The sequence below is a fragment of the Xanthomonas sp. WCS2018Noco2-27 genome (assembly GCF_031843525.1).
GTDB lineage: Bacteria > Pseudomonadota > Gammaproteobacteria > Xanthomonadales > Xanthomonadaceae > Xanthomonas.
This window is the reverse complement of record NZ_JAVTIK010000009.1, coordinates 115,344-173,014: the sequence shown is the minus strand read 5'-3', so window position 1 is coordinate 173,014 and position 57,671 is coordinate 115,344. Positions and strand designations below refer to the sequence as shown.

At 65.0% G+C, this 57,671-nt stretch carries 44 protein-coding genes, 2 other RNA genes and 2 pseudogenes (2 of these 48 cut by a window edge); 15 read left to right on the top strand and 33 right to left on the bottom strand.

The window, feature by feature from the left end:
- A protein-coding gene (gene egtB, locus RQH86_RS15505; protein WP_311240041.1) for an ergothioneine biosynthesis protein EgtB crosses the window boundary here: on the bottom strand, positions 1 to 873 show its 5' portion. 417 nt of this gene lie to the left of the window's left edge; only the first 873 of its 1,290 coding nucleotides appear in the window; its start codon is at positions 871 to 873; the stop codon falls past the left edge of the window.
- Between the two features lie 65 nt (positions 874 to 938).
- Between egtB and RQH86_RS15500 the strand changes: the two genes are divergently transcribed.
- Positions 939 to 2,120 (top strand): aminotransferase class V-fold PLP-dependent enzyme, encoded by a 1,182-nt coding sequence (locus RQH86_RS15500; RefSeq protein WP_311240040.1) that lies wholly within the window; start codon positions 939 to 941, stop codon positions 2,118 to 2,120.
- Between the two features lie 323 nt (positions 2,121 to 2,443).
- On the opposite strand, the gene RQH86_RS15495 is transcribed toward RQH86_RS15500, so the two are convergent.
- The 4 genes from RQH86_RS15495 to RQH86_RS15480 form a co-directional block, all read right to left on the bottom strand.
- Positions 2,444 to 3,916, bottom strand: coding sequence for a glycine betaine ABC transporter substrate-binding protein (locus RQH86_RS15495; RefSeq protein WP_311240039.1), 1,473 nt, complete (start codon positions 3,914 to 3,916; stop codon positions 2,444 to 2,446).
- Entirely contained in the window at positions 3,913 to 4,650 is a 738-nt protein-coding gene (locus RQH86_RS15490; protein ID WP_311240038.1) for an ATP-binding cassette domain-containing protein, read from the bottom strand. Before RQH86_RS15490 ends, RQH86_RS15495 begins: the two co-directional genes overlap by 4 nt.
- 48 nt (positions 4,651 to 4,698) lie before the next feature.
- Entirely contained in the window at positions 4,699 to 5,016 is a 318-nt protein-coding gene (locus RQH86_RS15485; RefSeq protein ID WP_115552892.1) for a calcium-dependent protein kinase 21, read from the bottom strand.
- 67 nt (positions 5,017 to 5,083) lie between these two features.
- A complete protein-coding gene (locus tag RQH86_RS15480) occupies positions 5,084 to 6,289 on the bottom strand; it encodes a fatty acid desaturase (RefSeq protein WP_311240037.1) in 1,206 nt (401 codons plus the stop codon).
- A gap of 151 nt (positions 6,290 to 6,440) precedes the next feature.
- On the opposite strand from RQH86_RS15480, the gene RQH86_RS15475 reads away from it, so the two are divergent.
- Entirely contained in the window at positions 6,441 to 7,277 is an 837-nt protein-coding gene (locus tag RQH86_RS15475) for an ATP-binding cassette domain-containing protein (RefSeq protein WP_311240036.1), read from the top strand.
- Positions 7,278 to 7,281: 4 nt separating this feature from the next.
- Here RQH86_RS15475 and RQH86_RS15470 read toward each other — a convergent pair.
- A non-coding RNA gene (locus RQH86_RS15470) (sX9 sRNA) lies at positions 7,282 to 7,358 on the bottom strand.
- 307 nt (positions 7,359 to 7,665) lie between these two features.
- Between RQH86_RS15470 and RQH86_RS15465 the strand changes: the two genes are divergently transcribed.
- Positions 7,666 to 8,685 carry a TIGR00266 family protein gene (locus RQH86_RS15465; RefSeq protein WP_115552556.1) on the top strand — a complete coding sequence of 340 codons (1,020 nt, stop codon included), beginning with the start codon at positions 7,666 to 7,668 and terminating at the stop codon, positions 8,683 to 8,685.
- Positions 8,686 to 8,995: 310 nt separating this feature from the next.
- Positions 8,996 to 10,033, top strand: coding sequence for a patatin-like phospholipase family protein (locus RQH86_RS15460; protein WP_055853820.1), 1,038 nt, complete (start codon positions 8,996 to 8,998; stop codon positions 10,031 to 10,033).
- A 799-nt stretch (positions 10,034 to 10,832) separates the two neighbouring features.
- Here the strand turns inward: RQH86_RS15460 and RQH86_RS15455 are convergent.
- The gene (locus tag RQH86_RS15455) at positions 10,833 to 13,034 is read right to left on the bottom strand and encodes a TonB-dependent siderophore receptor (RefSeq protein WP_311240035.1); all 2,202 of its coding nucleotides are present in this window, start codon (positions 13,032 to 13,034) and stop codon (positions 10,833 to 10,835) included.
- Positions 13,035 to 13,387: 353 nt separating this feature from the next.
- On the bottom strand, positions 13,388 to 13,870 hold the full coding sequence (locus RQH86_RS15450) for an Lrp/AsnC family transcriptional regulator (RefSeq protein ID WP_055853825.1): 483 nt from the start codon (positions 13,868 to 13,870) through the stop codon (positions 13,388 to 13,390).
- A 129-nt stretch (positions 13,871 to 13,999) separates the two neighbouring features.
- On the opposite strand from RQH86_RS15450, the gene phhA reads away from it, so the two are divergent.
- On the top strand, positions 14,000 to 14,890 hold the full coding sequence (gene phhA / locus RQH86_RS15445) for a phenylalanine 4-monooxygenase (RefSeq protein WP_055853828.1): 891 nt from the start codon (positions 14,000 to 14,002) through the stop codon (positions 14,888 to 14,890).
- A gap of 308 nt (positions 14,891 to 15,198) precedes the next feature.
- The gene (locus tag RQH86_RS15440; RefSeq protein WP_311240034.1) at positions 15,199 to 15,843 is read left to right on the top strand and encodes a DUF4375 domain-containing protein; all 645 of its coding nucleotides are present in this window, start codon (positions 15,199 to 15,201) and stop codon (positions 15,841 to 15,843) included.
- A gap of 210 nt (positions 15,844 to 16,053) precedes the next feature.
- Here RQH86_RS15440 and RQH86_RS15435 read toward each other — a convergent pair whose 3' ends face one another.
- Together RQH86_RS15435 and RQH86_RS15430 are read right to left on the bottom strand one after the other, a co-directional pair.
- A complete protein-coding gene (locus tag RQH86_RS15435) occupies positions 16,054 to 17,790 on the bottom strand; it encodes a peptidase M61 (protein ID WP_311240033.1) in 1,737 nt (578 codons plus the stop codon).
- Positions 17,791 to 17,991: 201 nt separating this feature from the next.
- Entirely contained in the window at positions 17,992 to 19,116 is a 1,125-nt protein-coding gene (locus tag RQH86_RS15430; RefSeq protein WP_311240032.1) for a GDSL-type esterase/lipase family protein, read from the bottom strand.
- A gap of 12 nt (positions 19,117 to 19,128) precedes the next feature.
- Between RQH86_RS15430 and RQH86_RS15425 the strand changes: the two genes are divergently transcribed.
- Entirely contained in the window at positions 19,129 to 19,413 is a 285-nt protein-coding gene (locus tag RQH86_RS15425; RefSeq protein WP_311260730.1) for a hypothetical protein, read from the top strand.
- A gap of 521 nt (positions 19,414 to 19,934) precedes the next feature.
- On the opposite strand, the gene RQH86_RS15420 is transcribed toward RQH86_RS15425, so the two are convergent.
- The 9 genes from RQH86_RS15420 to RQH86_RS15380 form a co-directional block, all read right to left on the bottom strand.
- Positions 19,935 to 20,591, bottom strand: a complete 657-nt coding sequence (locus RQH86_RS15420) for an RpiB/LacA/LacB family sugar-phosphate isomerase (RefSeq protein WP_311239901.1) — start codon at positions 20,589 to 20,591, stop codon at positions 19,935 to 19,937.
- A gap of 284 nt (positions 20,592 to 20,875) precedes the next feature.
- Positions 20,876 to 21,631: a 2-dehydro-3-deoxy-D-gluconate 5-dehydrogenase KduD gene (kduD, locus tag RQH86_RS15415; RefSeq protein ID WP_055853846.1), complete on the bottom strand. Its 756-nt coding sequence runs from the start codon at positions 21,629 to 21,631 to the stop codon at positions 20,876 to 20,878.
- Positions 21,632 to 21,811: 180 nt separating this feature from the next.
- Positions 21,812 to 22,666, bottom strand: a complete 855-nt coding sequence (gene kduI, locus RQH86_RS15410) for a 5-dehydro-4-deoxy-D-glucuronate isomerase (protein WP_055853850.1) — start codon at positions 22,664 to 22,666, stop codon at positions 21,812 to 21,814.
- 721 nt (positions 22,667 to 23,387) lie between these two features.
- On the bottom strand, positions 23,388 to 24,446 hold the full coding sequence (locus RQH86_RS15405) for a LacI family DNA-binding transcriptional regulator (protein WP_055853853.1): 1,059 nt from the start codon (positions 24,444 to 24,446) through the stop codon (positions 23,388 to 23,390).
- A 141-nt stretch (positions 24,447 to 24,587) separates the two neighbouring features.
- The gene (locus tag RQH86_RS15400) at positions 24,588 to 26,171 is read right to left on the bottom strand and encodes a family 43 glycosylhydrolase (RefSeq protein WP_311239900.1); all 1,584 of its coding nucleotides are present in this window, start codon (positions 26,169 to 26,171) and stop codon (positions 24,588 to 24,590) included.
- A gap of 99 nt (positions 26,172 to 26,270) precedes the next feature.
- On the bottom strand, positions 26,271 to 27,554 hold the full coding sequence (locus RQH86_RS15395; RefSeq protein ID WP_055853858.1) for a TRAP transporter large permease: 1,284 nt from the start codon (positions 27,552 to 27,554) through the stop codon (positions 26,271 to 26,273).
- Positions 27,554 to 28,075 carry a TRAP transporter small permease subunit gene (locus tag RQH86_RS15390; protein ID WP_161963779.1) on the bottom strand — a complete coding sequence of 174 codons (522 nt, stop codon included), beginning with the start codon at positions 28,073 to 28,075 and terminating at the stop codon, positions 27,554 to 27,556. Before RQH86_RS15390 ends, RQH86_RS15395 begins: the two co-directional genes overlap by 1 nt.
- A 10-nt stretch (positions 28,076 to 28,085) precedes the next feature.
- Entirely contained in the window at positions 28,086 to 29,084 is a 999-nt protein-coding gene (locus tag RQH86_RS15385) for a TRAP transporter substrate-binding protein (protein WP_115526688.1), read from the bottom strand.
- A 37-nt stretch (positions 29,085 to 29,121) separates the two neighbouring features.
- On the bottom strand, positions 29,122 to 29,943 hold the full coding sequence (locus RQH86_RS15380) for a 2-keto-4-pentenoate hydratase (protein ID WP_055853865.1): 822 nt from the start codon (positions 29,941 to 29,943) through the stop codon (positions 29,122 to 29,124).
- Between the two features lie 138 nt (positions 29,944 to 30,081).
- Here RQH86_RS15380 and RQH86_RS15375 point away from each other — a divergent pair, with 138 nt between their 5' ends.
- On the top strand, positions 30,082 to 31,134 hold the full coding sequence (locus RQH86_RS15375; RefSeq protein WP_311239899.1) for an alpha/beta hydrolase: 1,053 nt from the start codon (positions 30,082 to 30,084) through the stop codon (positions 31,132 to 31,134).
- Positions 31,131 to 32,750, top strand: coding sequence for a carboxylesterase family protein (locus tag RQH86_RS15370; RefSeq protein ID WP_311239898.1), 1,620 nt, complete (start codon positions 31,131 to 31,133; stop codon positions 32,748 to 32,750). The genes RQH86_RS15375 and RQH86_RS15370 overlap by 4 nt, the downstream gene beginning before the upstream one ends.
- Before the next feature lie 150 nt (positions 32,751 to 32,900).
- On the opposite strand, the gene RQH86_RS15365 is transcribed toward RQH86_RS15370, so the two are convergent.
- A non-coding RNA gene (locus tag RQH86_RS15365) (sX9 sRNA) lies at positions 32,901 to 32,975 on the bottom strand.
- A gap of 82 nt (positions 32,976 to 33,057) precedes the next feature.
- Here RQH86_RS15365 and RQH86_RS15360 point away from each other — a divergent pair.
- The 4 genes from RQH86_RS15360 (at position 33,058) to RQH86_RS15345 (ending at position 39,075) form a co-directional block, all read left to right on the top strand.
- Entirely contained in the window at positions 33,058 to 34,050 is a 993-nt protein-coding gene (locus tag RQH86_RS15360; RefSeq protein ID WP_311239897.1) for a rhamnogalacturonan acetylesterase, read from the top strand.
- A gap of 250 nt (positions 34,051 to 34,300) precedes the next feature.
- Positions 34,301 to 37,384, top strand: a complete 3,084-nt coding sequence (locus RQH86_RS15355) for a TonB-dependent receptor (RefSeq protein ID WP_311239896.1) — start codon at positions 34,301 to 34,303, stop codon at positions 37,382 to 37,384.
- 108 nt (positions 37,385 to 37,492) lie between these two features.
- Positions 37,493 to 38,068 (top strand): RNA polymerase sigma factor, encoded by a 576-nt coding sequence (locus tag RQH86_RS15350; RefSeq protein WP_055853873.1) that lies wholly within the window; start codon positions 37,493 to 37,495, stop codon positions 38,066 to 38,068.
- Entirely contained in the window at positions 38,065 to 39,075 is a 1,011-nt protein-coding gene (locus tag RQH86_RS15345; protein WP_311239895.1) for a FecR domain-containing protein, read from the top strand. The genes RQH86_RS15350 and RQH86_RS15345 overlap by 4 nt, the downstream gene beginning before the upstream one ends.
- A gap of 392 nt (positions 39,076 to 39,467) precedes the next feature.
- Here the strand turns inward: RQH86_RS15345 and RQH86_RS15340 are convergent, their stop codons facing one another.
- The 4 genes and pseudogenes from RQH86_RS15340 to RQH86_RS15325 form a co-directional block, all read right to left on the bottom strand.
- Positions 39,468 to 42,293: a pitrilysin family protein gene (locus RQH86_RS15340; protein WP_311239894.1), complete on the bottom strand. Its 2,826-nt coding sequence runs from the start codon at positions 42,291 to 42,293 to the stop codon at positions 39,468 to 39,470.
- Between the two features lie 211 nt (positions 42,294 to 42,504).
- Entirely contained in the window at positions 42,505 to 45,213 is a 2,709-nt protein-coding gene (locus RQH86_RS15335) for a pitrilysin family protein (protein WP_311239893.1), read from the bottom strand.
- Positions 45,214 to 45,371: 158 nt separating this feature from the next.
- On the bottom strand, positions 45,372 to 45,746 hold the full coding sequence (locus RQH86_RS15330; protein ID WP_311239892.1) for an STN domain-containing protein: 375 nt from the start codon (positions 45,744 to 45,746) through the stop codon (positions 45,372 to 45,374).
- 182 nt (positions 45,747 to 45,928) lie between these two features.
- Positions 45,929 to 46,054: pseudogene (locus RQH86_RS15325) on the bottom strand (aldo/keto reductase); the annotation flags it as partial.
- On the opposite strand from RQH86_RS15325, the pseudogene RQH86_RS15320 reads away from it, so the two are divergent.
- Positions 46,053 to 46,214 (top strand): annotated as a pseudogene (locus tag RQH86_RS15320) (lysophospholipase); the annotation flags it as partial. The pseudogenes RQH86_RS15325 and RQH86_RS15320 sit on opposite strands and share 2 nt — an antisense overlap.
- Before the next feature lie 61 nt (positions 46,215 to 46,275).
- Here the strand turns inward: RQH86_RS15320 and RQH86_RS15315 are convergent.
- Complete coding sequence (locus tag RQH86_RS15315; protein WP_115514931.1) at positions 46,276 to 46,548, bottom strand: hypothetical protein; 273 nt, start codon at positions 46,546 to 46,548, stop codon at positions 46,276 to 46,278.
- Between the two features lie 25 nt (positions 46,549 to 46,573).
- On the opposite strand from RQH86_RS15315, the gene RQH86_RS15310 reads away from it, so the two are divergent.
- On the top strand, positions 46,574 to 46,768 hold the full coding sequence (locus RQH86_RS15310; protein ID WP_311239891.1) for a hypothetical protein: 195 nt from the start codon (positions 46,574 to 46,576) through the stop codon (positions 46,766 to 46,768).
- Positions 46,769 to 46,991: 223 nt separating this feature from the next.
- Here RQH86_RS15310 and RQH86_RS15305 read toward each other — a convergent pair whose 3' ends face one another.
- The 8 genes from RQH86_RS15305 to RQH86_RS15270 form a co-directional block, all read right to left on the bottom strand.
- Positions 46,992 to 47,534 carry a hypothetical protein gene (locus RQH86_RS15305; protein WP_311239890.1) on the bottom strand — a complete coding sequence of 181 codons (543 nt, stop codon included), beginning with the start codon at positions 47,532 to 47,534 and terminating at the stop codon, positions 46,992 to 46,994.
- A 229-nt stretch (positions 47,535 to 47,763) separates the two neighbouring features.
- Positions 47,764 to 48,231 (bottom strand): metallophosphoesterase family protein, encoded by a 468-nt coding sequence (locus RQH86_RS15300; RefSeq protein ID WP_311239889.1) that lies wholly within the window; start codon positions 48,229 to 48,231, stop codon positions 47,764 to 47,766.
- A 146-nt stretch (positions 48,232 to 48,377) separates the two neighbouring features.
- Positions 48,378 to 49,940, bottom strand: a complete 1,563-nt coding sequence (locus tag RQH86_RS15295) for a PepSY-associated TM helix domain-containing protein (RefSeq protein ID WP_311239888.1) — start codon at positions 49,938 to 49,940, stop codon at positions 48,378 to 48,380.
- Positions 49,937 to 50,209 carry a hypothetical protein gene (locus RQH86_RS15290; RefSeq protein ID WP_115514927.1) on the bottom strand — a complete coding sequence of 91 codons (273 nt, stop codon included), beginning with the start codon at positions 50,207 to 50,209 and terminating at the stop codon, positions 49,937 to 49,939. The genes RQH86_RS15295 and RQH86_RS15290 overlap by 4 nt, the downstream gene beginning before the upstream one ends.
- A complete protein-coding gene (locus RQH86_RS15285) occupies positions 50,199 to 50,498 on the bottom strand; it encodes a hypothetical protein (protein WP_115552535.1) in 300 nt (99 codons plus the stop codon). Before RQH86_RS15285 ends, RQH86_RS15290 begins: the two co-directional genes overlap by 11 nt.
- 304 nt (positions 50,499 to 50,802) lie before the next feature.
- Positions 50,803 to 52,986: a 1,4-alpha-glucan branching protein GlgB gene (gene glgB, locus RQH86_RS15280; RefSeq protein ID WP_115552888.1), complete on the bottom strand. Its 2,184-nt coding sequence runs from the start codon at positions 52,984 to 52,986 to the stop codon at positions 50,803 to 50,805.
- An 11-nt stretch (positions 52,987 to 52,997) separates the two neighbouring features.
- Positions 52,998 to 56,348 carry a maltose alpha-D-glucosyltransferase gene (treS, locus tag RQH86_RS15275; RefSeq protein WP_311239887.1) on the bottom strand — a complete coding sequence of 1,117 codons (3,351 nt, stop codon included), beginning with the start codon at positions 56,346 to 56,348 and terminating at the stop codon, positions 52,998 to 53,000.
- Positions 56,345 to 57,671 carry the 3' portion of a maltotransferase domain-containing protein gene (locus RQH86_RS15270; RefSeq protein WP_311239886.1) on the bottom strand. Its footprint extends 1,787 nt past the window's final position, so the window shows 1,327 of its 3,114 coding nt (coding positions 1,788-3,114); its start codon lies off the right edge, out of view — the gene reads right to left on this strand; its stop codon occupies positions 56,345 to 56,347. Before RQH86_RS15270 ends, treS begins: the two co-directional genes overlap by 4 nt.

The following is a 57,671-nucleotide window of genomic DNA, read 5'->3' as shown; positions in this document are numbered from 1 at the left end:
CGCGTGCGCATCGCGCGTGCGCCAGCCATCCAGGGTGAATTCGCGTCCATCTGCATCCCAGTACAGCGGATGCTGCCAACCCTGCGCCTGCACCATCGCCCAGCCATCGCTGAGCCAGGCACCGGCGCTGCGGTAACCGCCGGCGTCGATGAACTCCTGGAACTCGGCATTGGTGACGACACGGTTGGCCAAGGCATGCGCAGCGATCAGCACGCGGTGGCGCGGCGACTCGTTGTCGTAGGCAAACGTGTCGCACTGCGGCCACGTGGCTGCACCGATCTCTGCAATCTGCTCATCGCGCGCATGCCAACGCAGTGCACTCGGCAATGCAGCTTCGGGGGCGGGCGCATCGCGGTAGGCCGGCTGCAGCGGATTGCTCCACAACGCGTGCTTGATGTCGGTCAGCAACAATTCCTGATGCTGCTGCTCGTGCTGGATGCCCAGTTGCACGATGGTGCAGGCCTGCGCGTCGAGCGCGCCATCTTGCAAGCGCTGCTGCATGTGGGTGTCGACGGCCGCGCGATAGTCGCGCACCTGCTGCAACGATGGCCGCGACAACACGCCGCGACGTGTACGCGCATGCATCGGGCCCACACTTTGATAGTAACTATTGAACAAGAAATCCCACGCCGGGTCGAAAACGCGGTACGCAGGGTCGGCCTGCAGCACGAAGCGTTCAAAAAACCAGGTGGTGTGCGCCAGATGCCATTTGCTGGGGCTGGCATCGGGCATGCTCTGCACCATCGCGTCTTCCGCGCTCAGAGGTGCGGCAAGACGGTCGCTCAGCGCGCGGGTCTGCGCGTAGCGTTGCAGCAGCGTCAACTGCTGTTGCTGGCGGTCGACCACCAGGGGGGAGAGTGCAGACATCACCATATGCTTGAGGAGCGTCCGTGAACGCGCCGTGTCGGCGGTATGGCGGCCAGCGGTAAGCTATTGGCATGCCATCGTCTTCGCTGCCCAGTTCGCTCCCCACCCCTGTCGCCTGGGAACACCGGCACCGCGCATTTGCGCTACCCGATGAGGTCATCTATCTGGACGCTGCCTCGCGCGGGCCGTTGCTGACTGCGGTGCAGGCCGTAGCGCATCAGGCGGTCGATGCGATGGCCATGCCGTGGCGGTTGCCGTTCGATGCATGGCTGCACGACATCGAACAGCTGCGCCGCTTGGCCGCCGGTCTGTTCGACAACGATGTCGATGCGGTGGCGATGTTGCCGTCGGCCGCGCATGGGCTGGCCACGGCTGCACGCAATCTGCCACTGCATCGCGGCGACGCGGTGCTGCTGTTGGACGGGCAATTCCCGTCCAACCTGCTGATCTGGCAACGGCGCTGCGCCGAGGTCGGTGCACACATTGTGGCGGTACCGACCACTGCCGGCACGGTGCTGACCGACGCGGTGCTGGAGGCGGTTGAACAGACGCCTGCGCTGCGCATCGTCAGCCTGCCACATGCGTACTGGCTGGACGGGCGGCAGCTGGACCTTGACCGGATCAGCGCGGCGGTACATGCGCGCGGTGCGGCGCTGGTGCTGGATCTGAGCCAAAGCCTGGGCGTCATGCCGACCGACCTGCCGCGCTGGAAGCCGGAGTTCGTGGTCAGTGTCGGCCATAAATGGTTGCTGGGGCCGATGGGCCTGGCGTGGCTGTGGGTGGCGCCGCAGTGGCGCACGCAGGGCGTGCCGATCGAAGAACACTGGATCGGCCGGGATGCCGGCAGCAGCTGGGAATTTCCGGTGGCGCAGGCGCCGGAGTATCGCGAAGGGGCACGGCGGTTCGATGCCGGCGGCGTTGCCGACCCGTTGCGGATTGCGATGGCAACGGCCGCCCTGCAGCAGGTGACGGCCTGGCAACCTGTGCGTATCGCTGCGGCGCTCGGCGCACTGACCGCGCAGTGGGATGCGGCGTTATCCGCGCGCGGGCTCGGCAGCTGGTGCACCCCCGGCCATGCGCCGCATCTGACCGCGTTGCAGCCGCCGGCCACCCAATTGGATGCGGTGGCAAAGACGCTCGGCGAGCAGGGGGCGATCTGCACGCGACGGCATGGACGTTTACGTATCGCACCGCACCTGAGTGTTGCCGACGATGCCCTTCTACGCTTGATTGCTGCGCTGCCAGGGCAGTGACGCGGTACGCCAGCGCATGTAGGAGCGGACCTGGCCGCGACGGAGCGTTGTCCGAGTAAGGCGGTGTCGCGGCCGTGTCCGCTCCTACGGGTTCATTGGGGGATTATTTGTCCGCTGCACCACCGCGCTGGCTGAGTCGCAAGTAGTGCGTGCGTGTCGCCAAAGATTCGCTATGACGCTTGATTGCTGCGCCGCCAGGGCAGTGAAGCGTTACGTCAGCGCAGTAGGAGCGGACCTGGCCGCGACGGGGCGTTGTCCGAGGAAGGCGGTGTCGCGGCCGGGTCCGCTCCTACGGGTTCATTGGGGGATTGTTTGTTCGCTGCTCAACCGCGCTGGCTGAGCCGCAGGCCGCGTGGGGTTGCCCAACGCTCCAGCCCTTCGAATGCCGCCTGTACCAGCAGGGCGAGGATGGCAGCGGGGATCGCGCCTTCCAGAATCAAGCCGATGTCGTCGAGACGGATGCCGGTGAGAATTGGCTGGCCATACCCACCAGCACCGATCAGCGCACCCAAGGTGGCGGTGCCCACGTTGATGACCGCAGCGGTCTGGATACCGGCCACGATGGTGCGGCGGGCCAGCGGCAATTCCACGCGCCACAATCGCGTCCAGGCCGGCAACCCGATCGCTTCGGCGGTCTGGCGTAGCTCGCGCGGAATCGAGGTGAGCCCGGCATGGGTATTGCGCACGATCGGCAGCAGGCTATACAGGAACAACGCGGCAATCGCCGGCTTTGCGCCGATGCCGAACAACGGAATCATGAAGACGAACACGGCCAACGAGGGCAGCGTCTGCAACACAGCGGTCAACGACAACACCACCTGGCCTAGCCGCGGCCGCCGCGCTGCGAGCACACCCAAGGGCAGCGCGATCAGCAACGCGAAGCCCAGCGAGATGCCGACCAGCGCCAGATGCTCGCGGGTGTGGCGCAGCAACCGGCCGATGCGCGAATCCGCTTGTGCCGTGGCCGCAACGCCCAGCCATTGCGCGGCCACCGCCGCCTCGGACTGCCGCTCCAATTTCACCTGCGCATTGAGCCGCTGCATGGTGGCTTCGTCGATCCGTCCCTGCAGACCTTGCAAAGCCTTGAGCATCGCCGGTGCGCGCTGCGCCAGGTCCTTGCGATACAAAAACACCGCTTGATACTCGGGGAAATACTGGCGGTCGTCGCGCAGCACTTGCAGCTGGTAATACGGAATCTCCGCATCGGTGCTGTATAGATCGGTGACCTCGATCGCCCCGCTTTGCAGCGCGCGATAAGCCAGATCGTGATCCAGCCCGGTAGCGGTTTGCGTCAAGCCGTAGGCCGCACGCACGCCGGGCCAGCCGTCGGCGCGTTGCATGAATTCATTGCTCAAACCGATCTTCAGTGCCGGGTGGCGGGCCAGATCCGAGAGCGACGCGATGCCCAGCGCCTGCGCACGCGCGCGGCGCATGCCAAACGCATAGGTGTCCTGAAACCCCAGCGACTCGGTCATCGCCAGACCGCGCGCGTCCAGCGCGGCGCGCAGCTCGGCGTGGCTGGCCTTGGGCAACTGCAGCAGTTCCTGCGCCAGGGTGCCGGTGTATTCGGCGTAGGCATCGATCTGGCCGGTTTCCAGCGCGCGCCACAGGATGCGCGTGCCGCCGAGCTGGGCACGGTGTTGCACGTCCACGCCATCGCGCCGACCGGCCGCAGTGGCGATTTCGCCCAGGATCACTGCCTCGGTGAAGTTCTTCGAGCCGATGGTCACCGGCGCAGCCTGCGCGCCGAGGCTGCAGATCAGCAGCAGCATTGCCGCAAAGAGGCGCGCCATCATGCGGCGTCGCCGATGCTGCGTTGTGCGGTGAGAAAACGCTGCACGAACGCGTCGGCCGGCTGCGCGAGCAGCTCGCGCGCATTGCCCTGCTGCACTAGGCGGCCGGCGCGCATCAGCACCAGGGTGTCGGCCAGATATGCCGCTTCGGCGACATCATGGGTGACCAGCACCACGGTCTTGCCAAGCTGCGCAAACAGCGCGCGCATCTGTGCCTGCAGGTCGTAGCGCACGATCGGGTCGAGCGCCCCCAGCGGTTCGTCCAGCAGCAGCGCAGGCGGGTCCAGCATCAAGGCGCGGATCAGCCCCACGCGTTGGCGCTGCCCACCGGAGAGTTCGGCCGGATAGCGCGCCAACAACTCCGGCGGCAGCTGGCACAGCGTGCACAAACTCTCCAAGCGCGCATCGATGCGTTGCTTCGTCCAGCCCAGGGTCTGCGCCAGCAGCACCACATTGCTGCGCGCGTCCAGGTGGGGAAACAGCCCACCTTCCTGGATGACATAGCCGATGCGCTGGCGTTGCGCCTGCAGACTGGCGCGCGCCAATGGCACACCATCGACAGCGACCGTGCCGCTGTCAGGCCATTCCAGCCCCACCAGCATGCGCAACACGGTGGACTTGCCTGCGCCGCTGGGGCCGATCAACGCCGTCGTGACGCCGCTGGCAAAGCCCAGCGTGACCGTGTCGAGTGCGATGGCCTGGCCGTAGCGGCGGCTGACCTGGTCGAGAGTGAACATGCGCGCGAGCTTGCCGAACGCGACGTCAGGCACGCGCGAAGGTGCGCATCAGCGCGGCGGCGCCAGCAGTTCGCGCGCGCTCAGATAATCATCGCCGTTGGCATCCTGGCGTGCGAAGCGCTCGATCAAGGTGGCGCGATGCGCAGCGCGGGTGATCGGCTTGCCGCGCCGGCCCGGCAGTTCGTCGCCTTGCAGCACACCGTCGTGATCGACATCGCGCTGATCAAAGGCGTAGCTCATCCAGACCAGATATTCATCGCGACTGACACGGCCATCGCCATCGGTGTCCATGCGCTTGAGATAGTCCTGGCTGTCCTGCACCTGGGCATGCGCTGCAGACGCGCAAGCACAGACGATGCAGGCCATCAGCAGCGCGCGCGTCACCGAACGTTTCCAGCCGCGTGCGCCCACCGCAGCACGCGTCCCCCTGCGCTTACGTGCCACTCAGCGCATAGCCCTTGAGCCGCGCCGCGTATGCCTGCAGCGCGGCGTTGCCACTGGCTTCGGCCTCATGGCACCACTGCTGCAACTGCTTGAGACGCTCGGACGCATCATGGCTACGCGCTTCCAGCACCGCGGTCAGGCGCGCGCGGTACTCGACCAACGTGCGCATGCGCGGACGTTGCGCCACCCAGGCCTGCAACTGCGCGCGCGCATCCGGCTTGAGCCAGCGCCCGTCATCGACCAGGCCCTTGCGCAAGCGCCGCGGCAACAACTCGCGCAGCTTGGCGCCGGTGGCGGCGGCTTCCTCGCGCAAGGCCGGCTTGAGCACGTTGCGCTGGTAATCGGTCATGGCCTGAAAGCGGTGCGATAACAGCGCTTTCAGCGTATCTGCATCGGGCACGGCGATATTGGGGCGGATATCCAGCGACGGCGCAACACGCAGCACCTTGGCCAGACCCATGGCCTGCAACCCGCGAATCGCGATCCAGCCGATATCCAGTTCCCAACGCCGCATCGAAAACCGTGCCGAACTCGGGAACGCGTGGTGGTTGTTGTGCAGTTCTTCGCCACCGATCCACAGCGCCCACGGGGTGAGGTTGGTGGAGGTGTCGGCGGATTCGAAATTGCGATACCCCCACCAATGGCCCAGGCCATTGACCACACCGGCAGCCCAGAACGGAATCCACGCCATCTGGATCGCCCATAGCGCAATGCCGGGCAAGCCAAACAACACGCCGTTGAGCACCAGCAGCGCGATCGGCCCGGCATTGGCGTGCGGGGTGTACAGATGCCGCTCGATCCAGTCGCTGGGCGCGCCCTTGCCGTACTGCTCGATGTCGGCACGTTGCGCGCGCGCTTCGCGATACAGCTCCACGCCGCGCCAGAACACCTGCTTGATGCCCTTGGTCTGCGGGCTGTGCGGGTCTTCGTCGGTTTCGACCTTGGCGTGATGCTTGCGATGGATAGCCACCCATTCGCGGGTGATCATCGAGGTGGTGAGCCAGGTCCAGAAGCGGAAGAAGTGCGCTACCACCGGATGAAAATCCACACCGCGGTGCGCCTGGCTACGATGCAGGTACAAGGTCACCGCAAAGATGGTGAGCTGGGTGAACACCAGCAGCACCGCGAGCATGCCCCACACACCCAGCCCGGCCACGCCGGCGGTCAGGAAGTCGATGATCGGATCGGACAGCATCGGCAGTTCCACGGCGGCGGTTTCTCGTTGGTCGATGCAGACATGATGGGGGCGATCGCGGCAAACTTCACCCTTCGGATGCGTAGGGTGACGCCTGCCTTGCTAAAGCGGTTCACACGTGTCTTCTCCCTTACTGCCTGATGTCTTGCGTATGACTGTTTCCACCGATGTTGCCGATACGTTTGCCGATGCGCCTGCGCTGATCGAACTCGACCAGGCAAGTGTGATGCGCGGCCAGATCCGTGTGCTGCATGCGTTGCGTTTGCGGATCGCGCTTGGCCAGCACACTGCCATCCTCGGCCCCAACGGCTGCGGCAAATCCTCGTTCATCAAGCTCATCACGCGCGAGCTGTATCCACTGGCGCGTGGCGATGGCCAGCCTGCTGTGAAAGTGCTGGGGCAGGCGCGCTGGCAGGTGGAGCGGTTGCGCTCGCAGCTGGGGATCGTCAGCGGCGATCTGAGCGTCAACCTGGCGGACATGCCGGGGCTGGATGTCGAAAGCGCGGTGCTGTCCGGCTTCTTCGCCAGCTACGTGGTGCCGCCGCATCACGAGGTCAGCGACGACATGCGCGCGCGGGCACGTGAGGCCTTGGCGCTGGCACGTGCCTTGCCGTTGCTGGATCGACCGTTTGCCGAGTTGTCGGCCGGCGAGACCCGCCGCGTGCTGATCGCGCGCGCCCTGGTCAACCGCCCGCAGGCGCTGTTGCTGGACGAGCCGTCCACCGGCCTGGACCTGGTGGCGCGCCAATACATGCTCGACACCTTGCGCGGCCTTGCCCGGCAAGGCATCACGCTGGTGCTGGTGACTCATCACATCGAAGAGATCGTGCCGGAAATCGCGCGGGTGATTCTGCTGCGCGCCGGCACGGTGATCGCCGATGGTCCGCGCGATGCGCTGCTGACCGATGCCAGCCTGTCGGCAGCGTTCGACGGCCCGGTGCGCGTGCACCGCGACGGCGAGCGCTATTGGGCGACGGTGGGGGAATAAGCGCAGCTCACAAGACATGGCGAGCCGTCGTCAGGTAGGTGCGGACGGCACGCTCAGAGCCGGAGTGGACGCGTGGACCCTGCCGCACTCAGCACCGGCCGCGCCCGCTTGGCGGTGAGTGAGCACAGTCGTTTTGGGAGCTGCTCTAAGCCGGCGGCGCCAATGCTGCAGTCAGTTGCCCGACGCAGGCGCTCGCCACGCTGCGGCCTACTTCAGCGCATCCGCCTGACTGCGACCGCCTTGGCGGCGTGCAGGTCTGGCTGGCCCGCGTGCGGCGTCTAGCGTCGCAACCACGCCTAACCGCCTTGTACGGCATGACCTTGGACACGGGACGCGGTGCCGGCTGCTGCGGCTAGACTCGCCGCACACACCGACAGGAGTCTTCCCGATGGCCCAGTGGTATTTCCATATTCCCGGACAGGCCGACCGTATCGGCCCGCTCGACGATGCCAGCGCCCGCGCGCATGCCCAGCGCCAACCCGATGCGCTGGCCTGGCGCGATGGACTCGATGGCTGGACGCCGGCCCGTCAGCTGGCCGAGCTGCAGGGCGCCGGCAGCGCACCGCCACCGCTTGGCAGCATTGCCAGCGCCGGGCGCGCCGATGAAATCGACTACCGCATCGTCGGCAACGACATGCAGTTTGTCGAAGTGGAACTGGACCCGGGCGAGAGCGCCATCGCCGAGGCCGGCGCGCTGATGTACAAGGATTCGGCGGTACAGATGGACACCGTGTTCGGCGACGGCTCGCATGATGGTCAGGGCGGCAGCAGCGGCGGGCTGATGGGCAAATTGCTCTCGGCCGGCAAACGCGTTGTCACCGGCGAAAGCATGTTCACCACCGTGTTCACCCACGCCGGCAGCGGCAAGGCCAAGGTGGCGTTCGCCGCGCCCTACCCCGGTACGGTGCTGGCGCTGCGGCTGTCCGAGCACGGCGGGCGCCTGATCTGCCAGAAAGACAGCTTCCTGGCCGGTGCGCGCGGGGTGTCGTTGGGCATCGCCTTCCAGAAGAAAATCCTCACCGGCCTGTTCGGCGGCGAGGGCTTCATCATGCAGAAACTCGAAGGCGACGGCTGGGTGTTCGTGCACGCCGGCGGCACCGTGGTGGAACGCGACCTCGGCCCTGGCGAGCGCATCGACGTGGACACCGGCTGCGTGGTCGCCTATCACGCCGGCGTGGACATGGACGTGCGTCGCGTGGCCGGATTGAAGAGCATGTTCTTCGGCGGCGAAGGCGTATTCCTGGCCACCCTCACCGGCCCCGGCAAGGTCTGGCTGCAATCGCTGCCGTTCTCGCGCATGGCCGGTCGCATGCTGCAGGCCGCCCCGCAAGCCGGCGGTCAGCAACGCGGCGAAGGCTCGGTGCTCGGCGGGCTGGGACGGCTGCTGGATGGCGATAACCGGTTTTGATTGGGTGACGCGGCAGCTGAGTGCGATGGTCAGGTGCAAGCACACCTCGGTTCGACTGCGCTTGGTGCGGGCTGAGTGATTCGGCGGTCGCTTTCGAGCGCACCCTCATCCTCCGTGTGCGTGTCTCTTCTCCCGGTGGGAGAAGGGACACGCACCGGCCGATTGGTGTCATGACAACGGTCCGAGCGCAGCCGGCGACTGTCCTTGCGGAGCCAACGCGCCTGTTAGCGTGAGCGATGGGGCCTACGCCCGCAGCGGTCGTCTCGGCGCGCGTGTATTCTCCCTCGCCTTTCCCATCGACGTTTTCGCCATGACCGCGCTCCGCCGCTCCCGCTCGCTTGCCCTGTTGTCCATGCTCGGTCTGCTCTCGGCCTGCGGTGGCGAGCCACGCCCGGCAACGCCTGCGCCGGTGGTCCAGGCGCCTTCGGCCGCTGCGGCCAAACCGGTGAAGATCGGCATCGCGCTTGGCGGCGGCGCAGTCAAAGGCTTTGCGCATATTGGCGTGATCAAGATGCTCGAAGCCAACGGGTTTGCGCCTGTGGTGGTGTCCGGCACCAGCGCCGGCAGCGTGGTCGGCGCGCTGTATGCCAGCGGCATGGACGCGTTCGAAATGCAGGAAAAAGCGGTGGCGCTCGACCAGACCAGCATCCGCGATGTGCGACTGTTCTCCGGTGGCCTGGTGCAGGGCCAGAAGCTGCAGGACTACGTCAACGAGCAACTCGGCGGCAAGCCTATCGAGAAGTTGCGCAAGCCGTTTGCGGTGGTGGCCACGCGCCTGGAAGACGGCGAGCGCACCGTGTTCGTGCGCGGTAACGCCGGCCAGGCGGTGCGTGCGTCCAGCAGCATTCCCGGCGTGTTCGAGCCGGTGACCATCGGCAAATACCATTTCGTCGACGGCGGCGTGGTCAGCCCGGTGCCCGTGGATGCCGCGCGTCAGCTCGGCGCCGAATTCGTGGTGGCGGTGGATATTTCCAGCAAGGCCAGCGGCAAGAATCCGGGCGATCTGCTGGGCACGGTGAACCAGTCGATCTCGATCATGGGGCAGCGTCTGGGCGAAGCCGAGCTAAAGCGCGCAGACGTGGTGGTGCGCCCCAAGGTCAACGATATCGGCTCGGCCGATTTCAATCAGCGCAGTGTCGCCATCCTGGAAGGCGAACGCGCCGCGATGGCCGTGATGCCGCAGATCCGCGCCAAGATCGCGCAGCTACAGGCCGCGCGTAGCAGTGCCACGCGTAACGCCGCCGACCAGGCTGCAGCGGCAAAACAACAGGCTTACCAGCGCTGCCTGGAACAACGGTCGCGCTGGCAGAAACTGCGCGGCAAGGACGAGGAATGCGTGGCGCCGTAAAGCGGTTGTGGTGCGACGGGATGTCCGCTGCGCTCGATGCGTTGCTGGATCGGCGGTACAGGGTGATCGCGGGGCTTGCTGGTGGCAGGCAGGTGCTGCGGTTTTACCGCTCACTGTAAGCCGCGGTCCGCGAGGTCAAGGAAGAAACCGCGCGTCTGCATGTCGCGGGGTGCGTGCGACGGTGAGTTGCATGTGCTCGCTTGGGCGCGGATGAGCGGGTTCTTCGCTGTTGTGTAAAACGTTTTTGCGCGTCGGTGGTATCGGGACGGCGTCGCGGCCAGGTCCGCTCCTACGAAGTGCCGCATCTCGCTTGCTTGATGTAACGCGTTCTGCGCGTTTTCTGCTCGCATGGTTTACGGCGTTATCTGCCTGCCATTTGCACGCTGTTGCGCGAGGTGTTGATCCAGGCGGGCGAGCTTTTTCGCCTTGGTCGATGCCTGCTGCGTAAGCACTGGCGCTGTGTCGGGACGGCATCGCGGCCGGGGCCGCTCCTACGAAGTGCCGCAGCTTGCTTGATGTAACGCGTTCGGTGCGTTTTTCGCTCGTATGGTTTACGGCGTTATCTGCCTGCCATTGCATGCTGTTGCGCGAGAGGTGTTGATTCAGGCGAACTAGATTTTTCGCCTTGGTCGATACCTGTTGCGTAAGCGCTGATGCTGTCTCGGGACGGCGTCGCGGCCGGGGCCGCTCCTACGCAACGGCAGATGCGTTGGACTCCGCTTTAGGACGTTGGTTGCGATGCCGAGCCGATCATCGTGGTGCATGCACCGCGCGGTGATCGGCCGGTATCGCCGTTTCCTCAGTACCGCCAGCGCAGGGACACGCTGACAAAGCGCGGTTCGCCGTAGTTCTGGTAATCCAGGTTGGCCCAGTAGGTCTTGTCGAACGCGTTGCGTACCGCCAGCGTGGCGGTCCACTGGTCGCTGATGCGGTAGTTGGCGTTGAAGTGCACCAACGCATACGGATTCTGCACCACGGTGACCGGGGTGGTGGCGCCGCTGCCATCGCCGGTGGGGCGCGCGATGTTGAAGCCGCGCACCGCGCTTTGCCAACTCACGCCACCACCGATGCTCAGACGATCCCACGCGCCGGGCAGGCGTACCTGGGTGGACAGCTGCAGATAGTCTTCCGGCAGGTTGGCGTAGATCGCATCGGTGGGTGCGCGCGTGACCTTGACGTGGGTGTAGCCGGCATTGACCGTCCAACCCGGCAGCATCTCGCCGTTGATATCCATCTCCCAACCGCGACTCTTGGTACCGTCCACGCCGATAAACGCGGAGGTTCCATCGGGCAACGACGATTCGGGCTGGGTCATGTCGCGCACCGCGTAGTTGTCCTGCTTTGCTTCGAACACGGCGGCGGTGGCCATGGCGCGGCCGTCGAGTAATTGCGCCTTGATGCCGGCCTCCAGGTTGGAGCCTTCCACCGGCGCGAGCAGGTTGTTGTCCTTGTCGCGGTAGTTTTGCGGATTGAAGATTTCGGTGTAGCTGGCGTACACCGACACGTCCGGCACGATGTCGTACACCAGGCCCACGTACGGGGTGACTTCATCGCTCACTTTGTAGCGGCCGGTGGTACCGGTGTAGCCGCCGCTGACGTTGAAGGCCTGGGTGCGCGTTTGCCAGGTGCTCAGGCGCGCGCCGGCAATCAGCGACAACGGGTCGGCCAGGCGCAGGCGTGTGGAGGCGTACACGCCGCGCTGCGTGGTGCGTGCCTCACGGCGCGCGCCGGTGCGGCTGTAGCTCACCTCGGGTGCATCGCCATCCCAGTTGCGGATGTTGGGAATCCGATAGCAGCGCTCAGACCCACCGCTTTCGTTGATGCACGATCCCCAGCCGCTGGGGTACTGCTGCGCGATGCCGTAGGTGGTCGATTGCAGATCCTGCCAGCTGCCACCCAGCACCACGTCGTGCCGGCGGCCGAACAACGAGAACCCGCCCGACAGATACACATCCACGCCATCGCGGGCGTCGCTGGTTTCGCCAACGCCGGTGCGCAAGAACACGCCGCTGCCATCGGCGGCCGGATAGCCGGTGCCGTACACGCGAATGCTCTGCACATCGCCCTTGGTGTGCGCGTAGTTGACGCGCAGCAGCCAATCTTCGCCGAAGCGTTGTTCCAGATTGGCGAAGGCGGTGCTGGTTTCGCGCTGCCAGCGCGTCCATTCCGGTGCCATGTTGGTCGAGCGCGACAGGTTGGCCAGCGTGCCATCGGCCGCAAAGAACGGCACTGTGCCCCAGGTCGAACCGACCGGGCTGTTGTCCTGACGTTGATACCCAACGGTGAGCGTGGTGCTGTCGGTCAGATCGCCTTCCAGCACCGCCATGCCGGACATTTTGTTGTCGTGGTAGCGGTCGTAGTAGTAGTCACGGTCCTGCCAGGCCGCGACCACGCGGCTGCGGAAGCGGCCGTCGTCGGTGAGCGGTGCATTGACGTCGGCCTGGGTGCGGCGGAAATCCCAGGTGCCGGCGCTTGCGGCAACCGAGGCGTCGAACGTCTTGCCTGGGCGCTTGCGCAACAGGTTTACCGTAGCCGAGGGAATGCCCGCACCGGTCAGCAGGCCGTTGGCGCCGCGGATCACTTCGATGCGGTCGTAAAACACCGTGTCGTATTCCTGATTGGTCGCACCGCTATAGGTGGGCAAGCCATCGACCTGGAAGTCGGTGATCTGGAAACCGCGCGCAAAATACAGCGGGCGCTGGGTGTCGTAGAACGACACGTTGACGCCGGTGACGTTGCGCATCACGTCATCGATGCTGAAAAGCGACTCGTCCTCCAGGCGCTGCAATCCGATCACGCTTACCGACTGCGGCGTCTCCTGCAGGGTCAGTGGCAGGCGCGTGGTGGTGGCCGGCTGCGCGCGGCTCACCGTGCCGTTGACGGTGACCTGGTCGAGCGTCTTGGCATCGGCCAGGTCGGCTGCGTGCGCAGCGGCGGGCCAGGTCAACGCGCACAGCAGGGCAACAGACAGGGAGGTCAGTGGGTGGGTCAGTGCAGGCATCGGTCTCTCATCGATCGTGGGCGCACGCTAGGGCGTGGCGACAGGAAGCAGGCAGGCGTCGGCGTACTGCTCGGGCGACGAGCTGGCTGGCCTGGCGAGGCTGGCGGATCGACGAACAGGACATGGCCGGAGCCGGCCAGACGTTATGTAAATGTAAATCGTTATCGTTTGCAGAGCAAGTGCGGTCTGCCCTGGATTGCCTGTTCCTGCCGGCGCCATCTGCGCGACGGTGCCCGCTGTCGGACATCGCAGGTCAGCCAGATTCGTTGATCGCAACAGATTGTCCGCGCGATCGGGGCGCCCTATTCCGCCGGCACAACGCGTTTCGCACCCGGGCCCAGGCGACTAATGCATCACGCCAGATGCGACAGCGGCAGGCCTTCGGGCGCCTTGACCGTGCGCAGGACGAAGCTGGAATTGACGTCAGACACGCCGGTGGCATTGAGTAGCCGATCCAGCAGAAATCGCGAAAAATGCTCTAGGTCGCGCACCTGTACCTGCAACAGATAATCCATGTCGCCGGTCAGCGCCCAGCACGCCACCACTTCGTCCCAACCGCGCACGCCGTCGGCGAACAGCTCGATATCGGCCTGACCGTGCTGCTCCAACTGCACCCGCACAAAAGCCTGCAGACCCAGCCCCAGCGCGCGCGCATCCAGGCGCGCACCGTAGCCGGCGATGATGCCGGCGGCCTCCAGCCGTTGCGTGCGCCGCAGGCAGGCCGACGCGGACAGATTCACCTGCACGGCGAGCTCGGCGTTGCTGGTACGTCCCTGCGTCTGCAGCAAGGCGAGCAACCGCAGATCGGTGCGGTCCAAGGCGATTGGTTGGTCCATATGTTGCGCAGCAGCAGATCGAGACGCATGAATCTTGCGCGTAAGTCCCGGCGCTGCGCAAGATTCGCAATCCTGTTGCGCAGCGATCCGGCTAAGGTGAATCCTTAGTCGCTACGGAAGTCCTGCCGCATGAACACTGCCCCGCGCCGCGTCGAAAACCAGCTTACCGACAAGGGTTATGTGCCGGTCTACACCACGGCCGTGGTCGATCAGCCGTGGGACGGCTATAGCAGCGACGACCATGCCACCTGGGGCACGCTGTATCGCCGCCAGCGTGCGTTGCTGGTGGGCCGCGCCTGCGATGAGTTCCTGCAGGCGCAGGACGCCATGGGCATGGACGATAGCCAGATCCCGCGCTTCGATGCGCTCAACGCGGTGCTGCAGGCGGCCACCGGCTGGACGTTGGTCGGCGTGGAAGGCCTGCTGCCGGAACTGGATTTTTTCGATCACCTGGCCAACAAGCGTTTTCCGGTGACCTGGTGGATCCGCCGCCCCGATCAGATCGATTACATCGCCGAGCCGGACCTGTTTCATGACCTGTTCGGGCATGTGCCGCTGCTGATGAATCCGTTGTTTGCCGACTTCATGCAGGCCTATGGCCGTGGCGGGGTCAAGGCGCACGGCATTGGCCCGGACGCGCTGCAGAACCTCACCCGGCTGTATTGGTATACGGTGGAATTCGGCCTGATCAACACGCCGCAAGGCTTGCGCATCTATGGCGCCGGCATCGTGTCGTCGAAAGGCGAATCGCTGTATTCGCTGGACTCGCCCGCGCCCAATCGCATCGGCTTCGATCTGCAGCGCATCATGCGCACGCGCTACCGCATCGACAGTTTTCAGAAGACCTATTTCGTCATCGACAGCTTTGCGCAGTTGATGGACGCGACCAGCCCGGACTTCACGCCGATCTACGCGGCACTGGCGCAACAGGCGCAGGTGCCGGCCGGCGATGTGCTGAGCAGCGATCAGGTGATTCAGCGCGGCAGTGGCGAAGGCTGGAGCCGCGACGGCGACGTCTAAAGCAGCCACCTTGCGCTGCCCGCCGCGGCGCAACGCAGCGGTGCAACGCGGTTAACGCCGCGAAGGACTGCGCGTCCGTGTACCGGCGCTGCGTGTTTGACACGGTGAGATGCGAGGCTGAAAGCCGCGCGCCGTGGTGCGTCGCTGCATTGTGCTGCCCTGTCGCGCCTTCGCCAGACGGCGGCGTCACCCTGGCAAGGTGATGCGACGCACGTGCAGTTCGCGCTGCGGGACAACGCAGTGCGCAGCGACTCGACACCGTCGCCAGCGCGGACTATGGTCGAGACTCCCCACATCGCATTCGCTCAATGGACCTGACGCATCTGCGCATCCGGCGCTTGGAGCTGGACGACACCCGCCTGCTGTTCACCCTGGCCAACGGCATCCGCATCGACGAGCCCATCCAGGCGCATCGGTTGTTGCTCAAGGCCACGCCACCACAGCGCGCGCACTGGCAGATCACCGAGGACGGCCATGGCGTGAATTGGCCTGCGGTGGCGCCGCCCACAGCGGAAGGGCTGATCAACATGCCCGAACTGCTGTGGCGCCGTCGCGCCGCACGCGCGCAGGCAAAACTGGCAACGTTACGCGGACGCCTGGACGCGCTATCGCCGGGCGAACGCGAGCTGGTCGCGCTTGCCCGGCTGGATGCGGACATGACAGAAAGCGGCTACGCCCGCTACTTCGACCGCTGGGATGCGGCCACCCGCAGCGACGCAGTGCGCGGTCTGGCAGCAATGGGCGCAGCGCAAACCCGGCAGGCCATCGAGGGCCTGGGCGCGGTGTTTGAACGGCTGGAAGAAGACCCCGAACTGCTCAGCATCGAAGACATCCTGGACGCCATGAACGAGGCCGACCGCCAACGCGTGCAGGGCTGGGAAGAGGTCTATTACCGCCGCTCCGGCGACCTGGCGCGGCTGGGCCTGGTGCATTACGGGGTGGATAAGGCCTGAGCCTTGATCCATGCGCCGCGCGCCGTGTGCGACGAGCATGCAGGGTGACGCAGACGGACACGCCGCGATCGCTGCGTGCGAGGGCAATCCCCGTCGCGCATGCGGGCACCTCAGCGACGCAGTGATCCGGCAGCGGCACGTGCGCAACGGCGCACCGGATGGCTGGGTGCCTATCCGCAGACAGGCACGCCTGCGCGCATCAGCGCCCGCTCACAGCCGGCATTGCGCATCGTCCACCCCAGGCACGCGCTCCCATTGCCAGGCGTCTACCTGCTCGCCGCGTGGCAGATAGTCCACATCGAACTCCTTGCCGTCGCGACGCAAGCGCAACTGCAGATGCTCGGTCTGATTGCCCTGGATGCCGTCCTGCGGCACCGGACGCACGATCTCATCGCCATTGCGCACTCCTGCCTGCGCGGCCGCCGACGCTGCCATCAGCCCGCGCACGATACGCTTGGGTTCGGCCAGCACCGCCGGCTCGAATCCCAACACATATCGCCGCAGTGGCTTGCTGGTCCTGCGAAAGCACGGCCCGAACGCGTCCGACGCCGGCAACGGCGGCGTGCCGGCCAGGAAGGCATGAAAGTCCTGCACCGCCGCCTCGCCCAACTCCGCCTTCAGCAAGGCCTCCCAATCGGCCTGCGTTGCCTCGCGCTGCTGCCCGATCGCCAGCAGCTCACGCAGCAGGTCATCCAGCGAACGCTGGCCCTGCGATCGCTTGCGTAGCGCATCGTTCACCGTGGCCAGATACAACATGCCGCGGTCGTAGGCGAGCATGCGGATGCGGGTGTCCTTCCAGAATCCCTCATCGATGCGTGCGTTGGGCAGATTTCCCAGCGCATTGGTGTAGTAACGCGCTGCGGTCGTGTTGAGCGAATCCAGAAACTGCTGCGGGGTGAGCAAACCGAATCGCAGCGGCAGCAGCGCCTGGTAGAACACCGCCGAGCCTTCGGTGAACCAGGTCGTGGACTCGGGCCCGTGCTCGGAAAGGCGCGGCTGATAGGTATGGAACATTTCGTGCGACAAGGTGATCTTGATCAGGTCCACATCGGCACCGTCCCCTGCGCCATAGGTGGTGACGAAGGACTGGTTCAATGCGGTCCCGCCGCCCGCGTTGACCGGGTTGTAGCGCAGGAAGATCGTGTAGGGCCTGGACTCGGGGTGCGGAAACGCCAGCTCGAACTGCTCGTGCAGCTTGCCCACCCACGCGGATAACGCATTCGCATCGAAGGGCGGTTGCCCCTGCCAGGCGACCGAAAACCCGTCCGCACGCGGCACGCTCGGCCAGCGTCCGACCTGCCCGGCCATGAAGAACACGAAAGGCAAACTGTCGTTGTCGATCTGCGCGACCTGCACCGTCCCTTCGCCGAACGAGCTCACCCCCTTGGCGCCATCGGGCAGCTGCGACAGATCCCAGCGAATGGTCAACGCGTACGTTTGTGTCTGCGGCGGCAGCACCAGAAACATGCTCGACACTGCAGAAAACGCATGCGCATCGTTACGGAACGAAATGGGCGGCGCCGGGCCGCGTGGCGGCCGGGTCGCATTGGCCGGGACACGGTAGTGCAGGCTGAGCGGGCCGCCGAGCGCGCGTGGCGCAGTCCAGACGCGCAACGGGCCTTGATCGCCGCGCTCCTGCGCGGTGGCCGCGCGCCCGGCGAGCTGCACCGTCCCTTGCGCATCGGTGGCTTCGATCGAGACGATGTGCTCGGCAGCGCTATCCACGTTTCCCTCTTGCATCGGCAGCTGCGCCACGATGCCGCCGCGAGCCACGGTCAGCGTGGCCAGGCGCAGACGCACCTCTAGCGTGTCCACCTCGCCCTTGGTTGCATGCGGTGCAAGCTCCAGGTCCAGCGCAATCGGAGCAGGGACGGCCAATGCCGGGCTGGCCAGTGCGCCAGGTGCCAGCGCGATGAGCACACACAGAAGCAACCAGGGAGTTTTCATGCGCGCCGAGCAGTGTGGGATCGCCAATCATGCCGCCGGTCGAGGCCGCCTGCCAGCATGCCGAAGGTCATGCGGCGCAACGCACGGCGATGGCTGCAGGACTGGATCGAATGCCAGCGGGGTTGTAGCGCTGGGTCGGCGGGGCATTGCTTGGGTGGCGCGTCTGCGGCGCCCATACCTGCGCTGCATCGCGCCGACGGTTCACCCTGCCGGCGCTGGCAGGTAGGCCAACAACAGCACCAATGGTGCATCACCGGTCTGCTGCAATGCATGGGTGCTGCCCGGGCGCGTCAGCAGTGCATCGCCTGCTGCGACGTCGTATTGCTTGCCATCCAGCGCGTATAGGCCACGCCCGCTGACGATGTAGTAGACCTCGTCCTTGTCGTGCAGGTGCAGGCCGATGCCGGCACCTTTGTGCAGCACGCGTTTGCGCAGCACGAACTTCAACTCTGGCGCGTCTGCGAAGAACGGATACGCCGTGGTGGGGCCGGCGCCGCCGTGCGGGCCGGGTTGTTCGCGGGCGAGATCGCGCTCGTGCACGACCAGCGACGGATGCGCCTGTGCGGCGCGTTGCGCGGCGGTATCGGGGGCTGCGCCGCAATCGGCGTCGCGACGCAGCTGGGGTTTTAACTCCGGCTGTAGCTGCACCCAGCCGTGCACGACCAGGCAAGCCACTGCGGTAGCGCCGGCGCGGCTGAAATGAGTGCCATCTGCTTTGCCCTGTTCGGGGACGAACAGAAAGTACGGCTTGGCGGCTTGCTCGCCGAGTGCGCGAATCCAGTCGCTGGAACTGGCGTTGAGATCGATCAGGCCGACGCGTTCGTCGGCCGCCAGTTGCTGCATGGCCAGGGTGTAGCGGCCATGCGTATCGAGCAATGCGCCGAAGTCGTAGAGCAGGCGTGCGGCCGGGGTGATCAGGATCGGCGTGGCGCCCTTCTCGCGCGCGGTGGCGATGTATTGGCGCAGGAACCGCACGTAGTCGCCTTGCGGGTCGGTATAGCGTGTGGGGTCTTCGCGTTTGGCATCGTTGTGCCCGAACTGGATCAGCAGGATGTCGCCCCGTTGCAACTCCTTGGCGATGGCGTCCAGGCGCCCTTCGGCGATGAAACTGCGGGTGCTGCGGCCACCTTTGGCGTGGTTGTGCACCTGCCACTGCGCGGGGTCGAACCACGCTTGCAGCATCTGGCCCCAGCCGGCTTGCGGTGCGCGATCGGCGCCGTACTCGGCCGCGGTGGAATCGCCGGCGATAAAGATGCGATGGGGCGCAGCATGGGCATGGGCGATGCCAGTGCAGAGCAGCAGCATGGCGATGAGCAGTCGACGCATGAGGGGCTCCAGGTGAGTGCGGTGTTTGTTGCTGTTGCTGTTGCTGTTGCTGTTGTTGCTGTTGCTGTTGTTGCTGTTGTTGCTGTTGCTGTTGCTGTTGCTGTTGTTGCTGTTGCTGTTGCTGTTGCTGTTGTTGTTGCTGTTGTTGCTGTTGTTGTTGCTGTTGTTGCTGTTGTTGCTGTTGTTGCTGTTGTTGCTGTTGTTGCTGTTGTTGTTGTTGCTTTTGTTGCTTTTGGATCTGGCTTTGCTGCTATCCGCAGTGCGGTACCGACGTATGGCTGCACGCTTGATGCGTGATTTCGACGCGACTTGCATCCGTACTTCGCGCGTTGGCTGGATCCAGCTCGGGCGACGTGATGCTTCGGTGGGTCATCGTCAACATCGGCATTGCTGGTTATTGAGCGAGTCCGATGCCTGCGCTTGAGTGCCGGTTGACTGTCTTCCGCCGTACCCGCGCCCCGAGCCGCGCTTGCGGCACGCGCGCCCATGGCGCGTAAGCCGTGCCTTCTCGCTTCGATGGGAGAAGGGCTCGATGCACGCGCGCTTTCGGTCAAATACACGAGTGCTTCTGGACGAATGCACATGTGTTTCTGCTCGCATCCACGCACGCTCTCTGTTCACAACGGATGCACTCACGCTTTTGGGCACCGGCATCGGAGTCAGTCACAGCAGGGCGTGCAGTGACTGTCACCCACTGCTTGTCTCAACAGTGGGTGACGCCATGCGATGAATGACGCGTCAGCGACGTCTCAAGCACTCACCTTGCGGCGCAGGCCTGCTCCCGGTGCAGGAACACAGGCACGCGCATGCCGCTACACTCAGGCAGCGGCGGCTTCGCTCTTGCCCAGCAGGCCGGCGACGAAGTTGCGGATCTCCGCATCCTGCGCATTGTCGAAGAAGCACTGCTGGAAGCGCTCGCCGCCGATGGCCTGCTTGATCAGTTCCGGGTCGATGGCGCGCAGGCCGTCGAGGTAGGACTTGGCGGTGGCCTGCTTGACCTGGGTCAGGATGCCGGCATTGGCAGCCTGCGATTCGCGACGCTCGGCCGGGTAGCCCAGACCGCGCTCGCCGCTGAAGGCCTTTTCGAAGATGTAGCGCACGTTGATTTCCGCGCCCCAGCCGTAGCCCTTGGCGAATGCCAGCGACAGTGCGTTGCCGTTGTTGACCTGCGCAAACAGGTAGGCGTCGGTCGGCTCGATGCAGTAGCCGCAGAACACGCCCGGGTGGGCGTTGAGCGACATCATCGCGCCCTGGCCGGTGCCGCAGCCGGCGACGACAAAGTCGACCGCCTTCGAGTTCAGCAGCAGGCTGGCGACGATACCCAGATGGATGTAGGTCAGGCGGTGGTCGTTGTCGCCGTCCATGCCGACGTTGAACACGTTGTGGCCTTGTTCGCCGGCGATGTCGTTGAGCTGCTGCAGGATCACCGGGTTCTTGGCGGCCTGACTAAACTCATTCATGAGTGCAATTTTCATGGGAATGCTCCGATTGGTTGGGGAAGAGTGGTTCGGAAAAGGATGGAGGCTAGGGACTGCCGCGAGGTGCTTTCGATTGCGGTCCCATCTGGGGCTTTCGGCGCGAAACGAACAAGCAGTGACCAAGACTCCGCGCACCCTTTGATGACGGTCCCGGACGAGTTGCTGCCCTCATCCGCCCTGCGGGCACCTTCTCCCGCTCGCGGGAGAAGGACGTGGCATCGCGGGACACCAGGGGCGGCTGCGCGCGTCTGACAGTGCGCGCCATGGCCATGCGATCTGGATCAGCGCGCCAGCCAGCCGCCATCGACCGGGATGATGGCGCCGTTGACGTAGTCCGAGGCGCTACTGGCCAGGAACACCGCGGTGCCGCCGAGATCGGCCGGCACGCCCCAGCGCGCGGCCGGGATGCGATCCAGGATCGACTTGTTGCGGTCTTCATCGGCACGCAGCTGCGCGGTGTTGTCGGTGGCCATGTAGCCCGGCGCGATGGCGTTGGTGGTCACGCCCTTGCTGGCCCATTCGTTGGCGAGCAGGCGGGTGATGCCGGCGATGCCCGACTTGCTGGCGGTGTACGAGGGCACGCGGATGCCGCCCTGGAACGACAGCATAGAGGCGATGTTGATGATCTTGCCGCGGCCCTGGGCGATGAAATGACGGCCGGCCGCCTGCGCCATGAAGAACGCCGACTTCAGGTTGACGTTGAGCACGTCGTCCCAATCCTGCTCGCTGAAATCGACCGCGTCGGTGCGACGGATCAGGCCGGCGTTGTTGACCAGGATGTCCAACCCGCCCAGGCCGGCGATGGTGGCGTCGACGATGCGCTGCACCGGCTCGATGCTGATCAGGTTGGCTTCGATGGCGATAAAACGGCGGCCCAGCGCCTTGACCTTTTCTTCGGTCTCGGTGGGCGCCTGGATGCCGGCGGCGGCGATGTCCGCGCCCGCTTCGGCCAATGCCAGCGCGATGCCCTGGCCCAAGCCGGTGTTGGCACCGGTGACCAATGCAACCTTGCCTTCGAGACTGAACGGATTGCTCATTACCTTATCGCTCCTGCTGGGTGTGCCACGTTGTGATGAGTGAGCCGCGCAGTGCGCGGCAGAGTGCGTGTGTCGTTTGAAATGCTGCGTCACCAACGCCTGAGGTGGAGCGCGCTGATGTTGCTAGTGCGCACCTGGATCGCAGGCGTCACCGAAGCGAACAATGGATCGAGACCGGGCTTACTTGAGCTGGCAGATGTCCAGCACATGCATGTCGGTGTAGTCCAGGTTTTCGCCGCCCATCGCCCAGATGAAGGCGTAGTTGCTGGTGCCGGCGCCCATGTGGATGGACCACGGCGGCGACACCACCGCTTCGTTGTTCTGGATCACGATGTGACGCTGCGCTTCGGGCTCGCCCATGAAGTGATACACGCGGTCGTTGGCGCCGAGGTCGAAATAGAAATACACCTCGCTGCGACGGTCGTGCAGATGCGGCGGCATGGTGTTCCAGACGCTGCCCGGCTTGAGTACGGTCAGGCCCAGCAGCAGCTGCGAGGACTGGCAGGTGGCCGGCACGATGTACTGGTAGATGGTGCGCTCGTTGCTGGTTTCCAGCGCGCCACGGTCCAGCGCCACCGCATCCTTGATCGACAGCTGCTTGGTCTCGAAGCGCGCATGCGCCGGTGTCGAGGCCAGATAGAACTTGGCCGGGTTGGCGGCATCGTCCGAGGCGAAGCTGACATCGGTGCTGCCCATCGCCACGTACAGGCCGTCCTTGGGACCGAGCGTGTAGGCGGTGCCATCCACGGTCACGGTGCCGCTACCGGCGCCGACGTTTATGACGCCCAGTTCGCGGCGCTCCAGGAACGGGTGACCGGCGGCCGAGGCCGGCTCGGTCTGCTTGGGCAGTTCCAGCGCGGTACCCAGCGGTGCGGCGCCACCGAGCACGAAGCGCTCGTAATGGGTGTATTTGAGCGTCACCGCACCATCGACGAACAGGCCGTCGAGCAGATACAGCTCGCGCAGGTCGTCGTTGCTGGCGCCCTTGATGGCATCCGGGTGGGTGGCGTAGTGGGTCTTGCAGTACAGGGACATGCGCGATCTCCGTGGCAAGCGGGGGGAAGAGGGCTTGCTCCGTAGGTAGTCTACCGGCTCTGGTTAACCGGTGTCATTGCGCAGTGCACGATAGTGGGATGGGTGGGTCTGAGGGACTGCCTGCTTCCTTCTCCCACCGGGAGAAGGTGGCGCGCAGCGCCGGATGAGGGTGCGAGGCGACGCGCAGTCTTGGGGGCCGCGGCTTGAGCGGTGAGTGTGCTTACCGTGTTTTCGGCGCGGGCGCTCCAAGACACTCAGGCGGGAGAGGGGCTTTGATCCCTTCTCCCACCGGGAGAAGGTGGCGCGCAGCGCCGGATGAGGGTGCGAGGCGGCGCGCAGTATTGGGGCGAGGCTTGAGGCCTACCGCGTTTTCAGCGCATGCCTAAGTTGTTCTCAGATGCCTGCCTGCCGCCGTGCCCTCACCCCAACCCCCGCTCCGCTCCCTGGCCCGCGCGTGCGGCGCGAGCGCTCCAAGGCACGCGCGCCCGTGGCGCGCAAGCCATGCCTTCTCGCCCCCGCAAGCAGGAGAGGGGCGTCGGGAGAGGGGCGTCACCGCAGCGATCGGCGCACTGCCTTCCCCCGCCTGCGAGGGAAGGTGCCCGAAGGGCGGATGGGGGCCAGCCGTTGGCCGATCGAGACAGCTGTTCTCACCTTGACCGGCACAACGTCCTGCAAGGTGCAGCGGTAGGCCCGCGCCGCGTGGGATCGCGGCGCGCAGTGCTCAATCTTCCGGCGGTTGGCAGGAGTCGCGCACGATCAGATGCGGGCGCACGCTGGCGGTGGGCAGTTGCGGGGCGTTGTCGGGCTGGATCAGCATGGCCGCGGCGGTGCGGCCGGTGTCGCGGGTGTGGCGGCGCACCGAGGTCAGCGGTGGCCACAGGCGCGAAGCCAGCGAGCTGTCGTCGTAGCCGATCACCGAGAGCTGGCGCGGGATGTTGATGCCGGCGCGCAGCGCGACCTTGTAGATACCGGCAGCCATTTCGTCGTTACCGGTGAAGATGGCGGTGGGGCGCTTTTTCCCCAGCAGCAGCTTTTCGGCGGCGGCCACGCCCGATTCGAAGGTGTAGCCGGCTTCGACGATACGCTCGGACGGCAGTTCGATGCCGCGCCGGGTGAGCGCGTCGGCAAAGCCGGAGGTGCGTTCGATCGAGGAACGGTAGGCGCTGGGGCCGGTGACCAGGGCGATGTCGCGGTGGCCGAGCGAGAGCAGGTAGTCGGCCGCCTCGGCGGCGCCGTCGCGGTCGTGGGTGATCACCGTTTGCGAGGTGGTATCCAGCGCGACCGAGGCGATGCGGGTGTAGCGGCAGCCGATCTCGGCCAGCATATCGGCCAGCGCCTGATCTTCGGACGCGCGCGGCACCAGGATCACCCCGTGCAGCTTCTGCGCCTGGGCGAAACGGCGCACGCCTTCGATGTAGCCGGGGCTACGGCTGTCGCAAGGGTGCACCACCAGCTCGAAACTGGAGCCGCGCAGCGCGTCCAGCGCGCCGTACTGCATGTCCACGATGTATTGCGCGGTGGGATTGTCGTAGACCATGCCGATCAGGAACGAGCGCCGGAACGCCAGCCCGCGCGCGAGCGGGTCGGGCGAGTAGCCAACCTCGCGCATCAACGCCTCGACCTTCTCGCGGGTGTCTTGCCGCACCAGCGGCGAGTTGTTGATGATCCGCGACACGGTCTTCTTGGACACGCCCGACATCCGTGCGATGTCGTTGATCGTGGCTACCTTGCCCTTCGGCAGGCCGGGCATTCCCTCTTCAGGCATCTTGCGGGCGGGCATAGCGGTCAACCAGTGAAGTTGATTGGATTCTACCGGCCAGACGGCCGGCAGACCTGAGCGAAGCCTGCCGCCACCCCGGACCCGCCGCGCCAGGCACACCGCAGCGACCATCGCGGCGGCATGCCCGGCGATGCAGAACGGTCAGTCCAGGGCGCGGTAGCGGAAGTTGCGGAACTCCACCTGGCCCGGGCCGGCGGCATACAGCGCCGGCTTCAATGCCAGGAACTTGCCGGCCACGTTGTGGTGGTAGCCGGACACTTCCATCTGCACCGGGTACTTGGTCCACGTCTTGCCGTCGGTGCTGCTGTGGATGGTGACGATGTGGCGGTTGTTGGTGACCCGCAGCCACAAGGTGCCACCGGTAGCACTGGGGGCCAGCGTGCCGGGGCGTTCTTCGCCGTAGCGGTGCATGACGAAGTTTTCGCCATTGCTGCCCACGCCGGCGTAGAGCTTGTCGCTGTAGAACAGCAGCGCCCCGCCCTGCCCGCCCGGTGCCACGGTCATCTGCACTTCGAACTGGTAGGCCTGGTCGGTGGCGATCACCGTCAGCGGCGAGGCGTTGCGCGGAGCGGTGCCCTTGCCCTGCAGACGCAACACGCCATCGCCCACCTGCAGGCGCTTGGCTTCGTCGGCCGCCGGGTTGAAGAACGCCCACTGCGGGCCGAGCGTCTTGGCGCGGAAATCGTCCGACAGCGCCAGGCCGTGGGTCAGCGCCTGGCCGCTGGGTTTCTTCATCGGGGTGCCCAGATCGCCGCCCTTGGCGACGAACCAGCCGTCCGGGGTCCATTCGATCGGGTCCAGCAAGGCCTGCCGGCCCAACGTCCAGAAGCCGTGTTCGTAGCCGTGGTAGAGCATCCACCAACGCTTGTCGGTGCCTTCCACCAGGGTGGCGTGGCCACGCGACCACCACGGCTCGTCGGCGCTCTTGGTGCGGGTGATCGGGTTGTTGGGCGCGTTCTGCCAGGGACCGTGGATCGAACGCGAGCGCGCGGTGATCACCATGTGCCCGGTCGGCGGGCCAGCGGTGCCGCCTACGGCGGTGGTCATGTAGTACCAGCCGTTGTGGCGGGTGATCTTGGGGCCTTCCTGCGCGTAGCCTTCCACGTCCCAGCTTTCCGGGTACTTCCAGCCGTCGTAGACGTGCTTGGGCGTGCCGACCACGGTCAGGCCGTCGTCGGACAGCTGCACGTAATCGCCGCCGCTGAGGAACAGATACCGCTTGCCGTCTTCGCCCACCGCATGACCCGGGTCGATGTACTTGCCCAGGCCGATGTCGATCGGCTTGCTCCACGGGCCCTTGATGTCATCGGCCCACACCACGAAGTTGCTGCGCTCGGCCTGGTCGCCACGACGGGCCGGGAAATAGATGTAATAGCGCTTGCCGTGCTTGATCAGGTCCGGCGCCCAGATCGCACCGACGTTCTGGGTGATGGCGTGGCCCAGCGGCTGCCAGTTGACCAGATCGCGCGAATGCCAGATCGGCAGACCGGGATACGCGTCGAACGAGGACAGCGTGAGGTAGTAATCGTCGCCGTCCTTGAGCACCGACGGATCGGGGTGATCGCCGGCCAGCACCGGGTTGAGGAAGGTGCCATTGCCTTGGTCGGCAATGCGCTGATGTTCGATACCACGCTTCCAGTCGGCGGCCATGCTCAGGCCGGTGCACAGCACCAGCCCGGCGGCCAGCAGCCAACGCAAGCGCGCGGATGTCATACGGTGACGCATGCTTTCTCCTTGTCCCCGTCGCGCGGGGCGATGCAGGGCCGGCGCCTAGATCGCCGGCTGCTGGATGAAGGCGGGAGACTCCCGCCAGCACCGACGCGCTTACGCGCGCAGTGCCCTCGGCAACCAGAGCGACAGCTCCGGGAAAAACGCCACGATCAACAGCACGCACAGCGCCGCAAGCCAGAATGGCCAGATGGTGCGCATGCTTTGGGCGATGGTGATCTGCCCGATGGAGGTGCCGATAAACAGCACCGATCCGATCGGCGGGGTGATCAGGCCGATACCGCCGGCCAGCACCATCACCAGACCGAAATGGATCGGGTCGATGCCGTAGGCCTTGACCACCGGCAGGAAGATCGGCGTGCAGATCAGGATCTTCGGCGCCAGGTCCATGAACATACCCAGCAGCAGCAGCATCACCACGATCATCAGCAGCACGGTGTTCTTGCCGTCGGCCACCGACTGCAGCAGTTTCACCGCCGCTGCCGGCACCTGCAGATACGCCAGCAACCAGCCGAACACCGCCGCTGTGGCGATCACGAACAGGATCACGCCAGTGGTGCGGGCGGCATGCGTGACGGCGGCGAAGAACTCGGCCCAGCGCAGCTGGCGATACAGCAATGCCGTGACGATCAACGCGTAGACCACGGCGATCGCGGCGCTTTCCACCGCGGTAAAGATGCCGGCGCGGATTCCGATGAAGATCAACGCCACCAGGCCCAGACCCGGCAATGCACCGAACAGGCGCAAGGCCACCGCACGCCAGCCGGGGAACGGCTCGGTGCCGTAGCCGCGATGGCGCGCCACCACATAGCCGGTGACCATCATTGCCGCGGTCATCAGCAGCGCGGGGAAGATGCCGGCTGCAAACAGATCGGCAATCGACAGGCCGCCACCGGCCGCCGCCGAGAACAGGATCAGGTTGTGCGAGGGCGGCACCAACAGCGCCACCAACGCGGCGGTCATGCTCACGTTCACCGCGTAATCGCGGTCGTAACCGCGTTTGATCATCTGCGGAATCATGGTGCCGCCCACCGCCGACACGTCGGCGATGGCAGAGCCGGACACACCACCGAAGAACAGCGACGACAGCACGCTGACCTGACCCAGGCCGCCGCGCACGCGCCCGACCAACGAGGACGCCAGCGCGATCAAACGTTCGGAAATCCCGCCGCGCAGCATCAGCTCGCCGGCAAAGATAAACAGCGGAATCGCGATCAGCGATGCCGAGCCGCTGCCTGCAGAAATCTGCTGCACCAGCACCACCGTGGGCAGGTCCAGATACAGCAACGTGGCCAGTGCGGCCGCACCCAGTGCATAGGCGACCGGCACGCCGATCAGCAGCAGCACCACGAAGGTTCCCAACAACATGGCGATGCCCATCAGCGCACTCCTCCGGTGTGGATCGGGCGCAGCACACGCCACAACTTGTACAAGGCAAACACCACCATCAGCGCACCGCCAATGGACAACGGCAGGTAGTTGATGCTCTGCGGCATCTGCGCGCCGGCCATCTTGATGTCCAGGCCATCGATCAGCAGCGCCGCACTCCACCACGCCAGCACGGCGCCGATGGCCATGATCATCAACGGGCGAATCAGATCGAACAGTTTGCGCACCAGCGGTGGCACATGGTCGCCCAGCAGATAGAAGCCGAAATGGCGATTGGTGTGCACACCGGCGGCGGCCGCCAGGCTCAGCGCGGTGCTCAGCAGCAACAGCGTCACCGGCTCGGTCCAGCTCGGGGAATTGTTGAGCACATAGCGGGTGAATACCTGCCAGCCCTGCACAACCACCAGGCCAAGCAGCGCCAGCGACGCCACGCCAATGGCAATATCGGAAACGCGGTCCAGCGCGCGCTGCAACGGCGCGGCCGGGACGGCGACGGTCTCGGGTACGGTCATCGGGATACCTCTATGCGAAATCGCGGATGCGGCGGTACAGCGCTTCGATCTCCGGCTGCTTGCGGTATTCGGCCAGCAGTGGGGCGGCGGCGGCGCGGAACGCCGGCATGTCAACCTGGTTGAGCTTTACGCCGTAATCGATCACCTGCTTGCGTGCGACCACCTCCGACGCATCCCAGAGGTTGCGCATCACCGGCACCGACGCACGCGCCAGTTCCACCACCAGGCCACGATCGGCCGGGCTGAGCGATTCGAAGCTCTTGCGCGACATCACCAGAATGTCCGGCGCGTAGGAATGCTCGCTCTGCGACCAGTAGTGCGCCGCTTCGAAATGACGGCTGGACTGGAAGCTGCGCATGTTGTTTTCCGCACCGTCGATCATGTGCGTTTCCATCGCCGAAAACGTCTCGCCCAACGACATCGGCGTGGGGTTGGCGCCCAGCATGCGCATCAGCTTGAGAAAGATATCCGACGAGGCCACACGCAATTTCAGGCCCTTGAGATCTTCCGGGCGATGCAGCGGATGCTTGGTGTTGTAGAAGCAGCGCGCGCCCGAATCGTAGATCGCAAGACCCACCAGATCGCGCTGTTCGAAGCTGCGCAGAACGCTGTCGCCGACATGGCCGTCGATGGCGCGGCGCAGATGCGGCACCGAGTCGAACACGTACGGCAGGCACAGCGCCTGGGTCAGCGGAAAGGCGTTGTTCAACGCACCCGAATACACGCGGGTGATGTCGATGGCGCCGAAGCGCGCCATGTCGATCGCCTCCGACTCGCGGCCCAGCTGGCCGGAGTGGTACTGGCGCAGCTTGAGCCGGCCATTGGTGCGCGCTTCGAGCTGTTTGCCGAACCACCGCACCGCCTCCACGGTGGGGTAATCGCCGACGTGGACGTCGGTGGCGGTGAGCAACTGCCCACCGGGAATCGGTGTGGTGGCACCAGCGCCCAGCCAAGGAGCGGCTGCGGCGGCGCCAAACCCGGCACCGAGGAAATGTCTGCGTGTGATCATTGGCGCCCTCCCAAGCGTCTGGTCACGGGGTCCACCGTTATTTGGCGGACACAGCCGTACAGGAAATGTCGCCGATGCCGGCGAAGCGAATCAGGGCACGCTGTCCCACTTCGATGTCATGGATACCGGTGGCATTGCCCGTGGCAATGAGATCACCGCGCTTGAGCGGGCGTCCGCGCTGAGCCGAACGGCTGAGCGCAAATGCGTAGGCCGCGCGCAATCCGCCGGGCAGCGTGGTGGCGCCGCCGGTGCCGACGACCTGGTCGTCGATCAGGGTTTCGGCGCTCAGCGTGGCTTCGTCGCGGGCCAGCCAATCGGTCACTTCCGGGCCCAGAATCAGCCCGTTGTTGTTGCCGAAATCGGAAATCACCACACGCGGGCCCAGTTTGTTGATGGTCGCCAGCGGGCTGCTGGCGATTTCCACACCGATGAACAGCGTGGCCGGCAGCTGTGCAGCCTGCTCCGGAGTGAAGTGGCTCTGCTCGGCCGGCGCGTCGGCGTCCAGACGCAGCACGTACTCGGCCTCGACCGCACCGAAGCCGCCTTCGTAGATCGGAAACTCGGTTGTTCCACCGGTAGCATTCCAGAGCTTCTTCGAGAAGATCGGGCCGAGCAGACGCTCATCGCCGGAGGCATCGCGGCGTTCGGCAGCGATATAGCCCACTTTCCAGCCGACCACATGGTCGTGCCACTGGCTGATGGCGATGTCCTGCACCTGGTAGGCGGTGACCAGATCGTCGGGGATTTGCCCCGGAAAGTCAGGAAGCGAGGCCCCTGCACGGCGTGCCTCCACAAAGCGCTGGGCGATGTCGGACAGCGTGGATGTGGACGTTGGCGGGGTGGCGGCGTCGTTGCTCAAGGGTGACTCCCTGATAGGTGTTTTGTTGCACTGCCAATCGACAGCGGCACGGTGTGCTGTATATGGTAAACCGGTGTCATTGGCAATGTGCAGTGCGACATTGTGACCGCGATACCGAAGTGGCCCTGGGAGGGGTAGATGCAGCAGACACGCCAAAAACCTAGTGAAAACCTGGCATTGCAGGCCCTGCGCCGCTGCCTGGCAGTGACCGTCGCCACCTTTGCATTGGCCAGTGTGCCGGCCTGGTCGGCAGAACGCGCCAGCGCCGATACCGCCGCCGAACAGGCCAGCCGGATCGCCCTATGGCCGAAGCCAATGGCACCGGGAGACACGCCGTTGCCGCAGCCGCAGCGCATCGTGGACCGCAGCAGCGATGCCGCCCTGCCCGACCGCTATATCCAGAACATCGGCCAGCCCTATCTGGTGGTCTACCGCCCCAAGCAACCCAACGGCACCGCGCTGCTGGTCACGCCCGGCGGCGGCTATCAGCGCATCGTTCTGGACAACGAAGGTAGCGCGCTGGTGCCAAGCTTCGTCGACCAGGCCGGCATCACCTTGTTCGTGCTGCGCTACCGACTGCCCGGCGAAGGCCACCCGAATGGCGCAGACGTGCCGCTGGCCGATGCGCAACGTGCGCTGCGGCTGATCCGCGCCAATGCGGGCCGCTATGGCATCGATGCGCAGCGGGTCGGGGTGATGGGGTTTTCGGCCGGCGGCCACGTCGCCGCCAGCCTGGACACGCGTTACGCCGCGCAGGTGTACCCGGCGCAGGACGCCGCCGATGCGCTGAGCGCGCGGCCGGACTTCGCGTTGCTGATCTACCCGGTGATCGACATGGACAGCGCCAATGCGCACATGGGCTCGCGCGAGCGCCTGCTCGGCAAGACGCCCAGCGCTGCGCAGGTGAGTGCGTATTCGCCGCAGTTGCACGTGGACGCGCACACCCCGCCGACATTTTTGCTGCACGCGCAGGACGATACCGTGGTGTCGGTGCGTAACAGCCTGCTGATGCATGACGCGTTGCTGCGCGCCGGCGTGCCCAGCGAGCTGCATGTCTTTCCGCAGGGCGGGCATGGCTTCGGCACCGCGGCCACCACCGGGTTGACGGTGGCGGCGTGGCCGCAGCTGGCGCAGGCGTGGATTGCGCACGTCAGCAAGCCACCGGCTGCCGCGCAGGACGCGGCGCGATGACGGCGCCATCCACTCCCGACGTGCGCCGACGCACGCTGCTGCGCAGTGGATTGCTCGTCAGTGCTGCCGTCGCGTTACCCGGTGTCGCCAGTGCCGTAGCGCCACCGCCGCGCGATGACAGCGCACCGCTGGCACAGGTGCGTAGCGGTGCACTGCGCGGGTATCGCGAGCAGGGCATCTGCGTGTTCAAGGGCATCCCGTACGGCGGCGACACCGCCGCGCGGCGCTTCCAGGCGCCCGTGGCGGAGACAGCGTGGAGCGGCGTGCGCGATGCCACCGGCTTCGGCGCCGCCGCCCCGCAACCCAAGGCCAGCGAACCCACCAGCGAGGACTGCTTGTTCCTCAATGTCTGGACGCCCGGCCTGCGCGATGGCGGCAGGCGGCCGATCCTGTTCTATATCCATGGCGGCGGCTACACCACCGGCTCCGGCAGCGACCCGCTGTACGACGGCGTGCGCCTGTGCCGGCGCGGCGATGTGGTGGTGGTCACCGTCAATCACCGGCTCAACCTGTTCGGCTATCTGTCGCTGGCGCAGCTGGGCGATGCCAGCGTTGCCGATTCCGGGAATGCCGGGCAGCTGGATCTGATCCAGGCGCTGCAGTGGGTGCGCCAGCACGCAGCCGAATTCGGCGGCGATGCCGGCAATGTCACCGTGTTCGGTCAATCCGGCGGTGGCGCCAAGATCGCCACGCTGATGGCCATGCCCGCCGCGCGCGGCCTGTTCCACCGCGCCTGGACCATGAGCGGGCAGCAGGTCACTGCGGCCGGGCCGCGCGCGGCCACACAGCGCGCGCAATTGCTGCTGGAGGCGCTGAAGATTGCGCCAGGCGATCTCGCGCGCCTGCGCAGCGTGCCGGTGGCGCAGCTGCTGGCCGCCGCGCAGGTGCGCGACCCGTCGCGGGTGGAAAACAGCGCGTTGTATTTCGGCCCGGTGCTGGATGCGCGCAACCTGCCGGTGCATCCGTTCTGGCCGACCGCACCGCTGCAGTCGGCGACGATTCCGATGGTGATCGGCAATACTCGCGACGAGACGCGCGCGTTTCTCGGCAACGATGCGGCCAACTTCGCACTCACCTGGGACACGCTGCCGGCCAAGCTGGAAGCGCAGCAATACGTGGACGTGTTGCCGCAGGTGGTGATCGCCGAATACCGCCGCCTGTATCCGCACTACTCGCCATCGGAGGTGTTCTTTGCCGCCACCACCGCCGGGCGCTCGTGGCGCGGCGCAGTAGAAGAAGCCGAAGCGCGCGCACGCCAGGGCGCACCGACCTGGGTGTATCAACTGGACTGGGGCTCGCCGCTGGACGGCGGCAAGTTCGGCGCCTTCCACACGCTGGATATTCCGCTGGTGTTCGACACCATCGGCCAGCCCGGTTCGCGCACCGGCGACAGCGCCGATGCGCAGCGCATGGCCGACCAGATGAGCGCTGCGTTGATCGCGTTTGCGCGGCATGGCGACCCCACGCATCGCGGCGCCCCCCGCTGGCGGCAGTATTCGTTGCAGCGCCGCGAGACGTTGCTGTTCGATGTGCCGAGCCGGATGGAAAACGACCCGCGCGGTGGCGAACGTCGGCTGTATCAGCAAGCGCCGTTTATTCAACGTGGCACGTTCTGAGCGCTTGTTTTATTGAGCGACGAACAGCACGTGCCAGGCAGTCGCCATTCGGATTCTTATGGCGCGCGCTGAACCGCTGGGTCCGAGCGATACAGACCGACGCGGGCACCGGCCGCACGCTTGCTGCGATCGCGCAGCGGTATTTAGAGCGACCAATCAATCGGAGCGAGCAGGTGTCAGCTGGGTGTGGACGTCGCGGAGGAACCGGAGTGTCCGCGTGGTAATGCGCACCGCGCACCAGCTGCGCCTATCTGGCGGTGAGCACAGTCGGTTGGTTAGCCGCACTTATTCGATCTTGAGGTGATCCATGCGCAGGTATTCCGTTGCCCCATCCATGCTGCTGACTGCGCTGGCAGTTGCCTGCCTTCCGTTCGGCGATGCCACCGCTGCCGCCATGGTCGACACGCCACTCGCCTCCACGGCATCGGCCACCAACAGCGCAAACAGCAACGCGCCGGCCGCGACACGGCCGCTTGCCGCCAGCAAGATCGTGCTGGTGGGCGATTCCACCACCGCCGTGCAAGGCGGCTGGGGCCCGAGTTTCTGCGCGCAGCATGTGACCTCGTTCCTGAGCTGCGTCAACCTGGCACGCGGGGGACGCAGTACCTCCAACTATCGCGCCGAAGGCTCGTGGGACATTGCGCTCAAGGAGCTACGCAGCGGCGGCTATCAGCACGTGGTTGTGTTGATCCAGTTCGGTCACAACGATCAACCCGGCAAGCCGGGGCGGTCCACCGACCTGGCCAGCGAATTCCCGGCCAACCTGCGCCGCTACGTGGCCGAAGCGCGCGCCGCCGGCGCGGTGCCAGTGCTGGTGACGCCGTTGACGCGGCGGCAGTTCGAGGCCGCCCAGTTGGTGGATGATCTGGGCCCCTGGGCGCAGGCCACGCGTGCGGTCGCGCGCGAGCTGCAGGTGCCATTGGTGGATCTGCATGCGCGCAGCCGCGCTCTGGTGCAGGGCATGGGGCCGGTGCTGGCGATGCGGCTGGCGCAGCGCCCCGCCGAGCCGGCACAGATCGTCGCCGCGCAATCGGGCACCACCATCGGCAAAACACCGGCGCAGACGGTTGCGCCATCTCCGGCGTCTGCTTCAGCGTCAGCGTCAGCGTCGAAGAACACAGCCACGACCAACCCCGCTGCCACAGCGCAGGACAACGCCAGCGCCGAGCCGATGGGCCAGGCCAAACTCGCGTTTGACTACACGCATCTCGGCCCGGACGGCGCGGATTTGTTCGCCGCCATCGTGGCCGACGAGTTGGCGCAGCAGTTGCCTGCGCTGCGGCCGTTGTTGATTCCCTAGAGCGTGTCACGCAGTTGCCGACCGAGCGGCAACGCGGTAGTTGCAGACGAAATGGATAATTCGCATGCGATTGTCATGCGAATGTAAGGAAGTGTGATGGTGGTTCGTCGGGTCTAGTACGACTGCAACCGCACCTAGGTCAGCGGATGGTCCACGCGCGGCAAGGTTCCACTTCTCACTCGGGGCAAGACTCATGCGATCAGGTGTTCCCGTCGTACCTTACGTGGCCTGTGCCACGTGTGTGGCCGTCATGGTGGTGTCGGGCGCCGCAGCGGCCCAGTCGCACACCTTCGAGGTGGCGGCCCAGCCGGCGCAAAGCGGCATCCGCGCCTTCGGCCAACAAGCCGATGCACAGATCCTGATCAGCGAAAAAACCGCCGCAGCGGTCGACACCGCAGAAGTGAAAGGCACTTACGAGGTCGAGCATGGCCTGGACGTACTGCTGAGCGGCACCCGTCTCAGCTGGCAGCGCACCGGCCCCAACAGCTTCTCGATCGTGGAAAGGAAGTTCCGCGAAGACACCGTCGCCCTGCCCGAAATTACGGTGCAAGGACGCCGGGAGTGGACGCTCAACACGGGCATCAGCCGCTCCGAGGATGACAGTCAGCCCTTCGTGGTGATCGATGGCGAGACCATCCGACGCTCCGGTGCGCCCAATCTCGAAACGTTTCTGCGTAACCAGCTCAGCGTCAATGCATCGCCAGGCACCTCCGACCAGGGAGGCGCATTTGAGACCCGTAACGTCAGCTCTATCAATCTGCGTGGACTGGGCGAACGCGAAACGCTGATCCTGGTCGACGGGCGCCGCATCGCCGGCACCACCAACAGCGACGGCAGCCTGGGTCAGCCGTCGCTGTCCGGCATTCCGATGGCGGCGATCGAGCGAATCGAGGTCCTGGCGTCCTCTGCTTCCGGCATCTACGGCAACGGCGCCACCGGCGGGGCGATCAACATCATCATGCGCCGCGATTACGCCGGCAGCGAACTGTCCAGCACCTACAACAACACGTTCGACGGCGGCGGATCAGGCCGGCGCTTCGATCTGACCGGCGGCCGCTCGCTGCAGGACGGGCGCACCAACATCACCTTCAATGCAAGCTGGTCCACCGCCAGCCCGATCATGAATCGCGACCGCTCTGCGCTATTGCTGGACAGCAAACGCCGCGGACTTGCCAACAATCCCAACTACTACAGGTTCGCTTCGCCGCTGGGCAACACACCCAATATCCGCTCAACCGACACGCGCAACCCGCTGCAGCTGGATCCGGAATACGGCGGCGCCACCCTCCCCTCGTTCTATACCCACGTGCCAGATGGCTATCGCGGTTTGGCCCAGGACGGGGTGAACCCGCTGATTGCCAACGCTGGCACCTATCAACTCGACTTGTCCACGACCGACGCACGCGACGGTGGCCAGCGCGAACTCATCTTCGGCACCGAACAACAGGCCGCCTCGATTGCGCTGCGTCATGACGTCACCGATTGGTTGAAGCTCTACGCAGAGGCCAGCATGACCCGTTCGGTCAGCAAGGCACGCCGCAACTCGATTCCCAACGATCTGGTACTGGCCGCCGATGCGCCAAACAATCCGTTCGCGCAGGATGTCACGGTCACGGTGCCGTTTTCCGGGGGAAACTCCGTGGTCAACGAGAACATCGCGCAGACCTACCGCGGTGTGTTCGGCGCCATCATGCAGCTGCCCGCCAGCTGGCAGGCGGTGATCGATGTCTCGCGCAGCCAGAGCCGCTTGCGTAACGACGACTTCCCTACCGAGGTCGCCCAGGACACCCTCGATACGTTCCGCAATGGCGAACAGGACATCCTGCGCGACGTGCGGCTTGCGCCCAATTTCAACTATGCCTACGAAAACGTACCTTACGGATCCAGGCAGACGCCCACGCGCAACGACCTGACGGTCGCCTCGTTACGCCTGGCAGGCCCGATCCCGTTCAAGTTGCCGGGCGGCGAACCGACCGCCACGTTCAGCCTGGAGCGCACGCTGCAGAAGCAGGCCGAAAGCATGAACGCACAAAACAGTGCCACCCAGTCGTTGGTCAATATCTCGGCGCCCGGCCGCGAGCAGGTCGACTCGGCCTATGCAGAAATCAACCTGCCGCTGATTGGCAGCGACAACAAGATCCCGCTGGTACGCGAGCTGTTGTTGACCATCGCCGGCAGGTACGAGCGCTCCGAAGAGACCGGCTCACCCAATGCCAACTGCCTGTTCATAGACGGGCCGCTGCCGAGCCTGGACATTCGCTCGCTGTGTCCGCCGTCGCAGCCAGCCTCCAGTGCACGCAATGCCCATTTCAACCCAACCTACAGCGCGCGCTGGCGGGTCATCGACAGCATCACCCTGCGCGGCTCCTATGCAACCGGCTATCTGACTCCCAAGCTCAACGAACTGCTCAAGATCAGCAATCCGTTGCTGGTCGTCAGTGCCACCGATCCGCAGCGTGGCAATGAGCAGATCGGATTGCCGAGCCCGCTCTTTCCTGGTTCCTACTACCTCACCGGCTTCAGTGGCGGCAATCCCGATGCCCGGCCGGAAACATCCAAGACCTTCACTGCGGGCATCATCGTGGAGCCCACGTTTGCAGACGGGCTGCGCATGTCGCTGGACTGGACCCGGATCACCAAACGCGACAACTACTACGACCCGCTCGAACTGCTGACCCCGGATGGCAACCCGCAGGTGCAGCGTTCCTTCGAAAGCTTCCTAGGCCGCTACCCTGGTCGGGTCACCCGTGGGCCAGCATCGGACGGCTACGCAGTCGGGCCGATCGAGACCATCGACGCTTCGCTGGCCAATCTGGTTGGCTCGGCCAGCGAGTCCTACGATCTTGCGGCCAGTTATTCGCATGATCTGTTCGGCGGCCAGATCGGTGTCGGCCTCAACGCGACCTATGTGGATAGCTTGACCCAACAGAAGGTGCCCGGCGGTGCCAATACCAACTATGCCGGCGTCATCGGGGCCGACTTCTTGTCGCGCCTGAGCGGCATTGGTGGGCTCAGGTGGAAAGGATCCGGCCGAGTGGAATGGACCGGTACGCATCTGGGACTGTCCTGGCAAGCCAGATACTTCGACTCCTACCATCTCAACGAAACCAGGACGGTTGAATTCAGCCAGGGGGCGGCCAAGATCCCCAAACAGATCTACCACGACGTCTCCGGATCCTATGCATTTGCTGACGGCACCACGCTGCGTCTGGGCATCAACAATGTCCTCAACAAGCGCCCGCCGGTCGATTCGGTTTCGCCGGCACGGTACTACAGCACCTTCGGCGACCCGCGGTTGGCAAGCTATTATCTGACGCTGATCAAGAGTTTCTGACGCGGCAAGATTCATCAGGGGACGGGCCGCGCAGGATTCGACCTGGGGCCATTCGAGCGTATCGGCAGGTCATGCAGTGCGGAGAGTGTCGTAGACGAAACCCGTCCAATGAACGAACGCCGGTCGACCAGCGAGATCGAACGCACGCGGTTAACGCGCTGGGTGGCGAGGGAGATCGTGCCCCACGAGGCGGCGATCCGCAGCTGGCTGCGCCAGCGTGGTCTGAGCCCGGAGGATGTCGACGATCTCGTGCAGGAGGCATATGCCAAACTGGCCGGTCTGCGTCATGCCGAGCAGATCGACAGTCCGGGGGCTTATTTCTTTCAGACGGTGCGTTACCTGATGATCGATCAGATTCGGCGCGCGCGCGTCGTGCGCATCGATGCGGTAGGACAGATTGCCGACCTGCCATGCCATGTCGACGAACTGGATCCCGAGCGCGTCACCAACGACAGACATGAGCTTGATCGCGTGCTTCGATTGATCGAAGCCCTGCCCGAACGTTGCCGGGCAATCATCAAGATGCGCAAGATTCAGGGCTTGTCACAGCGCGACATCGCCGCCCAGTTGGGAGTCAGCGAAAGCATCGTGGAAAATGACGCGGTCAAGGGCATGTTGCTGCTGACGCGGGCGCTGCAGAGCGACCCCGAACAGACGCAGCCGGTACGAAGGTGGCGAAAATGAGCACCCGTCAAAACGCGCAGGAGATCGAACAGGAGGCCATGCATTGGGTGCTGCGCCTGGATCGTGAGGGGCGTACGCCCGCAGTGTCCGAGGAACTGGAGCAATGGCTGGGGGGGGATGTCCGCCGCCGCGGCGCCTTGCTCAAGGCCGAGGCAACCTGGTGCTCGCTGGACGCACTGGCAGAAACCAGCGATGCCGCTTTCCGCCACGTGCCATCGCCTGCACCGAAGTCCGCTCCGTCGCGGGCGCCGCGCCGTGCGCGCTGGCCCATGGTCGTCGGTGCATGCGCGGCAGTCGCCATCGCCGTTGTTGGTCTGTCGGTCCTGCTACCGCGCGGCGAGCAGTACCAGACGGCCATTGGCGAAGTCCGCCGGGTGCCGCTGGCCGACCGCTCGACCATGGCCATCAACACCGCCAGCAAGGTCAGGGTCGCCTATATCCAGGAACTGCGCGCCATCTCGCTAGAGCAGGGCGAAGCGTGGTTTCGGGTCGCAAAGAACAAGCAACGTCCGTTCGTGGTGTCGGCGGGGCCGGTCCGGGTCGAAGCAGTCGGCACCGCGTTTTCGGTGCGGCGGCACAGCGACGGTGCCGATGTCATGGTGACCGAGGGCGTCGTGCGCGTGTGGGTGGTGGGCGCCGAACCGCGCGCGGTGGCATTGTCCGCCGGCTCGGCGTTGTTCATTGCCGATACCGCCGATATTCGACAGGAGCCAGAGATCGCCGCGCCGGTCATCGAGCGCAAGCTGGCATGGCGTGCAGGCAGGCTGGATCTATCGGGTGAGACGCTGGCCGAAGCGGTTGCCGAGTTCAATCGTTACAGTCCGACCCCGATTGTCGTCGCGCAACCGCAGGTCGCGCAAAAACGTCTGTTCGGCGTGTTTCGTCTGGACGATCCGGAAGGCTTCGCCCGCACGGCAGCCATCACGCTGGGCGCGTCGATCAAGCGCCGCGACCACACCATCGTCATCACCGACGGCCGCGAAGTCGACCACCCGAACGCCCAGTAGTGAACCGGCTTGGCGTGAGAGACGGCACTGTCGCAGAGCCCGGATCGCGCTGATGCATTGGTGCGATCGCCCCACGCTGGCGCAACGGCCAACTCATGCGCGCATCGCACAGCCCGCCTCGGCGGCCATCCACTGTCTCGCATTGCCATGCAATGACGGTGACGTTGATCGCAACAGGCAACAGGACGCTCGCCGACGTGTCGTGGTGAATGGTGAGCACAGGTCGGCGCCGTCGATTCGACCTGCCAACTGTGGTCGGTTCGCATGCACACCAACACCGCCACCCACCCATCGCTGCCCTGCGTGGGATGCCATGGCCTCGCCGTTCGGGGCATGCATCGACTGCTGCGGTGATCGCCGGCCGAGTCGGGCGGCGATCACCGGCGTGCGCATCAAGGTTGCGCAGCGACGTCCGAATCGGCAGGCACCAGTTTGATCGGCAGGCCGAGCGTTTCCAACTGCGGCCTGACCTTGGTCGCGTCGGCGACCACGACCCAGACCAGCTTGGACGGATCGACCACCGCCCCGATTGCCCCACGGGCATCGGCGAGTGTGAGCGCGCGGTAGCGGCTGGTCTGACGGTTGTCGTAATCGTCGGGGCGCTGGAAGATATCGTTGGAGCGCATCGCATCGAGAATCGACTTGGAGGTGGCGAACTCGCCCGGTAGCGCATGCACGCGGCTGTCCACTGCCAACTCGAACTCGGCCTGGGTCATCGGCTGGCTGCCCACATACGCCTGGATGATCTCGCGGATGGTGCTGATCGAGGCGCCGGTCTTGTCCGACTGCACAGGAGCGACGACGGAATAGCTGATCGAATGCGCTGGCGTGCGAAAGCCTGCACGGACGCCGTATGTCCAGTTCTTGCGCTCGCGCAGGTCTGCATTGAGGCGGCTGAGGATGCCGCCACCCAGAGCATCGTTGGCCACTTCCAATGCGGTGAGCTCGTCGGTCCCCTTCAAGGCGGTGTACTGCCCGGCCAGAATCATCGCTTGCGCCGAGTCCGGGCGATCGATCAGCACAATCTGCGGCGCGGCAGGGCGTGGCGCTGCCGAGAAATCCTTCACTCCAGCCGTCCCGGTCGACCGCCAGTCGCCGAGGCTACGCTCGAGCATCGGCTGGATCTCGGCAAGCGGGCGGGCGCTGACCACAAACACCTTGGCTTTGTCAGGCCGGAACCAGGCACGCTGAAATGCAAGCAGATCGCTGCGGCGCAATGCGGCAAGTACCTTTGCATCTCCGGTTCCCTTGTCTTTGGCGTAGGGCGATGCCGGGTTGATCAGTTGCAGCATGGCGGCGCTGCCAAGCGACTGTGGGTCGGTGGCCTCCTGCGCGATGCCAGCCAGCAAGGTTCTGCGCTGCAGTTCGATTTCGGCCGGGACAAGCGCGGGATTGCGGGTCATGTCCGACAGCAGGTTGATCGCCGGTGCCAAATTGCCGCCAGGCGCAACCACCGTCAGACTGGTCCGGTCTCTGGAGCTGCCGGTTGCGATTTGCGCACCCAACCGTTCCAGAGCGCTGGCAAATTCTTTCTGGCTGCGCGTACCGGTCCCCTGCTGCAACAGCGACAGCAGCAGATTCTGGGTACCGATTGCATCCTGCGGGTCGGCCGCAATGCCTGCATCCAGTTCGATGGAGGCATAGCTCATCGGGCTGGAGCTGCGTTGCGCGTAGATCACTTCGATCCCGTTGGACAGTCGCGCGTGTTCGACCTTGGGAAAGGCCAGGTCGGTGAAGGTGCCGATCGCCGGTAACGGACCGCGCGTGCCGACCACCGCTGCAGCATCTGCGGTCTTTTTCGGTGCAGGCACGCGCTCGCTGGCCTGCGACTCTTCGTAGCCCACGCGTGGACCCGGTGCCAACGTCAATGCGTAGACCGGGCGAGCCAGCCATTGCGCTGCCGCAGCGCGTACCTGCGCTGGCGTCTGCGCGGCAAGCGCATCGGCGCGCTCTTTCAGATAGCCCGGCCCCTGATCCAGCAGGCTGCCGTCGGCCAGCGCGTAGCCACGACTGGAGACCGAATCAAGCCCACTGATGGCGCTGGTGAGATCCATCGTGACGTAGCGCTGCAGCGCATCGACGCTGGGCCCATCGCGCAGGAACGCAGCAACCACCTCATCCAGGCGTCGGCCTGCGCGTACCGGATCGACACCGTCAGCCACTTCGCCGGAGACGACGAACATGCCGGCTTGATCGTACAAATTGACGCTGGCAGCGGCACCGGTGAACAATTTTTCGCCACGGACCAGAACCTCCTGCAGCGGCGATGTCGCGAGCGCTCCCATCACGCCAGCCGCGGCTTCTAACGGGATCGAACGTGGATCGTTGCGTCCCGGAATCGTCCACACGCGGATGATCGATGTGGCCGAGACCCGATCTGTCATGGTCTCGTCCAGACGTTTGGGCAACGATGGAATCGGTGCGACCGGCCGCTGCGCGCGCGGGCCGGAGGGAATGTCGCCGAAGTACTTGACCATCAACTGGCGCGCGGTGGCCGTATCGATATCGCCGGCCAGCGTGACCGTGGCGTTGTTGGGGCCGTAGTGGTTGCGAAACCATGCCTTGACGTCGTCGAGGGTGGCCGCATCCAGATCGGCCATCGAGCCGATGACGCTGTGACCATAGGGATGCCCGCTCGGAAACAGCCGCTCGGTCAGGCGATACTCGACCAAGCCACCGGGTTCGTTGTCGCCCTGGCGCTTCTCGTTCTTGACCACGCCACGCTGTTCATCGAGCCTGACCTGGGAGATCGCGCCGAGCAGATGCCCCATGCGATCGCTCTCCATGAACAACGCCCGCTCCAGCGCGGGCGTGGGCACGGTTTCGTAATAGCTGGTTTTGTCGCTCTGGGTCATGCCGTTCTGGGCGGTGGCACCGGCGACCTTGAGCGGAGCGAAGAAATCGCCAGGCGCGTTTTCGCTGCCGCTGAACATCAGGTGCTCGAACAAGTGCGCAAAGCCGCTGCGCCCAGCCGGCTCATGCTTGGCGCCAACGTCGTAGATGACGTTGACCGAGACCAGCTTGACGCTACGGTCGGTGTGCACGATCACCCGCAAGCCGTTGTCCAGGGTGAACGTTTCGAAGGGAATCTCCGCCGAGCGCACCAGCGCTGCGAGCGACGTCGGCGTAGGTGGCGCAGCAACCGCGCGTTGGGCGATACCGAACGCAATCACCGCAATGCCGGCGACGACGCAGGTTGTGACGTTTCTTGGGTTCATTGTGCAAGGATTCCCATGGCAAAAAGCGACGCTGCGTCGGACGACGCAGACGGCAACATTGCTTGTTAGACGAACCGTCGGGCCGCTTCCTTATCCGGCACGCAGGCAACACACAGCGTCCCGTCTCGCCAGGATCGCCGCAGGCCGACGTCGTGACAGCGCACCGGCGCAGTGCAGGCCCGGCGTGCCTTCTCACCCGGGCCTGCACGCATCACGGCGCTGTTGCGGCGGCAGCGGGGATGACCGTCACCGGAAGCCCAAGTTGGGCAAGCTGCGGCTCGACCTTGGCCGCGTCGCCGAGCACGACCCAGACGAACCTGTCCGGATCAATGGACTGCTGCAGCGCCGCCTGCGCCGTCTCGCGGTCGAGGCGGCGATAGCGCTCGACCAGCGACGCTTGATATGCGTCGGCGCGGCCGAGCAAGCGATTCTCACGAATGGCATCCAGATAACTTTGTGCATCGCCATAGGCCACCGACAACTTCCTGATCTGGCCCTCGATGACAAAGTCGAATTCTTCGCGCGTCATTGGGCGTTTGCCCAGAAACTCGGACATCTCCCGGCGGATCGTGGCGATCGTCTCGCCGGTCTTGTCCTGTTGCACCGGCGCATTGACCAGGTAGCGGGTCGCCATCTTGAGGGTATCGAAGCGGCCATCGACGCCATAGCTCCACCCTTTGGTTTCGCGCAGCTCGGTATTCAAGCGGCTCGAGAAACTCGCTCCGAGCGCGATGTTGGCCAGCGTGGCGTCGGACACACGCCCGCGATTGCGCGTCTCCACCGCCTGCCCGGCCAGGATCATCGACTGATCCGAATTCGGATTGTCGATCAGCACGATGCGCGGCGACGCCGCCTTGGCCGGTCCGGGCAGGTCCTTGCGCCCCGGTGCGCCCTGCGACCGCCAATCGCCGAAGCTGCGCTCAAGTAGCTGCTGCACGACCTCCGCTGGCAGATCGCTGCTGACGAAGATGCTGGTCTTGTCTGGCCGGAACCAGGCGTGGTGGAAGGCGATCAGATCCTCGCGGCTGATCGCGTTCACCGCGTCCGCATCTTGCGGCCCCTGGTGACGGGTATAAGGCGAGTCGGCATCGATCAGCTGCAGCAAGGTGCGTCCCACTTGCATGGAGCCGTCCGTGTCGGCGGCAGCGATGCCGGCAATCATCTCGTCGCGCTGCTCCTGGATCCGGTTCGGGTCGAACGCGGGGAAGCGCAGCATGTCCGCCAGCAGCGTCAGCGCCGGCCGCAGGTTGGCGCTGGGGACCGACAGCTTGGCGGTGGTGCGGTCAGGGTCGGATTCCAGACTGGTAGATGCGCCAAGTCGGTCGCGCTGGATCGCAAGCGCATCGGCATTGCGCTTGGTGGTGCCCTTGTCCAACAAACCCAGCACCATGGCGTGAGTGCCAGGCCGCTGCAGCGGATCGGCCACAACGCCGGCATCGACATCGATGGTGATCTGGGTGAACGGCACATCGCCGCTGCGCAGATACATCACCTCGATGCCGTTGCTCAGGCGCAGCTGCTGCGCCTGCGGAAAAGCGATGGCGCCGAACACACCTACTGGCGGCAGGCCACCGCGGGTTCCAGCAACCACCGGGTCGACAGGGGCGGCCACACTGCGTGCGGAAGGCACGGCGGCAGCCGCGAATGCCGCTGGCGCCCCTGGCAGGACCGTCAACGCGTACGCGGGCCGGCTGAGCCAGGTGGTTGCCGCTGCCTGCACGCGCTCTGGCGTTTGTGCGGCCAACGTCTGCAACTCGGTCTTGTAGAAGTCCGGCCCCTTGCCCAACCGCAGCCCTTCGTTCACCACAGCGAGCTTGCTGGAGGGCGTCTGCAGCGCGGCGAGCTGCTGTGCGAGCTGGCGGGTGACATAGAGGTCTATGTCGTCGGCCGACACAGGGGTGGTCAGCATGCTGGCGATGGCGGCATCCAGCTGGCGGCTTGCCAGCACCGGATCCACCCCGGCCGCCACGCTGCCATCGATCATGACGATCCCCGAATGCACCGAGGTGTCCAGCGTGACCGCAAGCGCGCTGAAACTCTTTTCCTGCTGCACCAGCCGTTGCTTGAGGTAGGACGATCCCATTTGCGCCATCGTGGCCACCGCCACCTTGAGTGATGCAGCCACCGGATCGGCCTCGCCGGGAACGGCCCAGGCGCGGTAGAGGTGCGGTGTGGACACTCGGTCCGTCAAGGTGTCTTCCAGCCGCCTGGGCAAGGTCGGTACCGGAGCGACCGGTGGCAGATTGGACGGGCCGGCCGGGATCGCGCCGAAATATTTCTCGACCAACCGCTTGGCGGTGTCAATGTCGATATCGCCGTCCATCGACAGGACCGCGTTATTGGGCCCGTAGTGGGCACGGAACCAGGCCTTGACGTCATCCAGTGTTGCCGCGTCCAGGTCAGCCATCGAGCCGAAGACCTCGTGCGCAGCGGGATGTCCCGGCGGATACAACCGCTCGCGCACGCGGTAGCGCACGATCGCCAGCGGCTTGCTGTCGGCCTGCCGCTTTTCGTTTTGCACCACGCCGCGCTGCTCATCGAGCTTGGTTTGGGTGAGTGCACCGAGCAGATACCCCATGCGGTCGCTTTCCAGAAATAGCGCCTGCTCCAACCCGGGCGTGGGCAGGCTTTCGTAATAGCTGGTGCGATCAGGCATCGTGACGCCATTGAGTTCGGCACCCAGCCGCTGCAATGGCAGTGCGTAGTCACCCGGCGCATTCTCGCTGCCGTTGAACATCAGATGCTCGAACAGGTGCGCGAATCCGGTTCGACCCGCAGGCTCGGACGTAGAGCCGACGTTGTAGTCGACGGTCAGCGTGACCATCTTGGCGCGGTGATCGGAATGCACGAAGACGCGCAGCCCGTTCTGCAGCGTGAAACTCTGGTACGGAATATGGATCGCGCGTACGAGATCCGCCAACGGCGCAGGTTCCTCCGAAGCCACACGTTCCGCATTGGTCGCCGTGGTCGCCGCTGGCAATGCGCTCGCTACTGCGCTGACGACGCTTGATACCAATGCCAGCCCAAGCAGGCCAGCGTACAAGCGAGCGGAAAAAGTCCTTTTTGTCGCAGACGTTCTCATAGCGATGCCCCTGGTCGTGCCACTTGATGGACCGGTGCCGAAGCTCCTGCAGGCTGCATGGAATGCGATTGAGCGGCACCGGACGCCTGCTCGGCAAGCACGATCGAGTAGGTCCCTGGCCCGGTCTTGAGCCAGCGCAACCCGCTGTGGCGCAACAGGACCGTCAATGCCGACTCGATCGGGTAGGCCCCTTTCAGGCTGTTGGTACGGCGTGCGGCAACCGCGTCCTGCGAAACCAGAATTTGCACTGTCGTGGCCTGCCGTGAGAAAGCAGCGATCCCGCTGGCGGCAGTTTGCGCGGGAACATCGAAGCGCCAGATCTCTGCCGGCCCAGTCGCTGCCGCCGTCAGCAGCAATGACAGCAGCGGCATAGCGCACACTTTCTTCCAGCACATGTCGTTCCCTTGCAAAGCGGCCCGCGCGGCATGCCTGGACCTCATACCTCAAGGACGAAGCACAGCGACGCTTCCTTATGTGCGCATCCTGCAGGCAACCGGTGCGGCTGCACACGCGAGGGTGCAGCCGCTGCTGAGGTGCCCTGAGCGGTGCGGTGCCGTGTCGATTGGCTCCGCGCCCGCGCCTGCTCGGCGGTGCGTGCGCCAGGAATCACTGCCGACACCACCTGCGGTGCGGCGGCGGCTATCGACAGGTGCTTGTGTTGATCCAGTAACGCCACTGCCACAGCGCAGGACAACGCCAGCGCCGAGCCGATGGGCCAGGCCAAACGCGCGTTCGACTACACCCATCTCGGCCCGGACGGCGCGGAGTTGTTCGCCGCCATCGTGGCCGACGAGTTGTCGCAGCAGTTGCCTGCGCTGCGGCCGCTGTTGATTCCCTAGGACCACAAACCAGCGGGGGCGACCCGGCATCTGCACACCGATGCTCTACCCGGCATGGCGCTCAGCCGGTACGCCGTTCGCGAAACCAGTACAGCGCCAAGCCGAGCCCCCCGCCGATCAGACCTCCCACCACGATGCCATGGGCAAACCCCTGGCCGTTGAAGTGAGCCACCAGCGCCCCGATCGCCATACACGGCAGCGAGATTCCCGCCACCCCGCGGCGCCGCGCAAGGCGGCGTGCCTGCGCGGCACGTTTGCGTTCGCGCTGCAGCCGCGCGCGTGTCTCCGGCAGCATGATGGCTTCGGCGATGGCATCGGCTTGCGTGCGATCCATGTGGCGCGTGTCCTAAGAGTCGATCATGACGCCCGCCGCGTTGGCGGACTCTTCCGTGGAAGTATCGATGGCTCCGAATGGCTGCACAAGCAAAAATGAAGAGCAAGGTGCACATGGCGATCGATACCCTGGCGCAGCGATCAAGATTGCTTTTGTAGATCAGGGCTATACCGGCCAGGAGCGGGCACAGAAAGCAGCAACGCTCTCTCAACAGTCATAACACGCTCCAGGAAAGATCTGAGCAATGCTCCCGTGAGCTTTCAGCCGACAACCGAGATAATATGCATCAAGCACAGTGTTGGCTTGTCAGCAAGTCGATGGCAGAGGCTTCTGATCGCGGTACCTGCTAGGGTTTCACGTGGAAAACCGATGATTCTTCTTCGGAAAAACCATCTTCGCCGTCAATCCTCTCCGGCCAGGGGATGGATCCCACACATACGGCGCTACGGAAAACCGGATAAACGGTGGTACACCCAGTAAAGCCTTGATGTCTCGGTGTCGTAGGCCATGACGTTAATTACATCCAAAGAGGATGGCAAGTTCGGACCAGCATAATCCGCTGGGTTCGATACCCGGGCAAAGAAAAAGCGTGAGGAATTCATTTCAGGGGGTTTCGGACATCCCTGCAAGTTGTCGAACGGAATTTCAAATTTAAACAGATAAAATTCGTCATACTTGTCAGGGCCTCGGTACCAAATTCCGCGCGCCGCGTGACTTTCCCAGAACGTGTCTGGAATACTCGCCACATCGACAGCGTAGAAGTAGTACGTGTCTCCGAAAAAGTAATCGGTTTTCCCGCAGACTTGCGGTATCCCGCGCAAAGACGTGACCTGCCCGAGTCCACTGCGCTGCAACTGTTCGTGCATGCTGACGATGGCATCAAGGCTTTGCTGTAGTCCTAATACCATCCACAGATGCACGCCCGCTGCTGCGACGATCCCACATGCCAGCACAAGACGCTTCAATAGCTTGATCAGAATGCGCATCGATCATCCCGAGAGCCGATGGTATTACCATCGCATGGCGGCGCCCGCCACGCTAGCAGCCGCGCTTTTGAGCGGCGTCGAATTGGCTGGGCGGTTGCACTTGCGCCGCAGACCATTGTTTGCGCCTGCGCAAGCTCATCATCTTCGGATAGCACAGCAGCAGACCGGTTGGGCATGCGCGTGCTGCCATAGCTCGCCAATCCGCCACTCGTTGCAGTCGCCCATGAAATCAATGCGGCTCGAACACCTGCAATGCCGCGCGCGGCGGTCCATTACCCAACCACAACGTTGCCACACTGATCGGCAACCTGAAACGACGCGGACCGGCACTGCCCGGATTGATATACAGCACGCCATCGCGCGTCTGGATCGAGGGTTTGTGCGAATGCCCGCTGATGACGATATCTGCCGCCACGCCCGGTGCCAGCGTTTTCAGATTATGCAGCACATGGAGGCGCACGCCATCGATCAGCAGATCCAGTGTCTGCGGCAAACCCGCGGCCCACGGCTTTTCGTCGATATTGCCGGCGATTGCATGCAACGGTGCCAGTGCCTGCAGCGCAGCAAGAATCTCCGGCTTGCCCACATCACCGGCATGGATGATCGCCGCGGAGCCCTGCAGCGCAGCCACGGCTTCGGGCCGCAGTACGCCATGCGTGTCGGAAATCAGGCCAATGCGTAAGGCGGTAGCCATCATCGGCTGGGTGTGAAGGTGGGGGGCGATGAGGATGCACTGCTGGATGATGCCGTCGCGTCAACATGCCAGTTTGTCTAGCCAGCAGCATGGTCACCAACCAAACGTTCCGCCGCAGATGTCCGCCGGCAGACCGTGGCGGCCGGGCATCAATCGGCGCGGTGTATTGCGCGCGCTTTCCAGGCCCAGACGCTGCTGGGATCGCCCTGCAGTCCGCGCCGCTTGCTCGCACGCGCAAGTTGCCAGTACGCCCATGCCAACACCAATGCAATCAGGTCCGCGACCAGTGCCGTCGCATCCTGCCACGGCAGCATCACACCGTGCGCCGATAAGCAGCTGGCCAATGGAATCAGCGCCGTCAATCCAGCGCAAGCCAGCAACACCTCGTACGCACCACGTGCAGTGGGGCGGATCAGCGCCCACACCAGCACGGCGGCAAAGACCGCGTAATACACGATGCGTTCCTGACCCTGCGGCAACACGCGCGCGGCGATAAACAACGCAGAGATGCCGGCGACACTGCCCAGGCAGATGCCTACGGTGAGGCGCGCCATTGCATGGGTACGACGCGGTTGCGCAAGTTGGCGGCGCTTGCGGCGGGTTTCGATCCACAACAGGTTGCCGCTGTAGAACAGGAATGCGCCGCCCAGGCCCAGCAGGAAATACAGCCAGCGCACCGCGGCATGCCCGAAGTTGCCGAAGTGCAACGCCTGCAGCCCACGTAACGCGGCAGTGCCGGGCGACATGGTGGCGGGTGCCAGCACGCGCAGCACCTGGCCGGTGGTAGCGTCCAGCGCCACACCGCCCAGCGTGTTGAGCCGGCGTTGGTCGTGATGGCCATAGACCTCCACCCGCGCGTTGGCATCGCCGGCATCGTGGAAGGCCAGGCTCTCCGGCACAAAGCCCGGGCTGGCCGCACGCGCGGCGTCCAGCAGCGTCGCAATCGGCAGCAGTGGTGCGGTGCGCTTGGCTGGCGCCACATGCGGTGCGAGCTCGAAATCCGGCTCCAGGATCTGCATCAACTTGCCGTCGAACACCAGAAACTGAAATGGCGCCAGCAGCAACACACCCAGACACAACACTGCGCCGGACCAGGCAAAGATCACATGGAACGGCAGCGACAACATGCCAACCAGGTTGTGTGCGTCCTGCCACAGGCGCTTGAGGTTGGCACCGATCCGCAGCGCAAACAGATCCTTGAAGAACACTGGGGCATACAGCACCACGCCACTGACCAACGCCAGCCCGTACAACACGCTCACCACGCCGAACAGATAGGTCCCGGCCACCCGCGGCAGGCCAGCGGTGAAGTGCAGGTCGTAGAGGAAATCGGCAAAGCCCACGCGCTGCGGCAGCTCCAGCAGGCCGCCATCCGGTGCTGCCTGGTATTGGCGCATGCCGCCGCTGGCATCGGCCTGCGCGCCATACCAGTACAGCCGTGGAATCGGCCCGTGCTCGCCCGGCAACAGCAGCAGGAATGATTCGGCCACCTGCGGATGCGCGGCGATGACGGTGTCCAGCAAGGACTGCGCGGCGGCAACCGGGTCGGCAGGCGCCGTCTCCTCGACTACCGGCGCAGGCTGCCAGGCGCTGAGCTCATGCGTAAACACGGTGATCGCACCGGCATAAAACGCAATGAACAGGGCCATGCCGGCCAGCAGACCCATCCAGCTGTGTACCGACAAAAACAGACGTAGCGTCGCTGCCTTCATGCCTGCAGCTCCGTCCAGCCCAGCGCCTTGACGGCGGCCAGCGCGAGGTAGCACAGCACCGTCAGCCCACCCAGCCACAGCCAGGCACGCGCAGCGCTACGAAACGCGAATGGCCAGGCCATTGCGCCGATCCACACCGGAAACATCAGCAGCAACCATGCCAGCGTGTAGGACTGGCGCGGCCCCGGTAGCAACAACGCGCATAGCCCCACCGCCGCAACTGCCAACGGCAACCCCAGCACCACCGACGCCAGCCATCTAGCCCACATGCCGCACCTGCCTGCGTTGCGCACGCGCGTACTGCCACATGTCCACACACGGCAGCACGATGGCTGCCAGCATCAGGGTGGTGAGCGCGGCAAAGATGCCAGCCCAAAGTCCCAGGGCCGTGCTGGCGCACACCAGCGAGAGTGCGAACAAACCGCAACCGCCAAGACGCAGCGCACGCACCAAGGGTGCACGTGATTGCCACACGCGTTGATGGCTGGTTGCCAGATAAAACGCGGTCGCCGCGCCTGCAGCGGCAAGCAAATACGCGCAGGTCATCAGCCAGATCATGCGACCACCCGCTTGCACACAGCTGCGCATGCGCCTGGCTTGGCGATCGCGGCAATGCGCAGCCAGTCAGCTTGCCCAACCGGGCGCCACTGCGCGCCGCGCAGCACGCTGGCGGACGTGCGCGCACGCACGGCAGGTCTGGGTACAACAACATCGTTCAACACACGCACGCGCGACTCCCGTAAAGACGGTCCACGGAAGGCATGGCGGCGGCTGTGCCCAGCCACCCTCCCCGGGCGGCATGAGGCGCGAATTTAGCAGGTGCTCCATCGCCGGACCAGTCGTCCGGCGATGGGCGGGTGCATCACCCGTGCGGCGTGAGCACGATGACGCCCAGCGGCGGCAACAGCAGCGGCAACGACTGGGCGTGGCCGTGCATGGATTGCTGCTCGGCGGTCACGCTGCCACCGTTGCCCAGGTTGGCACCGCCATAGATGCCGGCATCGCTGTTGAACACTTCGCGCCATTGGCCGCCCTGCGGTACGCCGATGCGATACCCGTGCTGCACCACCGGGGTGAAGTTGATCACCACCAAGACCGGCGCATCGCCGCGTTTGCCCTTGCGCAGGAACGCGAGCACGCTGTTGGCCGCGTCATCGCCGACGACCCAGGCAAACCCGGATGGATCGTCGTCGTATGCGTGCAATGCCGGGTATTGCACATACAGCCGATTCAAATCGCGCACCAGTGTTTGCACACCGCGATGGCGCGGGTCGTCGAGCAAGTGCCACGGAATGCCGCCGTCGTGATTCCATTCGGTGGGCTGGCCGAACTCGCAGCCCATGAACAGCAACTTGCGCCCGGGGTGGGTGAACATGAAACCCAGATACGCACGCAGATTGGCAAACCGCTGCCAGTCGTCGCCCGGCATGCGGCCCAGCAACGAGCCCTTGCCGTGCACCACTTCGTCGTGCGAGATCGGCAGCACGAAGCGCTCCGAATACGCATAGACCATGCTGAAAGTCAGCTCGCCGTGGTGGTAGCGGCGGTAGATCGGGTCCAGCCCCGCGTAATGCAGGGTGTCGTGCATCCAGCCCATGTTCCACTTGTAGTGAAAGCCCAGGCCGCCATGCGCGACATCGGCGGTGACGCCGGGAAACGCGGTGGATTCTTCGGCAATCATCACCGCACCCGGGGTGTGCTCGCGCACCACGTCGTTGAGCCGGCGCAGGAACGCGATGGTTTCGTAATTCTCGCGTCCACCATGGATGTTGGGCACCCACTCGCCGGCATTGCGGCTGTAGTCGCGATACAGCATCGATGCCACCGCGTCCACGCGCAGGCCGTCGACGTGGAAGCGCTGCAGGAACTCCAGCGCGCTGGCGATCAAAAACCCGGACACCTCGCGGCGGCCGTGGTTGTAAATCAGCGTATTCCAGTCGCGATGGAAGCCTTCGCGCGGGTCGGCGTGTTCGTACAGCGCGGTGCCGTCGAAATGCGCCAGGCCGTGCGCGTCGGTGGGAAAGTGCGCCGGCACCCAATCGACGATGACGCCGATCCCTTCGCGGTGGCAGCGATCGACAAAGCGCGCAAAGCCATCGGGCGAGCCAAAGCGCGCGGTCGGTGCGAACAAGCCCAAGGGTTGATAGCCCCACGAGCCGCCGAACGGATGCTCAGTCACCGGCATCAGTTCGACGTGGGTGAAACCCATGTCGGCCACATACGGGATCAGCCGGTCGGCCAGACCATCCCAGTCCAGATCCACGCCCTCTTCGCGCAGCCAGGAACCGGCATGGATCTCGTAGACGCTCATCGGCGCGTCGTGCGCCTGGCGGCGCGCACGCGTGGCCATCCAGCCGTCGTCGCTCCACTGGTGCGGCGTAGGATCGGCCACGATCGAGGCGGTGCCGGGTGCAAGCTCGGCGCGTCGCGCGACCGGGTCGGCCTTGGCCGGCAACTCGTGCCCATGCGGGCCGCGCAGCTGATATTTGTAATGCGCCCCAGGGCCGACATCGGGCACGAACAGCTCCCACACGCCGGACTGGTGACGCAGCCGCATCGGGTGACGGCGCGCGTCCCAACTATTGAAATCGCCCACCACCGCCACGCGCGAGGCATTGGGCGCCCACACCGCAAAGCGCGTGCCGCGTACGCCGTCTACCTCGACCACGTTGGCGCCCAGCGCATCGGCCAATTGCAGGTGGTGGCCTTCGCTGATCAGGTGCAGGTCGAAGTCGCTGAGCTGCGGCCCAAACGCGTACGGGTCGGCCGTCTCCTGCTCGCCGCCGGGCCAGCCGATACGCAGCCGATACGCACCTTGTGCGGGCAACTCACCGGCAAACAGGCCGGCTTCCGGGCCTGCCTCCAGGGCAATCGTCTGCCCGTCGTCGAGCACGGCGCTGACATGGCTGGCGCCCGGCAGGTAGGTGCGCAGCAAGCGCCCTGCGTCGGTCGGGTGCGCGCCCAACACGGCGAAGGCATCGCCGTGGCGCGCTTCGGCCAGGGCGCGTACCACGCCGGGGTCCCATCGATTGGTCACTGCTGTCATCACTCCACTCATCATGTGTCTCCTGCACCGGCGCGTGCGCGTTGCAGGATGCGTCGCAAGCCTTCAATCGGCACCATCAACCAGCCCGGGCGATTGGCCGCTTCGTAACGCACTTCGTAACAGGCCTTCTCCACCAGGAACAGCAAGGTGGCTGCGTTGAACGCCGCCGGCGCAATCCACGGATGGGCGCTGGCGTCGAGCACGGCATGGTAAGCGTCCAGGAAGGCTTGCGTGGAGCGGCGGCGGAACTGCGCCAGAAATTCATCCAGGTGCGTGTCCACACCGACGCCTGCGCGTGCGGCGGTGCCTTCTTCGCCGCGTGCCGAAACCTCGCTGGCGTAATCGAGCGAGCGCAGGAAACCCGCCACATCGCGCAACGGGCTGGCCTTGGCGCGACGCTCGGCCAGCGGCTTGGCCGGCTCGCCTTCGAAGTCGATCAACACCACATCGTCGAAGGCCACCAGGATCTGGCCCAGGTGGAAATCGCCGTGCACGCGGGTCAGCAGCGAATCGGCCAGCACGCTCGGCGCCTTGGCCAGCAAGCTGTCAAGCTGCGGGCGCTCGGCGAGTACCGCTTCCAGTGCTTCGCGCTCGGCTGCATCTTCGCTGCCGGACAAGCGTGCGTTGACCATCTCCCACATCTCTTCGACCTGCCGCGCCACACCGGCCACCACATCATTGGCCGTCGGCAGATCGATCCGCTGCGGTGCGAAGTCCGCATCGTCGGTGGCACGCGACAAGGCCTCGTGCAACTCGGCCAGGCGCTTGCCAACCACGGCCGCGAACGCGTCGTAGCCAGCAATGGCTTCGGCGCGCGACTCGTCGGTTTGCGCGGTGGCGTATTCATCGAAGCTGCGCGCCAGATGGTCCAGCGTCCAGCGCCAGGCATCGCCCTGATTGCGGATAAAGCCCTGCAGCAGCGCGATGGTGGTGATGGTGCCCTGCCCGTCGACGCGGCTGACGCTGCCCAGCAGCGGCGCTGCATTGGCGTAGCCCAGCTCGGTCAGGCGGCGGCCGATTTCGATTTCTGGGTTCGCACCGATTGCTACATGCCGCAGCAGCTTGAACACCGCCTTGTCGGCGACCACCAGCGAGCTGTTGCTCTGTTCGGCCGATAACCAACGGATGTCCGGATCGGCGGGGATCTCCAGCTTGGCCAGCGCCGGCGTCGCTTCAAAGCGCACCTGGCCTTGCTGCGAAGGATCATCGCCATCGCAGAAGTCCAGCGTCGCATTGGTCCGCAGGGCATCGATCACCCCGCGCACCATCGGCTTGAGCGCAAACGCATCGGTGAGATAGCCCACCTCGCGCCCTTGGCGCACGCGCGCCAGGGCCAGCTGTTCGGCCAGGGTGCTGGGTTGGTCGCGCTCCCACACGATGCCGATCGGCAGCATGTAGGACGCGTGGTGGCCGTCTTCCAGCTCCACATCCAGCTCCAGCAAACTCATTGGCTCATCGCCCGGCAATGGCGTGCGGCGCGAGATGCGCACGCTGCGCAGCGCCTGATCCTTGGCCGAGAACCAGCGCCGCGCCGACAGCCACGCCGGCAGGATTTCGCCTTCCAGGGTGGGCAGATGCGGCAGCAGCGCGTTGCTTTCGTCGGTGTCGCTGCGCAGCACCAGCGTGCGGTAGTCCGGCAACGGCACCGGGCTGGGCACATGCCAGTCCGGCAAGGTGCCTTCGCTGACCAGCTGAAACGCGTAGAAGCCGAACGGCGGCACCGTGAGCAGATAGGTCAGCCGGCCGATCGGCGGGAAGCTGCCGCCGCCGATGATGTCCACCGGCACGCGGCCTTCGAACTCGGACAGATCCAGTTCCACCGCCTGTAGTGTGTGCGACAGGTTGGCCACGCACAGCACGGTTTCGTCCTGATAGCAGCGCAGATACGCCAGCATGCGGCGGTTGCCCGGATACAAAAAGCGCAGCACGCCGCGGCCAAACGCCTGGTAGCGCTTGCGCACGCTGAGGATGCGGCGGGTCCAGGTCAGCAGCGAATGCTGGTCGCGGATCTGCGCTTCCACATTCACCGCCTGAAAGCCGTACAGCGGGTCCATCACCGGCGGCAGCACCAGCTGTGCCGGGTCGGCGCGCGAGAAACCGCCATTGCGGTCGACCGACCACTGCATCGGGGTGCGCACGCCATCGCGGTCGCCCAGATGGATGTTGTCGCCCATACCGATCTCATCGCCGTAATACAGCACCGGCGTGCCCGGCATGGTCAGCAACAAGGAGGTCATCAATTCGATACGGCGGCGGTCGCGCTCCAGCAGCGGTGCCAGGCGGCGACGGATGCCCAGATTGATGCGTGCGCGACGGTCCGAGGCGTAGGTCTGCCACAGATAATCGCGCTCCGAATCGGTGACCATTTCCAGCGTCAACTCATCGTGGTTGCGCAGGAAGATCGCCCACTGGCAGCTCTCCGGAATCTCCGGGGTTTGCCGCATGATGTCGGTGATGGGAAAGCGGTCTTCGCGCGCGATCGCCATGTACATGCGCGGCATCAGCGGGAAGTGGAACGCCATATGGCATTCGTCGGCGTTCTGGCCGAAATACTGCTGGGTATCTTCCGGCCACATATTGGCTTCGGCCAGCAGCATGCGGTCAGGGTATTCGGCATCCAGGGTGGCGCGGATCTTGCGCAGGATGGCGTGGGTCTCGGGGAGATTTTCGTTGGAGGTACCGGAGCGCTCGATCAGGTACGGCACCGCGTCCAGACGCAGGCCATCCACACCGCGGTCCAGCCAGAAGCGCATCACTTCCAGCACCGCCTCAAGTACCGCAGGGTTGTCGAAATTCAAGTCCGGCTGATGCGAATAGAACCGATGCCAGAAGTACTGGCCGGCCACCGGGTCCCAGGTCCAGTTGGACTTTTCGGTATCGCAAAAAATGATGCGTGTGCCTTCGTATTCCTGATCGGTGTCCGACCACACGTAGAAGTCGCGCTCCGGCGAGCCGGCCGGCGCGTTGCGCGCACGCTGGAACCACGCATGCTGATCGGAGGTGTGGTTGATCACCAACTCGGTAACCACGCGGATGCCGCGCGCATGCGCCTGCGCCACCAGGTGTTCGAAGTCGGCGATGGTGCCATAGTCCGGATGCACCGCCATGTACTCGGCGATGTCGTAACCGTCGTCGCGGCGCGGGCTGGGGTAGAACGGCAGCAACCAGATGGTGTCCACGCCAAGTTCGGCGATGTAATCCAGCTTGGAAATCAGTCCCGGAAAATCGCCGATGCCATCGTCGTTGGAGTCGAAAAACGACTTGACGTGCACCTGGTAGATGATCGCGTCCTTGTACCAAAGCTGATCTGCGATCACCGCCGATTGTTCTGCGTCGGCCTGTAAAGCGGGAACTGCATTCATGCGACCTCTCCTGCGCGGATGCGCCATAACGCGAACGGTCGCGCTGCCTCTACACGGATGTGCTGGTGTTTGCCTTGCCACTCGAACCGATGCCCTTCCCACAGATCTTCCACCGCAACGGTGGCGTGATCGGGCAAGCCCAGTTCCCACAACGGGATTTCGATATCCGCCTCCTGGCCGGCATGCGGGTCCAGGTTGATCGCCACCAGCACCATGCTGCGGCTGCGCGACAGATATCCGGCATCCAGGAACTTGCCGAAATACAGCACCTGGTCGTTATGCGCCTGATAGAAGCGCGTCCCCAGATGCGATTGCAGTTCCGGGTGCATGCGGCGCAGCTGATTGAAGCGGGTGATCTCATCGACGATGTCGCCGGGCGCGCGCTCGGGCCACGCACGCAACTGGAATTTCTCCGAGTCCAGATACTCTTCCTTGCCCGGTGCCAGCGGTGTGGCCTCGCACAGTTCAAAGCCCTGGTACATGCCCCACAGGCCCGACAAGGTGGTCGCCAATGCAGCGCGGATCAAATGCCCGTTGCGCCCGCTGGTTTGCAGGAACAAGGGATTGATGTCCGGCGTATTGACGAAGAAGTGCGGGCGGAAGCACTCGCGCGGCACGCCTTCGTTCAACTCTTCCACATAGTCCTGCAGCTCGTGCTTGTGGTTGCGCCAGGTGAAATAGGTATACGACTGCGAGAAGCCGCACTTGGCCAAGCGGTACATCATCTTCGGCCGGGTAAAGGCTTCGGACAGGAACACCACGTCGGGGCGACGCCCGCGCACATCGGCAATCAACCACTCCCAAAACGGGAACGGCTTGGTGTGCGGGTTGTCCACCCGAAATAGCGTGACGCCTTCATTGACCCAGAACAGCACTGCGTCGCGCAGCGTGTTCCACAAGTCCGGCACCGCGCCGCTGGCGTAGAAATCGACGTTGACGATGTCCTGGTATTTCTTCGGCGGATTTTCTGCATACGGGATGGAACCGTCCGCGCGCCAGGTGAACCAATCCTTGTGGTCGCGCAGCCACGGATGGTCCGGCGCACACTGGATCGCAAAATCCAGCGCCACTTCCAGACCATGCGCACGCGCAGCCTGGATCAAGCGACGGAAGCCCTCCAGCCCACCGAGCTCGGCATGCACCTCGGTGTGGCCGCCATCGGTGGCACCGATCGCGTACGGGCTGCCCGGCTCGCCATCGACGGCGGTGACCGAGTTGTTGCGCCCCTTGCGGTTCTTCGCACCAATCGGGTGGATCGGCGGCATGTACAGCACATCGAAGTGCATCGCGCGGATATGCGCCAGGCGTTCGATCACATCGTCA

Bases quoted from the DNA above. Each gene is read 5' to 3' on its own strand.
- RQH86_RS15500 (WP_311240040.1), top strand. From the start codon at position 939: ATGCCATCGTCTTCGCTGCCCAGTTCGCTCCCCACCCCTGTCGCCTGG.
- RQH86_RS15495 (WP_311240039.1), bottom strand. From the start codon at position 3,916: ATGATGGCGCGCCTCTTTGCGGCAATGCTGCTGCTGATCTGCAGCCTC.
- RQH86_RS15490 (WP_311240038.1), bottom strand. From the start codon at position 4,650: ATGTTCACTCTCGACCAGGTCAGCCGCCGCTACGGCCAGGCCATCGCA.
- RQH86_RS15485 (WP_115552892.1), bottom strand. From the start codon at position 5,016: ATGGCCTGCATCGTCTGTGCTTGCGCGTCTGCAGCGCATGCCCAGGTG.
- RQH86_RS15480 (WP_311240037.1), bottom strand. From the start codon at position 6,289: ATGCTGTCCGATCCGATCATCGACTTCCTGACCGCCGGCGTGGCCGGG.
- RQH86_RS15475 (WP_311240036.1), top strand. From the start codon at position 6,441: ATGACTGTTTCCACCGATGTTGCCGATACGTTTGCCGATGCGCCTGCG.
- RQH86_RS15465 (WP_115552556.1), top strand. From the start codon at position 7,666: ATGGCCCAGTGGTATTTCCATATTCCCGGACAGGCCGACCGTATCGGC.
- RQH86_RS15460 (WP_055853820.1), top strand. From the start codon at position 8,996: ATGACCGCGCTCCGCCGCTCCCGCTCGCTTGCCCTGTTGTCCATGCTC.
- RQH86_RS15455 (WP_311240035.1), bottom strand. From the start codon at position 13,034: ATGCCTGCACTGACCCACCCACTGACCTCCCTGTCTGTTGCCCTGCTG.
- RQH86_RS15450 (WP_055853825.1), bottom strand. From the start codon at position 13,870: ATGGACCAACCAATCGCCTTGGACCGCACCGATCTGCGGTTGCTCGCC.
- phhA (WP_055853828.1), top strand. From the start codon at position 14,000: ATGAACACTGCCCCGCGCCGCGTCGAAAACCAGCTTACCGACAAGGGT.
- RQH86_RS15440 (WP_311240034.1), top strand. From the start codon at position 15,199: ATGGACCTGACGCATCTGCGCATCCGGCGCTTGGAGCTGGACGACACC.
- RQH86_RS15435 (WP_311240033.1), bottom strand. From the start codon at position 17,790: ATGAAAACTCCCTGGTTGCTTCTGTGTGTGCTCATCGCGCTGGCACCT.
- RQH86_RS15430 (WP_311240032.1), bottom strand. From the start codon at position 19,116: ATGCGTCGACTGCTCATCGCCATGCTGCTGCTCTGCACTGGCATCGCC.
- RQH86_RS15420 (WP_311239901.1), bottom strand. From the start codon at position 20,591: ATGAAAATTGCACTCATGAATGAGTTTAGTCAGGCCGCCAAGAACCCG.
- kduD (WP_055853846.1), bottom strand. From the start codon at position 21,631: ATGAGCAATCCGTTCAGTCTCGAAGGCAAGGTTGCATTGGTCACCGGT.
- kduI (WP_055853850.1), bottom strand. From the start codon at position 22,666: ATGTCCCTGTACTGCAAGACCCACTACGCCACCCACCCGGATGCCATC.
- RQH86_RS15405 (WP_055853853.1), bottom strand. From the start codon at position 24,446: ATGCCCGCCCGCAAGATGCCTGAAGAGGGAATGCCCGGCCTGCCGAAG.
- RQH86_RS15400 (WP_311239900.1), bottom strand. From the start codon at position 26,171: ATGCGTCACCGTATGACATCCGCGCGCTTGCGTTGGCTGCTGGCCGCC.
- RQH86_RS15395 (WP_055853858.1), bottom strand. From the start codon at position 27,554: ATGGGCATCGCCATGTTGTTGGGAACCTTCGTGGTGCTGCTGCTGATC.
- RQH86_RS15390 (WP_161963779.1), bottom strand. From the start codon at position 28,075: ATGACCGTACCCGAGACCGTCGCCGTCCCGGCCGCGCCGTTGCAGCGC.
- RQH86_RS15385 (WP_115526688.1), bottom strand. From the start codon at position 29,084: ATGATCACACGCAGACATTTCCTCGGTGCCGGGTTTGGCGCCGCCGCA.
- RQH86_RS15375 (WP_311239899.1), top strand. From the start codon at position 30,082: ATGCAGCAGACACGCCAAAAACCTAGTGAAAACCTGGCATTGCAGGCC.
- RQH86_RS15370 (WP_311239898.1), top strand. From the start codon at position 31,131: ATGACGGCGCCATCCACTCCCGACGTGCGCCGACGCACGCTGCTGCGC.
- RQH86_RS15360 (WP_311239897.1), top strand. From the start codon at position 33,058: ATGCGCAGGTATTCCGTTGCCCCATCCATGCTGCTGACTGCGCTGGCA.
- RQH86_RS15355 (WP_311239896.1), top strand. From the start codon at position 34,301: ATGGTGGTGTCGGGCGCCGCAGCGGCCCAGTCGCACACCTTCGAGGTG.
- RQH86_RS15350 (WP_055853873.1), top strand. From the start codon at position 37,493: ATGAACGAACGCCGGTCGACCAGCGAGATCGAACGCACGCGGTTAACG.
- RQH86_RS15345 (WP_311239895.1), top strand. From the start codon at position 38,065: ATGAGCACCCGTCAAAACGCGCAGGAGATCGAACAGGAGGCCATGCAT.
- RQH86_RS15340 (WP_311239894.1), bottom strand. From the start codon at position 42,293: ATGAACCCAAGAAACGTCACAACCTGCGTCGTCGCCGGCATTGCGGTG.
- RQH86_RS15330 (WP_311239892.1), bottom strand. From the start codon at position 45,746: ATGCCGCTGCTGTCATTGCTGCTGACGGCGGCAGCGACTGGGCCGGCA.
- RQH86_RS15315 (WP_115514931.1), bottom strand. From the start codon at position 46,548: ATGGATCGCACGCAAGCCGATGCCATCGCCGAAGCCATCATGCTGCCG.
- RQH86_RS15310 (WP_311239891.1), top strand. From the start codon at position 46,574: ATGACGCCCGCCGCGTTGGCGGACTCTTCCGTGGAAGTATCGATGGCT.
- RQH86_RS15305 (WP_311239890.1), bottom strand. From the start codon at position 47,534: ATGCGCATTCTGATCAAGCTATTGAAGCGTCTTGTGCTGGCATGTGGG.
- RQH86_RS15300 (WP_311239889.1), bottom strand. From the start codon at position 48,231: ATGATGGCTACCGCCTTACGCATTGGCCTGATTTCCGACACGCATGGC.
- RQH86_RS15295 (WP_311239888.1), bottom strand. From the start codon at position 49,940: ATGAAGGCAGCGACGCTACGTCTGTTTTTGTCGGTACACAGCTGGATG.
- RQH86_RS15290 (WP_115514927.1), bottom strand. From the start codon at position 50,209: ATGTGGGCTAGATGGCTGGCGTCGGTGGTGCTGGGGTTGCCGTTGGCA.
- RQH86_RS15285 (WP_115552535.1), bottom strand. From the start codon at position 50,498: ATGATCTGGCTGATGACCTGCGCGTATTTGCTTGCCGCTGCAGGCGCG.
- glgB (WP_115552888.1), bottom strand. From the start codon at position 52,986: ATGACAGCAGTGACCAATCGATGGGACCCCGGCGTGGTACGCGCCCTG.
- treS (WP_311239887.1), bottom strand. From the start codon at position 56,348: ATGAATGCAGTTCCCGCTTTACAGGCCGACGCAGAACAATCGGCGGTG.